Consider the following 55,107-nt stretch of genomic DNA (forward strand, 5'->3'; position numbering starts at 1 on the left):
GATATCGCCTACCGGAGAGGCGTCCCCGGCTTTATGTGGTTCGCGGAGAAACCCCTCGCACGCTATGAAGAGTTTATTACTGAGGTGTATAAGTATGGCCTGATCGAACCGGTAAAAAGACTCTCCCGATTTGCATGGAAGGTGGATACCTGGGTTTTTGATGGCCTGGTCAATGCCTCAGGCTGGGCCACGCTCCTGGAAAGCAAGGTTTCCGAAATATTTGATATTCATGTTGTCGATGGGGCAGTGAACAGTATCTCGACGGTTCTGGGCGGGAGCGCCCGGCGACTCCGCAAGTTGCAGACGGGGGCCATCCAAAATTATATGTTGGCCATGATCGTCGGAATCGTTGTCCTTTCGGTTGTTTTTGTCTGGATATTGTAGTGACTGCGTAACGGGTTTCTTATGGAGGTTTCATGATAAGTACATATTCTTTCCCCATCCTCTCCCTCACCGCCTATATTCCCTTGATTGGCTGCATCATTCTTGCCTTCATGAAAAAGGAGGACCACAAGGCGATCATGCAAACGGCCTTGGGGATTTCCCTGGTGACCATGCTGGTCTCATTCCTTCTGATTCCCGGTTTTGAGAAGTCCAAGGCGGACATGCAATTTGTGGAGCAGGCTACATGGATTCCGAGTCTGGGTGTTGAATATATCTTTGGCATTGACGGGATCAGTCTCTTATTGATCGTCATGACGACGATCCTGACCGCCATCTCAATTGTCAGCTCTTTTACGGCTATTACAGAACGTGTGAAGGAATATTATATTGCCATCCTCTTCCTCGAAACCGGGATGCTCGGGGTCTTCATGTCCCTCGATTTCTTCCTCTTCTATATCTTCTGGGAAATCATGCTGGTTCCGATGTACTTTATGATCGGTATCTGGGGTGGGGGCCGGCGTCTCTACTCCTGTATCAAGTTTTTTCTTTACACGCTCTTTGGCAGTTTGTTCATGCTCCTGGGCATCCTGGCCATCTACTTTCTCAACGGGAATCCGGAGTATGGGACAGGGCAGCTGACCTTTAGTATTCTTGAACTTCAAAAACTGAACCTCCCCCTCCATCCTTATCAATACTGGATTTTCCTCGCCTTCTTCCTGGGTTTTGCCATCAAGGTTCCAATGTTCCCCTTCCATACTTGGCTTCCGGACGCGCATACGGATGCACCGACCGCCGGAAGCGTCTTGTTGGCGGGGGTTCTGCTGAAAATGGGCACTTATGGTTTTGTCCGTTTTTGTCTTCCAATGTTCCCCGAGGCCAGCCGCTATTTTGTTCCAATGATCTCCGGCTTGGCCCTGGTCGGCATCGTTTACGGGGCATTGGTCGCCTTGGCACAAAAAGATGTGAAACGCCTGGTGGCCTATTCTTCGGTCAGTCATCTCGGTTTTGTCATGCTGGGTTTGTTTGCCCTGAACCGACACGGGCTGACGGGGGGCATCCTTCAGATGATCAACCATGGGGTTTCCACCGGAGCGCTCTTCCTGATTGTCGGGATGATTTACGAACGTCGGCATACGCGTTTGATTGCAGATTTTGGAGGCTTGTCTTATCGGATGCCCATTTTTGCCGGTTTTTTTGCCGTGACAATGTTTTCTTCCATGGGACTTCCCGGTCTAAACGGTTTCGTGGGAGAATTTTTAATCCTGGTTGGGGCCTTTGAAGCAAACAAGGTATATGCGGGGATTGCCGTGGTCGGAATCATCCTGGGGGCCGCGTACATGCTCTGGCTCTTCCAGCGAATGATGTTCGGGCCGCTGGATAAACCCGAAAACCAAAAACTTTCCGACATGAACCGTCGCGAGATCGCCTACATGGCTCCCTTGGTCGTTTTCATGTTCTGGATCGGTCTCTATCCAAAACCCTTTATCCAATTCCTGGAACCGCCTGTGGAGAAGATCCTCATGAGGCTCAACGCGTCCAGTGCCCAAAACACCGGGTCGGATCATAAAGTGAAGAAGGTGAGGATAGAGGAGATTCTGCCGAACCGACCTGTCGATCTTGCCTTGCGTGGTGATTCGGAACTCCGGATACATGATCGCGAATTGAGCGCTTCCATTGGGGAAGAGGAATAGATGGAGACGCCATTGCCCGATATTCAAATTATCGCGATTCTTCCCGAAATAATCCTATCTCTTGTGGCCTTAGCCCTTTTTGTCGCGGTTCCCTTTGTCCCTGCGGAGAAAAAAGAAGTTCTGGGCTACTTTTCCATCGGGGGTCTGCTTCTTTCCGGTTTCTCGCTTGTTTTCCTCTGGGGCAAGGAGATCTCAACGTTCAATGGAATGATTGCAATCGATTCTTTTGCCATTTTCTTCAAGGTGATATTTATTTCTGTTTCTATACTTGTCATCATGATGTCCTTTCGTTATGTTGAGATCCAAAGGATCAATCTGGGGGAGTACTACGGTTTGATCCTTTTTGCAACGATTGGGATGATGTTGCTCCCTTCAGCCACAGACCTGCTCTCTTTTTACCTTTCACTCGAACTGATGTCGATGTCTCTCTATGTTCTGACGGCATTCATGAGAAAAGATCCGAAATCAATTGAGGCGGGGATTAAATATTTTCTGACCGGGGTATTTGCCTCCGGTGTTATTTTATACGGAATTGCGTTTCTTTACGGTTTGACGGGCACCACAAACCTGGCGGGGATTCATGAACAGCTTGCGGCGCAGGATCTGTCTTCCTCCCCGATATTGATCATGGCCATCATCCTGATGGTGACCGGTTTTGGGTTCAAGATCGCGGCCGTTCCCTTTCATATGTGGGCGCCTGATGTGTATGAAGGTTCACCCACACCGATTACGGCTTTCCTTTCTGCCGGTTCGAAGGCCGCTGCATTTTCTGTGATGCTGCGCGTTTTTATCATGGGCCTGGAAGGGAGTCATTCCAGTTGGTGGCAGATTCTCTGGTTGGTTTCCGTTCTGACGATGACCCTTGGGAATGTTGTCGCGATGGTCCAGACCAACATTAAAAGGCTGCTGGCCTATTCCTCAATCTCACACGCGGGTTATATTCTGATCGGTTTGGTTGCAGGCAATCAAGTGGGATTGACCGCCATCCTGATCTATCTCGTCGGCTATGTTTTCATGACCTTGGGTGCTTTCACCATGCTGATCCTCATCTGCCGGAAGGGAGTGCGGGGAGATCAGATCAGCGATTTTAGAGGGTTGGCTCGAACACACCCGGTCGTGGCGGCGACATTTATTCTCTTTGCCCTCTCCCTGATCGGGATTCCGCCGACCGCTGGTTTTGTGGGGAAACTCTACTTGTTCAACGCTGCGATCCAGGGGGGCTTCTATTGGTTGACTATTATTGCCGTTCTCAATAGCGCCATATCTCTTTATTACTATTTCAACGTGGTCAAGGTGATGTATATGGAGGAGCCACTGGATGAGATGCCCCTTTCATTTTCGCCCGCCCTGAAGGTGGCGCTCTCGATCATGGCCTTTATCACCCTCTTCCTCGGCCTCTACCCCGAGCCGATCATTCGCGGAGCGATCTCTTCGGTAAAGATTTTTCTGTGAGCCCTTCCATCGTAGGACCTTTATTTAAGACCTTATTCTCTTGCGTTCCCTTAAAATAATTCCAGAGCTGAGACCTTGAGAAAGCTGTCGTTTTACTTGACTGGACAAGGCACTTCTGTATAGTGTCATCCGTTTACACTTGGAGGGATCATGGAACGCTATCGTTCCTGGCTGGCGTTGAAACAGGTTCCCGGGGTCGGAAATGTTCTCTATCGGCGTCTGATTGAGCATTTTAAAAATCCCGAGTCGGTATTCTCTGAAGGGAGAGAAGCGCTCCTGAAGGTTGAGGGAATGACGGGATCGGTTGCGGCAGGCATCACTTCGTTCCGTAATTATACCGACGTCGATCAGGAGTTGGAAAAAGTAGAAAAAGAAGGCGCGTCTCTTTTGTGCCTGAATGATGCCTGCTATCCCGCACTGCTCCTGGAGATCTATGATCCTCCCCCGATCCTTTATATGAAGGGGATATGGAGAGAGCAGGCATTCTATCCCCTTGCAATCGTTGGCGCGCGGAAGACGACTCATTACGGAAGAACGGTGACCGAAAAACTCTGTCGCGACCTGGTCCGGCATGGGGTCACGGTTGTCAGCGGATTTGCCCGGGGAATCGATGGTCTGGCACACCGAACCACACTCTCTGAAGGGGGGAGAACCATCGCGGTTTTGGGTTCTGGTATTGACACGATTTACCCGTCTGAACATGAGAAGTTATTCGACCAGATGGTTGAGGAAGGGACGATTTTTTCCGAGTTTCCGATGGGTGCGCTTCCCGAGCCGCACCATTTTCCGCAACGCAACCGGGTGATCAGCGGACTTTCAATGGGATGTGTTGTGGTTGAAGCAACGCTCAAGAGCGGTTCTCTGATTACGGCCCGTCTCGCCCTGGAACAGGGGCGTGAGGTCTTTGCCGTGCCGGGACCGATCCTGTCTGAGACCAGTGCCGGGCCAAATCAACTGATCGCATCCGGGGCAAAACTGGTTCAGGGGGTTGATGATATCCTGGATGAACTTCGGCCAACATTGGAGAAACGCTTGCCGGGCTTGCCAGAAGAAAGGCCTCAGCTTGAATCTGATGAGGAAATTCTGTACGGGATACTTTCGTCCGAGCCGAAGCATGTGGATCAGGTTATAATGGAAAGTGCCAAGACCTCATCTTCTGTTTCCGAGCTCCTTTTGACCCTTGAGTTGAAAGGAATGGTGAAACAGCTTGCGGGACAGTACTATGTTAAAATGTGAGTAACAAATGTGAAGCTGGTATAATTCCGGCCATTGGAGTAGTTGCAACAGGATAATTTTATGTGGAGGTTGTATTGCCGAAGGCTGTAAAGAAGAGTCGTAAAACCGCAACGACAAAGAAAAAGGGCTTGGTGATCGTCGAGTCGCCCTCCAAGGCAAAGACAATCAGTAAGTACCTCGGAAGACAATACAAGGTGATGGCCTCTGTTGGTCATGTCAGGGATCTTCCAAAATCAAAACTCGGGATCGACATTGAGGGTGGGTTTAAGCCAGAGTATGTCGTTATTAAGGGGAAGAGCAAGATTGTTTCAGAGATCAAGAAGGCCGCCAAATCGGCGGAAAAGGTCTATCTGGCACCCGATCCGGATCGAGAAGGGGAGGCGATCGCGTGGCATATTTCAGAGGTACTGAAATCACAGAATGGGGAGGTCTACCGGGTTCTCTTTAATGAGATTACCAAAAAGGCGGTTCAGCAGGCCATGACGACTCCCGGCAGTATTGATGTTAAAAAGGTCAATGCACAACAGGCGCGGCGCGTTCTGGACCGGATTGTCGGTTATAAACTCAGCCCCCTTCTCTGGGAGAAGGTCCGCCGAGGTCTTTCTGCGGGCCGTGTCCAGTCTGTGGCCGTTCGGATCATCTGTGAGCGCGAAAAAGAAGTTCTGGCCTTTGACTCTGTTGAGTACTGGAGCATTACCGCCAAACTTCAGGGAAAAGATCCTCCCTCGTTTTTGGCAAAGTTGATTCAGGAAAAGGGAGCGACGATTCGCATCGACAACGAATCGGAGGCCCAGGCACTGAAGGATGCTTTACAGGAGCATCCATACATTGTCTCCAAGGTTGAAAAGAAGGAGCGGAAGCGCAACCCGACCCCGCCTTTTATTACCAGCCGTTTGCAGCAGGAGGCCGCCCGGAAACTGGGATTCACGCCGAAGAAAACAATGATGCTGGCGCAGCAGTTATACGAAGGAATAGAAACCCGTTCTGAAGGGGCGGTCGGATTGATTACCTATATGCGGACCGACTCCGTACGCATCTCACCAGATTTTCAGGGAGAATCGCTTGCCTGGATCAGGGCGCGGTACGGAGACGCCTATGTCCCGCAGTCTCCGAATCAATACAAGAGCAAGAAGGGGGCGCAAGAGGGTCATGAGGCCATACGTCCTACTGCCATTGAGCGCGATCCAGTGCAGGTTGAGGCAGATCTGTCGCGCGATCAATATGTGCTCTATAAACTTATCTGGAATCGTTACGTCGCCAGCCAAATGACCCCGGCCATCCTGGACATGACGCGCATGGATATTGCCGCCGGGCCCTTTCTCTTCAGGGTGACAGGTTCTGTTGTGAAGTTTCCTGGTTTTACGACGGTATATACCGAAGGAAAAGACGAGGGGGCCAAGTCCGCGAAGGGCGAAGAGGAAGGGACAGTTGTCCCTGGTGTGGAGGGGATTCTGCCCGAATTGAGTGTTGGAGAGACCCTGAATTTTCAGGAACTTGACCTGAAACAACATTTTACGCAACCTCCGCCGAGATATAACGAAGCCTTGTTGATCCATGACCTTGAGGAAAAAGGGATTGGCCGGCCGAGCACCTATGCTGCGATTATCTCAACGGTTCAGGACCGAAAGTATGTTGAGAAACGCGAAGGACGTTTTTATCCGACAGAGCTTGGAAATATTGTCAACGATCTTCTTGTGGATCATTTTCCGGATATCGTGAACGTGGAGTTTACCGCCCGGATGGAAAATGAACTCGATGAGGTGGAAGAGGGGGGAAAGGATTGGGTTGAAACCGTCCGGGGATTTTACGAGCCCTTCAGTAAAACCCTGGAGAAAGCCCGGGTCGAGATGCGTGATGTGAAACGAGAAGAAACGCCGACCGATATTCAATGTGAAAAATGCGGAAGCCAGTTGGTGATCAAATGGGGCCGTTTTGGCCGCTTTCTGGCCTGCTCCGGCTATCCAGAGTGCAAGAATACCAAAGAGTTTGTCGAGACAAAAGATGGGATTGAGGTGGTTAAGGCGGAGGTTGAGACCGATGAGGTCTGCGATAAATGCGGCAAACCGATGATCATCAAGTCCGGCCGTTTTGGCCGCTTCCTGGCCTGCTCCGCTTATCCCGATTGTAAGAATACCAAGCCAATATCCATCGGTATTTCTTGTTCTGAACCGGATTGCGGGGGAGACCTCACCGAGAAACGAACAAAGCGGGGAAAGGTCTTTTTTGGTTGCACACGCTATCCGGACTGCAAATTTGCCCTTTGGGATCGCCCGGTAAAGCGTCCTTGTCCAAAGTGTCAAGCGCCCTTCCTGATCGAGAAACGAGACCGAAAGACCGGGGTGAAAATCCTCTGTCGGAATGAAGAGTGTAGTTTTGAAGAGGCTGGTTGATTTGTATGCCTGACAAAAAGCTGATCATCATTGGAGGGGGGCTTGCCGGATCGGAGGCCGCCTGGCAGGCGGCACAGCGGGGGATATCAGTTCTCCTTTATGAGATGCGCCCTGTCCGAATGACCCCTGCACACAAGACCGGAAACCTGGCCGAGTTGGTTTGCAGCAACTCTATGGGTTCGCTCAAGGAGGTGAGTGCGCCGGGTCTGCTCAAAACGGAGATGCGGAAGCTCGGTTCATTGGTACTTGCGAAGGCGGAAGGAGCGCGTGTTCCAGCAGGAATGGCCCTGGCGGTCGACCGCGACCGCTTCTCTGAAGGCATCACCCAGGCCATCCAGGGGCACCCCAATATCACGGTGCTCCATGAGGAGGTCAAGGAGATTCCGGCCGATGGCGTTGCCGTGATTGCAAGCGGTCCCCTGACCTCTGATTCCCTGGCGGAGTCTCTTCAGAAAATAACCCGCACAGACCGGCTTTTTTTTTATGACGCCATTTCTCCGATCATTGACGCGGAGAGTATAAACTCGGATCGTGTCTTTCGCGCCTCCCGTTATGACCCTGGGGAAGGGGACTACCTGAACTGTCCGATGGACGAAGCCACTTATCAGGCCTTTTACGAGGCCATGTTGAGCGCGGAAAGAGTTGAGGGAAAATCATTTGAGAAAACGCCTTATTTTGAAGGTTGCCTTCCGATTGAGGTCATGGCAGAGCGAGGGCGTCTGACCCCCGTTTTCGGTCCAATGAAGCCGGTCGGCCTGATCGACCCGAAGACCGGGAAACAGCCTTTTGCTGTGGTCCAGTTGCGGGCGGAGAACCAATTCGGATCCTGTTATAACATGGTGGGTTTCCAGACCCGCATGAAGTGGCCTGAACAGCGGCGTATCTTTCGGATGATTCCGGGCCTGGAGGATGCGGAGTTCCTGCGTCTCGGAAGCCTGCATCGAAATACCTTTATCAATACGCCGCGTCTTTTATCAGAGAGCCTCCAGTTGCGGTCCCAGCCGGGCCTCTTCATGGCGGGGCAAATTGTCGGGGTGGAAGGATATGTTGAATCAGCCGCAATGGGATGTCTGGCGGGCATCAACGCGACGCGGATGCTTCTAGGGGGAAGCGTCTCTGTTCCGCCAAAAACGACGGCCCATGGTGCGTTGATTCAGTATATTACACAGAGTCATCCGTCCTTCTTCCAGCCGATGAATACAAATTTTGGGTTGTTTCCGCCGATTGAAAAGAGCGAGATTCCTTCTCATCTTCCTGGAGAAGAGGGCCTCCCCAGAAAACGCCGTAGTCGAAAATTAAATAAAGCCCTTCGTCATCAGGCGATTGTCGATCGGGCGCTTGGAGATCTTTCAGAATGGATAGGGCAATCGAAGATTTTAGCCGATATCTCCGCGTAGAGCGGAATGCCTCCCCCCATACCACGCGGAATTATCTTTCAGATCTTTCCGCATTTCGCGCCTATCTCATCGGTGCCGAAAGGGTGAAGAAGGGAAAAGTGTCCGGGCCTTTGACAAAGAAGAGGGTACCGCAACCCGCTCAGGTGAGTGCATTGATGCTCAGGGGCTACCTGGCCGCTCTGCATAAAAAAGGTATTGGCAAGACGACGATTGCAAGGAAGTTGGCGGTTCTTCGGTCCTTTTTTCAATATCTTCTTCGGGAGGAAAAGATCTCGGTCAATCCGGCAAAACAGCTTGCGACGCCGCGACAGGAGAAACCGCTTCCTCTTTTTCTGACGGCCGAGCAGGCGGCCCGCCTGCTTCTTCTCCCTCAGGGAGAAGGATGGAGGGTTCAACGAGATCGGGCGATCCTGGAGACATTTTATTCCTGCGGCATCCGCAATGCGGAGTTGCTTGCCCTGCAAAAGGGAGACATCGATTTTGAGGCAGGAATGGCCAGGGTTTTCGGAAAGGGACGGAAAGAACGTCTTGTCCCCATCGGTCGAAAGGCAATTGACGCGATCCGCCGATATTTAAATGCCCGTCCCCATCCGGGGGAAGCTCTGTTTATGAACCACCGGGGAGAGCGTCTCACCGGTCGGAGTATCAGCAGAATCGTGAAAAAATATATGCTCCAGATCGACAAACCTTCTTTGAGTCCGCATAGTCTGCGACACAGCTTTGCGACGCATCTGCTTGAAGGGGGTGCCGACCTCCGTTCGGTTCAGGAGATGCTGGGGCACGCGCGTCTTTCCACGACACAACGATACACCCATCTGCAGATGGACCACCTGATGAAGGTCTATGATAAAGCCCATCCGAGGGGCTAGTTGTTTTTTTCAGTATAAAATGTGGAGTGAGTAGATGATACGATCAACAACCATTATTTCGGTACGCCATAATGGCCTGGTTGCAATGGGAGGGGATGGCCAGGTGACGATCGGAAATACCGTGATGAAGCACAACGCGAAAAAGGTGCGGAAGGTATTTAATGATTCTATCCTGACTGGGTTTGCCGGGGCGACCGCAGATGCCTTCACTTTGTTTGAGAAGTTCGAGGCCAAGCTTGAAAAGTATAATGGTAATTTGACCCGGTCCGCGGTTGAATTGGCAAAGGATTGGCGGACCGATCGCATTCTCCGTCGTCTGGAGGCGCTTCTTGCCGTTGTGGACCGAGAACATTCCCTGCTGATCACGGGGAACGGAGACGTTATTGAACCGGAAAGCGGGATTTTGGCGATCGGCTCGGGCGGCCCGTATGCCCAGGCCGCCGCCCAGGCCCTGGTCGCACATTCCTCTTTGGATGCGCGTGGTATTGTGGAGCAATCCATGAAGATTGCCGCAGACATCTGTATTTACACGAATCATGAGATTGTCCTAGAGATTCTTGATTAGGAGTTTGTCTTTCATAAAAAGTATCCCTGCCATTCTGATGGAGTCATAAGCTGATGTTATCGAAAGATTATGGGGATTTAATTCCCCGGAAGATTGTAGAAGAACTGGATAAATATATCGTCGGTCAAAAAGATGCGAAACGGATGGTCGCGATCGCCCTGAGAAATCGATGGCGGCGTCAGCGTCTTCCTCCTGATTTAAAAGATGAAGTGCTTCCGAAAAACATTATCATGATCGGGCCGACCGGCGTTGGAAAGACAGAAATCTCCCGCCGTCTGGCGAAGCTATCCGGTGCACCTTTTCTGAAGGTCGAGGCCTCAAAATTTACCGAGGTCGGCTACGTGGGACGGGATGTGGAATCGATCATCCGGGACCTCGTGGAGTTATCGGTGAGTATGGTCAAGGCCCAGCATAGCGAAACGGTTCGGGAAAAGGCGGCGAAGCTTGCGGAGGATCGCTTGCTCGACCTTCTTCTCCCGCCGCCGCCTTTACGTCCTCCGTCCGGTGTTTACAGTGAACCTCGGGAAGTGCCGGAGAATAAAATGGATTCCTACGAACAGAGCCGCGAGAAACTCCGCCAGCAATTAAGAGAAGGCAAACTGGATGAACGATCTGTTGAACTCGAGGTCAAAGACAAATCGCTTCCGCCGATTGGGGTGATTTCGAATGTCGGCATGGAAGATCTCGAGATGAACCTCCGGGAAATGCTGGGGAACATGATGCCCGGTAAAAGCAAGAAGCGAAGACTAAAGGTGGCAGAGGCCCTCTCGATCCTGAACCAGGAAGAGGCGCAGAAACTGATCGACATGGACGAAGTCATTCATGATGCCGTCAACCGGGTGGAAAATGCGGGGATTGTCTTTCTCGACGAGATAGACAAGATTGCCAGCCGGGACGGGGGTCAGGGGCCGGATGTTTCCAGGGAAGGCGTTCAGAGAGACCTTCTCCCGATTGTCGAGGGCTCTACAATCAATACGAAGTATGGGATGGTGAAAACGGACCACATCCTCTTTATTGCCGCGGGGGCATTTCATATGTCCAAACCCTCAGACCTGATTCCGGAATTACAGGGGAGATTTCCGATCCGGGTGGAGTTGTCCTCTCTCGGTAAAGAGGACTTTGTCCGAATCCTGACGGAGCCGAAGAATTCATTGGAAAAGCAGTATGTCGGGCTTTTGGAGACGGAAGAGGTTCATCTCGAATTCACAAAAGACGGCATCGAAGAGATTGCGGAAACGGCCGTGACGGTCAATGGACGGACGGAAGACATCGGGGCCAGGCGCCTCTTTACCATCATGGAACGTCTCCTGGAGAAGCTCTCGTTTGCGGCCCCGGAGCTAGAGGAAAAGAAGGTGGTGATTGACGGCGAATATGTCCGGGAACGGATGCGGGATGTCATTACGGATGAGGACCTAACGCGATATATTCTATAGAGAAGTAATGCGAATGAATCAACTTAATCAAAAAGCAGAAATACTTGTAGAAGCACTTCCTTATATTCGTGCCTTTTCCGGTAAGACCATTGTGATCAAGTACGGTGGGGCGGCGATGCTGGAGGAGGACTTGAAACGCCAGTTTGCCGAGGATGTGGTCCTGATGAAATATGTCGGGATGAATCCGATTGTCGTTCATGGTGGTGGCCCGCAGATTTCTGTAATGATGAAGAAGATGGGGAAAGAACCGAAATTCATCCGCGGCGTCCGTGTGACCGACCGGGAGACCATGGACATCGTTGAGATGGTCTTGGCCGGTGCCGTGAACAAGGAGATCGTCACCCTGATAAACCAGATGGGCGGAAAGGGGGTGGGTCTGACCGGCAAGGACGGAGGACTGATTCTCGCAAAAAAACTACGCGGCAGCCGGGATAAGATGGGACATGTCGGAGAGGTCAAGGCCGTGGACGCACAGATCCTGAGGGCTCTGGAAGGAGATCGTTTTATTCCGGTGATCTCTCCGGTCGGGGCCGATGAGGCCGGTAAGAGTTACAACATCAATGCCGATCTGGTTGCCGGAAGCCTGGCTGCGGCTCTTTCCGCAGAGAAGTTTTTGATCCTGACGGATGTGCCGGGCATTCTCAATGACAAAAAGAAGCTTTTCCCGACGCTGTCAAGAAAAGAAGCCCAGCGCCTGATCAAGAAGGGCGTGATCGGAAGCGGAATGCTTCCCAAGGTTTCGGCGGCCCTCTCCGCAATCGAAAAGGGAGTTCACAAGGCCCACATCATAGACGGCCGCGTCCCCCATGCCCTCCTGCTGGAGATATTCACAGACAAGGGCGTCGGCACCGAAATCCTCGCATAAGGCTCCAGCTCACCCACCTTTTCCCTCAAGGCCGCGTTGCTGCGGTGCTCAAATCCTCACGTATGGACATACGCTCCGGTTCTGCGCGCCGCGCGCCTTGCCCTGAAGAAAAATTTGGGCAATCTGAAACCTTATGAAACCTTGCACTATTTTGTTTTTAAAAACGAGCTCGTCATTCCGGCGAAGGCCGGAATCCAGAGGGTTCAATCTTTATGATGCCGGACGCTTAAACTTTTTTTTGCGTAGATCATTACTAGCGAACGAATGAGAGCGTTGAGGGGGAGGTTCCATTCGGCTTTGCCGGTGGAGGGGGCGACGCAAGCCCCCTATGGAGTCTTTGCGCATCGGAAGCCCAGGTCAGCGTAAGCATCCTCCGGCGGGATGGAGGATCGGTAGGCCCCCCGGTAGAAGAGAGGGAGGGCGTAGTGGCCGATGCCTCCCCATCCGCCTCCCCGAAAGACCTTTTGTTTTTCACCGAAGAGCTTGCTTTCATAGCTTGATTCCGGATAGGGCTGATACCAGTCAGCGGTCCACTCCCACACATTCCCGGCCATGTCCAGAGCACCGTAGGGGCTTGCCCCTTCTTCAAAAGACCCGACCGGGGCGATATCCCCGATGCCGGAGTCTCCGGCATTCAACTTCTTCTTATCATAGTCATTCCCCCAGGGGAACTCCCGGCCATTCACGCCGCGCGCGGCCTTCTCCCATTCCGCTTCAGTCGGCAGACGCTTTCCCTTCCATCGACAGAATCGCTCTGCCGAATACCAGTTGATATCGGTAACCGGATAGTGCTCCCGCCCGGGAGGAATACTGCGTCCGAGAAAAGAAACGGGGGGTCGTGCTCGGGTAAAATCGATGAAGGCCTTGTACTCTGTGTTTGTGATCTCATAGCGGTCGATGTAAAAGAGGGGAAGTTTTACTGTTCTCTCCGGGTGTTCATCGAGATACCATGGTTTTCGGGTTCCCAACTCGCTGGATTGCTGCTCGGCATCCACCTTGTTACTCCCCTGGATAAACTCTCCGCCTGGAACAGTAACCATGCCGGTGGGAGGAGCGGGAGGAGGGATCTTCAGAAAGCAGCCTGAGAGGGAAAGTGCTAAGATGATAGGGGCGAAGGCGCGTTTGTTGGAAATAAATTGTTTCATGATGGGGCATTATAAGAGGTTCATGAGGGGGGGGTCAAGACCCATTAACGGGCCTTATATGGGATAAAAGAAAAAATTTGTGTCTGGAGGAGAATATGTTATCTCAGCAACACTTCAAAATCATTCTGATCGTCTTTATTTATTTTCTTGGAAATTTAGTCGGCTTGCGGCTCGTGGAAGCCGCCGACTGGTCAATCTCTCCTGACATTCGATCTGCATCAATTTCTGCCATCGCAAATCATAGCTTTGGGGGAGGCCCTGGAAATAGAAGGGAGTCCGTCCTGGATGTGCCGGCCCTGTTTCCGGAAAAACTGGAAACAGGCGTGAGAGACCGGGCGGGAAATGAACGGGAGGCCTCCGGAATAATCGGTCTGGAAATAAACGAGGGAGCGATCCATATTACCGGTCGGATGTCGACAAAAGACTCAGATCCAAACGACTTCATCGCGCCGATTGCAACCATTAGAGGAAGGGTGAAGTTTGACTTGATGGTGATTCTTTCAGGAGAGAGAAAGAACTTGCGAGGGAAGCTTCTCCTCTCCGGAAAAGGGGCGCCTTCTCTGGTGGGCGAAGTAGGGAAGATCCCACCAACAAATATCGTCATCCAGGTCTGGCTGAACGAGCAAGCTCTTCTAAAAACATCGGACTTCCTTCTTGGAGAGGACAAAGTCATCCCGAAGCCCCTTCACCATGGGGACATCATCACGATTCTTTTTCAGGGAGATTTCAGCCTCTTTTCAAAAGGCGAGGCCGATATTGTCTCAACACTCCATTATTCCTTCGGACCCTAATCAATTCATAATTATTGTCTTATCGTTGATTGTCCCCCCTCAGTTTCTCTAGACATCGTGAAAACCGTCAAGTCGTCTGGAAGACAAGGCCAGAGGCCAAAGGGAGATCGAGACGTACTCACCGTACGTTGAGGAGCGCTTTGGCCGATAACGCAGTATTACAGGCGGATGGGTCTCGCGCCAGCCTTCGGCGGTTTTGATTTAAACAATCGTTTTGTGCTAGATTCAGATCAGAATGGTATGATGCTGATCTAAGGAGTGGTGATGGGTAAAGAATTTATTAAAGCATGGCTCTGGTTTGTCTTCGGGCTTTCCTTTGTCGGGTTCCTTGGTCTGATGTCAAGTTTTAGAGGGGACAAAGACGCGATCCCGCTTGCCAAGATAGGTGCGTCGGAGTCTCCGATGGAGAATCCGATGATCGTAATCCCGGCAGGAGATTTTATTATGGGGAGTGATGAGGGAAGCTGGGATGAAAAGCCGAGACGAACCGTCTACCTGGACGCTTTTGAGATCAATCAGTATGAGGTTTCCCAATTTCATTATGCCAGGTTTGTAAAGATGACGAATCACCGCACCCCCCTCTCGCGCTACGTGACGGATATTGAACTGCTGAATCATCCAAACCAGCCTGCCGTCTATATTGGTTGGGAAGATGCCTATGAATATTGCAAGTGGGTGGGACAGCGTCTGCCGACTGAGGCGGAGTGGGAGAAGGCGGCGCGAGGGGTCGAGGGCGCTGTCTGGCCCTGGCAGGGGGAGTATGAACCCACGGCTGCAAATTTTGTCGGTGACGAAGACGCAGGTATCCTGACAGCGATTATCGGCTCACACGAGAAAGACAAAAGCCCTTATGGCCTCTACGATATGGCGGGAAATGCGCGGGAATGGGTTCAGGATTGGTACATGGAGGACTATTTTCGCCATGCCCCGTCGAGAAACCCGAAAGGGCCGGATCGTGATGAAATGAAGGTCATGAGAGGGGGGTCGTGGAACGACGGCCATCTTTCAGGGAGAACGACGTCGCGGATGAAGATGTTTCCTTTTTATCGGGATACAACAATGGGATTCCGATGCGCGCGTCAAATCAGTCAGGTTGCTGGAAATCAGACGAGATCCAGCCAGTAAAGCGCTACGAAGACGGCCATGAAGGCGTTAAACACCATCCCGACGATGACGAGCATGTCAAACAGCGGAGCAGTTTTATGGGAGTAGTAAGGTGCATCTTTCTGTGGCTTCGGGAGTTCCATGTGGCGGCCTCCTATTGAACATTCACTTAACACGTTATCGCATAAATACTAGCACATCAATAAAAAAAAAGTCAAGGCCTCAACGAGGCTGTTTTGGACCTTTTTTCTTGGGTACTTTTTCCTTGACAAGCTTTATTTTTTGAGATATATTCCCGACATTTACTACAAGTATATAAATATAAACCGTAAAAGGGGGTTTGGTAATGGCGCAGGGTGCAGAAGAGACAGAAGTAGTCGACAATAAGATTGGGAAGAGGGTCTTTTATGTTTGTCTGGCTTTCTTCTGGTGGATTTGCTATTTCTTGATGATCGGAAGTGTTCCGCCGGGCCTCCACGGCTGATAATCTGCCGGTCTGGTGGATATTGACGTACGAGATGAATAGTTAACGTATCTATAATTAAGTGAGCGAAAGGGACGCAAAATGTCAGAAAAAGACCAGAGTCAAGAGATTGGAATGGGCGCAAAGATCGGATTTTTTATTATGGCCTTTGCGGGGATTGGTTTCTATTATCTCGTCGCGTTGAACTGGACCTTGATGGTGCCAATTCAGAACCTGCCCTACCCGTATAAGTAAATGTGTATCGTGATGGGCTTGATCTCGCCACGATAGTTTAAGTTTTAATGAGTAAGCAATATGCTGTATGTAAAACGTATTTTGTTATTTAAGAATAGAAAATATATAAAGTAAAATAACCCTTTTTGGGAGGTAACGAAGATGTTAAGCGTTAATAATAAGAAAAAGAAAGTAGGGGCTTTGATCCTGCTGAGTATGATTGGGATGCTTCTCCTTCTCCCATTTGCTCAGATGGATGTTGCCGCGCAAGGCAAGGAAGAGGCGGTTGCGGAGGGTGAGGAAGGTCCCAAAGAAGGGGAGATTGGGGCGAAGGCCAAAGACAAGCAGTACAAGGGGGTGAACGAGTTTGGTATCATCGCGGGGCCTCCCGCGCCGGAGTTGGTCTATCCGGATAGTTATGGGACCTACGGCGATTACCAGAGCAGAACGATCCTCTGGATATCGAACCAGCAGCATCTCTATTTCGGTAGCTTTGTCCTGGCCGTCCCGATGTTTGTTTTTGTGATGGAGTTAATCGGAGCGCTTTCAAAGGATCGTAAGGTCGGGAAGAAGTTTGATGATCTGGGTCACGAAATGATGAAGATCAGTCTGACCGCCTATTCGGTTACGGCGATTCTCGGCGGGATACTCATCTTCACCTTCCTGGCACTCTATCCCGGATTCTTCGGTTACCTGGCCAGTATCTTCAGACCGGTGATGCATATCTACGCACTGCTCTTCATCCTGGAGAGTGGCGTCCTTTACGTTTACTACTACGGCTGGGATGCAATGAACGATGGAAACGGAAACTGGAAGTGGACACATTTGGGTCTCAGTCTTATTCTGAACTCAATTGGAATCATCCTGATGGTGATGGCCAATACCTGGATTGGGTTCATGATGTCCCCTGCGGGTGTCGATGAGTCCGGGCGCTTTCTGGGCGATATCTGGAAGGTCATCCATACTCCGCTGATGGTCCCTATCGTGATTCATCGTATTCTCGGAAACGCGGCCTTCGGGGGCGGGGTGGTTGGTGCCTATGCGGCCTTCCGTTTCCTTTCCGCCAAGACGGCAGAAGAGAAAGCCCATTATGACTGGATGAGTTATATCGCCATGTTCATGGGTATTCTCAATCTGATTCCGCTGCCCTTTGCCGGATACTGGCTGATGAGAGAGATCTATGCCTATCGACAGCAGATGGGGATTACCCTGATGGGCGGTCTTCTCGCCTGGGTCTTCATCATGCAGGCAACAATGATCGCGACCCTCTTCATAACGGTCAACTACTATCTCTTCCAGGCCATGGGGCGGATGCCGGGCGCAGAGCGCTACTATCCGGCATTTAAGTTTCTCCTTGCGATCCTGGTCATTTCAACCATCTCCTGGCTCACACCGCATACCTTGGTGATGACCCCGGCGGAGTTGAAGGCAATGGGAGGGCAACAGCATCCGGTTGTAGGAAACTACGGGGTAATGTCGGCGAAAAACACGGCGATTAACATGATGATTACGACGACCGTGTTGACCTTCTGTCTTTACCAGCGTGCGAACCGGAATATCAAAGTGGCATGGGCATGGAAGGGCAATTGCTTCCTCATCCTCCTCTTCGCCCTGGCAGCAGTCAACATCGTCTTCCTCGGGATCTATGGCTACTTCATCCCGGCGAATGTCCGAATCGGTCTCTCTGTACCCCAGGTCCTTTCAACTCTGACCTGTCTCTTTGTCGGGGTGACGGTGAATACCAAGATGCTTGCAGGGTCAACAGAGGTCGCTCCAATACGTTGGGGCAAGATGTCGGTCCGGGGGGCCTACGCCCTCTTCCTTCTGGCGGTCGCCTTTACCTGGACGATGGCCGTGATGGGCTACCTTCGTTCGTCTGTTCGCCTCCATTGGCATGTCAATGAGATTATGCGGGACAATTCTCCTTGGGCGTTCACGAATCCGGTCGGCTATGCTGGCAATATTAATTCGCTGAATGTACTGCTCTTCTGGACGATGCTGCTCTTTGTCTTCTGGCTCAGCTCTCTTGCCGGTCAGAAAGCACCGGTAAAGGCAACGGCTGGTGCAGGAGAGGCTGTTCCGGTGCCAAGTCATTAATTTATTACAGTGTGCGGGGGCCGATTTAATCGGCCCCCTTTTTTAAAGAGGGGGTAGGAGAAGAGTATGGCTAAGAAAAAAGGTGCTGGAACGATCGTCATAAAAGTTGCGCTTTGGTACATGTTTATTCTCGGTGCCTTTGCCGGATACACAAACTGGTTGCCGCAGATTCGGGGGGATGCGCCCGAGGCCGCAGAAATCATTGATGTTTCGAGCATCACGCCGGACCAGTTGATGGTCATGGGAGAGAAGATTATCTTTGGATCAAACGATCCTCTCGGCGTACTGGCAAAGGGAGAAGGTCCGATCGGCAAGGGGCAATGCCCGCTCTGTCATCGCTTCTTTATGGAGCAGAAAGCGGATCGTTGTCCGAATCTGTTGGCTCTTAAAAAACCGGATACGCCTGATCCGCTTCTGAAGATGAGTGAAGAGGCGCGATCTCATGAAAGGCCTCTGGAGCCGCGGTATGCTGAATTCAAGGAACTGCATAAGAACGGTGAGAAGAACTCAGGCATCATCCCGCATGCGAAGCCGGGGGGAGAGTATCTCATCGAATCGGAGTACTGCCCCAACTGCTTTGTAGTCATGGGGTATGGACTGAAAGGGACGAACGACACGGTCAGCCCAATGCCGATCATCAACAAGCCGCCAATTGAATTGGCCGATACCGAGATCGTTGCCGTGGTTTCCTTCTTGCAATTGCGGGATGGGGATGAAAGTAAATGGACGGCTGTGGAATCCTGGGAAGGCTATTGGGGGAAAGAGCTGAAGGCTGAGGAAACGGATGGGGAAGAAGAGGAAGAAGACAAGCCAAAAGGACCTCCTGTTGCCTTGGGTAGCATGACGGCAGAAGAGATCGTGAAAGAGATGACCTGCTACGCCTGTCATAAAATTCCCGGAATCTCCATCGCAAAGACCGGCATGATCGGGCCTTTGTTGATCGAAAAAACCAATGCCCCGAACCGGATCAAGTCTGCGGAATATAAGAAGGCGGTGAAAGCAGGGAAAGCCCATGCAACGACGCCGAGGGAGTACGTGATTGAATCAATCATGGACCCAGGTGCCTTTATTGTCCCTGGCTTCGCAGATGATATGCTCAAAGATTTCAGACACAAGTTTACAGTGTCGGGTCTTGACGTGATGGTGGATCATCTCCTGAATCAGGATATTGCCAAGGCAATTGCAGATGAGTTGGATCGTCTGCCGAATGAAAAAGAGGGGTCAATTCTTCCTCCTCCGGAAGCTTCGCTTGGTGATGGAAAAAGCGGGGACTTGTCCTAAAAGTAGACAGATACGTTTAAGGAGGGAGGAACCGGGAATGGCTCCTCCCTCCTTAAAGTAGATTTCGCAAGAGTGGTACCGAAGTTATAGTCTTATAGTCGAATGAATGAACGATAACGGGAGGCAGGGCAGAATATGTTTAATAATAAGAAAAAAACAGTGCTGACACAGGTTCTAATGATGCTCCTGGTCTTGCCTGTCGTTGCTTGGGCGGGAGGAGGCGCGACCGGATTCATCGACGCCGGAACCTTCGCCCTGGTGATCGAGGCAGGCTTGGTCCTTGGGGCAATCTTTTTAGGCTGGATTGCAAAAGATAAGATGGGGATAAAAATCCCTAAGCTCATTCAGGGACCCATTCTCTGGATCATGGCCTATGTTAATTTCAGGGTCATTCTTCAGCCACCGATCCCATTTTCACTCTTGGCGATGTACATGGGTGTCTGTACTCTGGTGATTTTGCTATATTGTTCGCTCACCGTGGAATCCTGGGAAGATTTCTCCCGGCCGATTGCATCGATGCTTCGGGATGATCATACCAAGGCTAAAATGAGTCGTTATGCAACCTTCCTTATTTTACCGGGTTTGATCGCGGCACAAACCTACAATACGATGCTGCCTTCATTTGGTGAGCCGATTGAGTTGCGGACGGTTCACCCTGCCCCACCGGCCAGCATCAATGTCCACAAAAAACTGGTCACCCTTCAAACCGCAGAAAACCCCTTTCGTATTGGGGATGACGGGGAGTATTTGAAGGTGGGAGATGAGAGCAAATATTTTGGAGGAAATTCCTGGACAGGTGATGTTCCGAGGTTTCTTCAAGAAGTGAGAGATGGGGGGGTTGTCTTTTTTGGAACAGCGGGCTGCTTCTTCTGTCACGGAGATAATCTGGATGGTCGTGGACCCTTCGCTTTTGCCTTTAACCCGATTCCAGCAAACTTTGCCGATCCGGGAACGATCGCCCAGCTTCAGGAGACCTTCGTATTCTGGCGGGTCGCCAAAGGTGGCCCTGATCTTTCCCGTGAGGCCTTCCCTTGGGCGTCGGCCATGCCTCCGTGGGAAAAGCATTTGACCACAAATGAGATCTGGAAGGTCATTGTCTTTGAATACTGGCATACCGGATTCTTCCCGAGAACCTGGGGTTAAGTGCATACCCGGTGCTTGAAATTTATAATTTTTAAGAGGGGGATTTATTAAAATGATAAGAAAGATCGAAAAGAGCAGAGGAAAGAAATGGGCCGCTCTTGTCGCAGTATCGGTATTTTCACTCCTGGGACTTGGCGGGATTGCGGATGCTCAGATTATGCGAATCGGACCTGCCCCCATCGAACCAGCGCCCGGAACCTACAAGCCGGCAAAGGAAGATGGTGGTACCATTGACAAGGGCAAGACGGTGTATTTCAAGAAGTGTGTCTGGTGTCACGGGCCGGATGGGGCAGGAGATGGACCTTCTGCAATTCGTCTCGTCACAAAACCCAGAAACTTCAATGCGGGCACCTTTAAAATTCGTCATACCGGCAGCGGAGAGTTGCCGACTGACGAGGATTTGCTGAATACCGTTCGACACGGTCTCCAGGGATCCGTGATGCCTCCCTGGGCGGGAATCCTGACAGACGAAGAGATGAAGGCGGCCATTGCCTTCATTAAGAAGGAATTAGTCAAGGATCGCGAATTCGATGATCCGGATGAAGAGATTACCGTGATCAGTTACGGAACACAGATCCCTTCCTCACCGGAAAGTATCGAGTTGGGCCGCGATATCTACATGAACAAGGCAAAGTGTGTCGAATGTCACGGTCAAGAAGGCCGAGGGAATGGCAATCTGACGCAGAGGGGCGATTGGGGCTTTCCGATCTTTCCGGCAAACCTTCAAAAACCTTGGAATCTCCGCGGAAATCGTAGAGATCCATACAATCCGCGCAATATCTTCCGTGAGGTCTCGACCGGTCTGAACGGCACGCCGATGCCTTCCTTTGCAGATGAGTTGTCGGAAGAAGAGCGCTGGCATGTGGCCAATTTTGTGATTTCTCTCACAAAGATTAAATATCCGCTTGATCCGAACTCCGGAAAACCCTCCATCGGGTTTGTCATTAAGTCCAAATTCATAGAGGAAGGCGGTACGCCCTCCGATCCGAACGATGAGAAGTGGAACGTCCTGCCGCCCCAGTATGTCGGCTTGGCGAGTCAGATCATTCAGCCTCCGCGTCACTTCATTCGCACCATTGATGACATTCGAGTAACCTCCCTTTATGACGATAAAGAGGTTGCCATTCTTTTCGAGTGGGATGATCGCACCGAAAGTCATCTGGACCCAGACGGAGAAGCGGTTTATGATATGAATCGCTTGCAGTCTGAGGCCTTCCCTGCAATCGCAACGACACAGTTTACCCACGAAATCGACGGCGCACGCGGACCCTTAAAAAATGTCAATGAGCTTCCAAATGGCGTCTATAACGATGGAATTGCGATTCAGTTCGGACAGGCATGGCAGGATATTCCGCCGCCTGCAAAGTGGTATTTCATCCATGGGGATGAAAAACGCGGCGTCGATCTCTGGAAGTGGGAGTCGGATGGCACCGCAAAGGAATATGAAGGGCATGGCATTGACAAAGTTGTACTGCGAGAAGGCAGCGACAACGTCAAGGTCGTCTATGCCAAGTGGACAGACGGCCGTTGGCAGGTGATTATGAAACGGGCCCTTTTGACGGATGACAAGGAGAAGTCTGCGCAATTGGTGAACGGGGTGAATATCCCGATTACCTTCTTTGCCTGGGATGGCGATGCAGGTGAAACCGGTGGAAGAATGGCGCTTTCGACCTTTTACTACCTCATGATGGAGCCGCCCGTTCCGACAAACGTTTACATTGTGCCGCCGATTGTGTTCGGCATAATCTTCGGTTGCCTGGTTTGGGCAAGAAAAGCAGCAATTAACTACAAAGAACCTGACGCATTGCCAGAGAAGTAATTGGCATTGAAGTAATGAGTGTTAAAGGGGTGGGTGCAGAGTCTTTGCATTCACCCCTTTTCATTATATGATTTCAATAGATTTTTTAAAAATTTGAACTTTAGGTATGATTTATAATTCAAGGAGAAGTCGATGAGCCGTCTGAATTTTTTATTTACATCTGAATCAGTCACGGAAGGGCATCCCGACAAGATAGCGGACCAGATCTCGGATGCAATCCTGGATGCGATCCTGGCCCAGGATCCGAAAGGACGGGTTGCTTGTGAAGCAATGGTCACAACCGGTCTCGCATTTGTTGCCGGAGAGATCTCGACATCCTGTTATGTTGAAATTTCGGATATTGTTCGTGAAACCATTAAAGAAGTCGGTTACACCCGTGCCAAATATGGCTATGATTATGAAACTTGTGCGGTCATTACCTCTATACACAGTCAATCTCCGGACATCGCCATGGGAGTGGATACGGGTGGCGCAGGAGACCAGGGTTTAATGTTTGGTTATGCGACAAATGAAACACCGGAATTGATGCCCATGCCGATCATGCTGGCACATAAGATGACCAAACGGTTGGCAGAAATGAGAAAGACGGATATCCTTCCATATCTTCGGCCTGATGGGAAAACCCAGGTGACCGTGGTGTATCGGGATGGGAAGCCGGTCCGAGTTTCGACTGTCGTCGTGTCAACACAACACAGTCCTGAAATCTCACTGAAAGATCTCAGAGAAGATATCATCGAAAATGTGATTCGTCCGGTTATTCCCGAGGAACTCATCGATAATGACAGTATGATCTATCATATTAACCCAACGGGTCGTTTTGTCGTTGGCGGACCCCAGGGGGATACCGGATTGACAGGTCGTAAGATTATTGTGGATACCTATGGCGGGGTTGGAAGCCATGGAGGGGGCGCTTTTTCGGGGAAAGACCCCAGTAAAGTAGATCGTTCCGCTTCTTATATGGCGAGGTATATTGCCAAAAATCTGGTTGCGGCGGGGGTGTCTGATCGTTGTGAAGTTCAGTTGGCTTACGCTATCGGCGTAGTGGATCCGGTATCTGTCTTGATTGATACCAAAGAAACGGGAAAAGTAGATCATGAAAAGCTGGTCAAGGTGGTTAGAGACCTTTTTCCAATGACACCCAAAGGCATTATTGAGCATTTGGATCTACGCAGACCCATATACAAAAAAACGGCCGCCTATGGGCATTTCGGTCGAAACCTCCCAGAGTTTACCTGGGAAAAGACAGACATGGTGGATAAAATTAAACAAGCCACCGGGTTGTAGACATATTGTTGTAGGGTCGTGGCCTTATCTAAAGCCGAGATATTCGGTGGTTTTTTGTGAGCTTTTCGGAGGCAGTGCATGCCTTGGTTTATGAAAGAAAAAAACCTTGACAGCGAAACCAAGAAGATCAAGATTCCGGAAGGACTCTGGATCAAGTGTAATAATTGCCGCGGGGTGATCTACCGGAAAGAACTGGGTCGCAATGGGAAGGTTTGCCCGAAGTGCGACTATCACTTTCCGATTTCCGTCCATGAGAGGATCGACATGATTGTCGATGAAGGGCTGCTCACGGAGTGGGATAAATCTCTCTCCTCATGTGATCCACTCGACTTCAAAGATTCCGTTCGATACAAAGACCGGATCAAAAAAAATCAGGAGAAAACGGGACATTCGGACGCACTGGTTATCGGTGCGGCCAGAATCAACCGCCGGCCTGTGGTCGTGGGGGTGTTTAATTTTAGTTTTATGGCCGGGAGTATGGGGTCGGTTGTCGGCGAGAAGTTGACCCGGGGCATTGAACGGGCAACGGAGGCCCGTCACCCGATCATTCTCTTTTCAGCCTCAGGCGGGGCGCGAATGCAGGAGGGTGTTCTTTCCCTCATGCAGATGGCAAAAACGAGTGCGGCCATTGCCAGGCTTCAGGAGGCAAAGGTGCCCTACATCTCTGTGTTGACCGATCCAACCTTTGGAGGGGTCACGGCGAGCTTTGCAATGCTGGGTGATATCATCATCGCCGAACCAAAGTCTCTTATCGGGTTTGCCGGTCCACGTGTCATCGAACAGACCATCAAAGAACAGCTCCCGGAGGGTTTCCAGCGAGCAGAGTTTCTCCTCGAACACGGCTCAATCGACATGGTGGTCGAACGGAAAAAGCTCCGCGATACCCTCATCCAACTCCTCTCCTATTTATAGTCTTTCGTAACCCGTTCAGCACGCCTAGATAAGCCTTCAGGGTAAAGCGCGAGGAACGGAAACCCGGAGCGTATGCGTCTATACGCGAGGGTTTGAGTACCACAGCAACGCAGCCATGGAGACTTAGATGGGTGTGCCGCCTTAGTATCGGTACGTTTCAGGCTTAAACGGGCCCTGGATGGGCGTACTGATATATTCGGATTGTTGTTGGGTCATTTTTGTAATCACCCCCCCAAAACCTTTTACCATTTCAGCTGCAACTTCTTCGTCCAATTTTTTGGGAAGCACCTTTACATAAACAGGTTCACGTTCTGACTTCGACTTGTCTGCCCACTTTTCCTTGTAGAGTAACATCTGCGCGAGGACCTGATTCGTGAAGGAACCATCCATAATGCGGGATGGGTGACCGGTTGCGTTGCCCAGGTTGACAAGTCGTCCTTCAGAGAGAAGAAGTATATAATCTTCAGTATCATCGGACCGGTAGATTTTGTGGACCTGTGGTTTTATCTCTTCCCATCTCCAGTTGTCACGCATAAATTTGGTATCGATCTCAAGATCAAAGTGGCCGATGTTGCAAACGATCGCCCCTCGCTTAACGCCGGCGAGCATATGACGGTCACATACATTTACGTTGCCGGTTGTTGTGACGATCAGATCGATCTTTCCCAGCATCTGCCTATCGAGGCCTTCAGCCGAGCCTGTGTTGTTTCCATCTTTATAAGGAGAAACAACTTCGAAGCCGTCCATGCAGGCCTGCATGCCGCAGATCGGATCAATCTCAGAGATCTTTACAATCATCCCTTCCTGATTCAAGCTCTGGGCAGAACCCTTGCCGACATCACCGTAACCCACAACGAGGGCTTTCTTACCAGAAAGAAGCGCGTCTGTTCCACGTTTAATGGCATCATTTAAACTGTGGCGACAGCCGTATTTATTGTCATTTTTAGATTTGGTGACAGAATCGTTAACGTTGATTGCAGGAACCTTCAGCTCACCTTTTGCCATCATGTCGAACAGCCGGTGGACCCCGGTTGTGGTTTCTTCCGTTATTCCATGGACTTTTCCAAGTATTTCCGGATATTTCTCGTGCGCCATCGCGGTGAGGTCACCCCCGTCATCTAACAATATATTGGCGTTCCACGGTTTTCCGTCCTTGAGAATCGTCTGTTCAATACACCATGCGCTTTCTTCTTCTGTTTGCCCCTTCCAGGCATAAACGGCAATACCGGCAGCGGCGATGGCAGCCGCGGCGTGATCTTGAGTGGAGAATATGTTGCAGGAGGACCAACGTACCTCTGCACCCAGGGCGCGAAGTGTTTCGATCAATACGGCGGTCTGAATCGTCATATGGATACAGCCGATAATATGAGCGCCCTGAAGAGGCTGCTCTTTTTCATAATTTTTTCTGAGGTTCATCAATCCGGGCATTTCCCCTTCAGCGAGAGTGATCTCCCGTCGTCCCCAGTCCGCCAGACCCAGGTCGGCCACCTTACAATCCTGATTAAGTGCAGTCGTCATATTCATGCTCCTCTATTTATGGTTACAAATCCTGTTTGGTATTATAAAAACTAAACAACATATAGTAAAATCCTGCAAGTTTTCAACTGTTTTTTATGTTTCTATTGAAAAAGGTTCGTGGAATGATTCAGCATGCCACTATTTTTATTCAGGGCAAGGCGCGAGGAGCGCAGAACCGCAGCGTAGTGGTGCTACGTGAGGATTCGAGCACCACAGCAACGCAGCCATGGAGAAAAAGAGGGGCGTGATGGATCGTTACACACGTTCTACCTTCGGTATGTTGCATACGACTTCGGCGTCTCCCACAGGCGGACTTCAGAGACCGGAAGCTTTTGTGAGGCGGCATAGTCGTAGATTAATTTAGAGATCACCTCCGCGGTTGGATTCTGATCAATAATGAAGTGGCTCTCCTTCAGGTCTTTCAGTACAGGGATCAAGGGGTCGTCTTTACACAGGATCATCTTGTGGTCCAGGTTTTCATCAATCCACACCTGCACGACTTTTTTGATCACTTCAAAATCCCGAACCATGCCGAGTGCGTCGAGGTCTTCGGCGTAGAGTTCGATCTCCACTCTCGCATTGTGACCGTGGAGATGACGGCATTTGCCCTTGTAGTTTAAGAGGCGATGACCATAACAGAATTCAATGGTGCGCGTAACCTTGTACATAGACGATTCTATCCTTCCCTTTTAGGAGCGATCCAGCGCACCCCCCTTTTACTCCATGCCTGCGTTGTTGTGGTGCTCGGATCCTCGCGAAGCCAAAATAAGTGGCACGCTGAATCGTTCCTTTTAAGAAATGAGCCTTCCTCCGTCGATGATAATCGTCGACCCTGTCATGAAATTTGTCCCCTCCAGGAGGAAGAGGACGGCATTGACGATATCCTCCGGGGCGCCGAACCTTCCGAGCGGGGTGTGCCGGATGATTGTTTCCTTATCGTTATCATCAAAGTCATCTGCCGCGAGTACAGGGCCGGGGGCGATGGCATTGACTTCAATTTTCGGCGCCAGCGTGCGGGCCAATCCCTTCGTCATGGCAATCACGCCGGCCTTTGAGATGCAGTAGGGGATGTAGTTTTTATAGGGGCGGAGTCCGGACCAATCGGCGATATTGATAATTTTTCCACCCCCTTTTTGCATCTCCCTCGCGGCCGCCTGAGCGCAGAAGAAGCCGCCCTTTAAATTGGCGTCAAATGTTGTATCCCAGTCCTGTTCATTGACTTGAAAAAGCGGGGTTTTGAAGAAGACCGAGGCGTTATTGATCAGGACATCTATTCCGCCAAACCTTTCACAGCATTCCCTGACGATCCGTTCACAATCCGCCACCTCTCGAATGTCGCCCTGAACGGCGAAGGCCTCTCCCCCTTTTTCTGCAATCTTTTCGACAAGCTGTCTGGCCTCATCCCTGGATTGATTGTAGTGAATGGCGACTTTGGCGCCCTTTCCGGCCACAGACAAGGCAATGGCTTTTCCAATACGCCGCGCGGCTCCTGTGATGAGGACGGCCTTTCCTTCTAACTTCATTGTTGAATGTGCTCCTCGGTAACTATTCAGCATGCCACAATTTTGCTTCAGGGCAAGGCCCGAGGAGCACAGAACCGCAACGTAGTAGTATACGTGAGGATTCGAGCACCACAGCAACGCCGCCATGGAGTAAAAAGAGGGGTGTGCTGGAGGGTTACCTCCTTAGAGATAGTGTCCCTGATACTGCGGCTTATCTTTTTCGGGTGTGCTCGGGGCCTTGATCTCACCAAACTTATCCTCGAAACGCCGGATATTGTCCTGCAGAGCCATGAGGAGGCGCTTGGTGTGGGCGGGGCTGGAGAGAATCCGCGCCCGGACCTTTGCCTTGGGCGTCTGGGGTTGAATGTAGACAAAATCAATCACAAACTCGGTTTCTGTATGCGCGAGAAGCGCCATGTTGGCATAGATTCCCTGAGAGGTCGCGTCATCAATTTCAATCTGTATCTGGACCTGCTGTTCTGGTGTTGACATTCAAAGGCCTCCTTAATTGACGGATGGCGGTCTCTTAAAAAGTTTGAAAAGCACTTCCCGTCATTCCGGCGAAAGCCGGAATTCCAGCCTTATAGCTTGTTACCTTGGCTCCGGTTTCCGGGTCGCACCGGAGTGACGACTTTTTACGAGTCCATCATTATTGGTTAGCTGTGATTCCTCAAGCAGGACCGATTTGATCCTTTTTTCTTCAGGCGGGGCAACCTCAGGTTCGGGGCGGTCCTCGTCGACGCTCAGGAGGCGGCCGCCCAGGCGATCTAGCTTTTTGGAGGCCTCCTCGTATTTTCCCTTTGTATTAGAGAGGTGCCGCCCGATGACCTCGAAGTCTTCCTTAAACCGATGAAAATCACCGCTTAAATGTAGAAGCCGCTGGTGAATTTCCTGTGCCGACTTTTCGATACGAAGCCCTTTGAAGCCAAGAACAATCACCTGGAGATAAGCGTAGAAAGAGTTGGGAGAGACCGGCACAACCCGCTTCGCAAGGGCATAGCTGCAGAGGGCATTTTCATCGCCGAAGGTCTCATCTCTGATGATTGTCTCATAATAGACATTTTCCGCAGGGATGTACATTAACGCGAAGTCATAAGTTCCTTCATCGGGAAGGATGTATTTTGAGGCGATCTGGTCGATCTGTTTTTTGACATCGGCCCGGAATTTTCTGCGGTGGGTCTTTTTCTCATCGTCACTGACTGTTTCAATCATTTTTTTAAAGTTTTCAAGTGGAAACTTGGCGTCAACGGGCACCAGACCCGGGCCCAGGCGGATCGCGGCATCGACCACCTCATTGCTCTTGAATCGGTATTGTAATGTGTATTGCGTCGGCGGCAGGACCTGGGATAGTAACTCGCCCAGGAAAAGTTCTCCAAGGTTTCCTCTCAGCTTCGGTGCCCGTAAGATCTCCTGAAGGCTGGCGATGTCCTTCCCGACGTCATAGACCTGTTGCGTCGCCTTCGCCATTTCTCCCAGGTTTTGTTTGACTTCTCCGACGACGCGGGCGGCATGATCCAGACGGTTTCCGATCTGTCCGGTCGCGGTCGACAATTGCTGGTTGACCGAGTTCAGTTGGCTGTTGACCTGTGTGGTCATCTGCGTGATCTGTTCCTGCATCGATTTTGTGTTTTCTGTAAGGGAGACTGCGAGTTGTTGACGGAGCTGATCAAGCTGCTGCTGCATCAGACCCAGTGCCGCATCATTCTCCGGCTTCCCTTTTTTTAACGCCCTGAACAGGAGCACGCTCAGGAGGAGCGTGAAACCTCCCAACAGAGCGAAAACGACCCTATCCATTTTCTACTCTCCTGACGGTCGGCCAATTACACCTTAAAAGAACATTTAAAGTCAAACGCTATTTCTCCAACCTGCTCCCATGGGCTGTGATGGGAAACTGCGGCACCGGTTTCTTATTGACAGAGGTCCGTTAGATAGCTATTCTCTGGAACTAAGGAACCTCTGAATAAGTCATGACTCGCTTTTTCAGGGCTAAAATTCCCCGCTTCTGCGTTGCAAATCTTTAAAATAGCGGGCTATTCTCTGCGATTCGCGTCTTGAATCGGAATATTTTATCTCCTGAAAAACTCAACCCAGACTTATTCAGAGGTTCCCTAATTCACGCAAAATACGAAAAAAATGAAAAGGAGCAGACGTGTCAGTTGGAAAGGTTTCAAAAGAAAAGCAATTTTCTCTGGTTCGGGTGCTCATTGCCCTGGCCTGGGCCGATGGAGAGATCAGCAATGAGGAATTGAATTTTCTGAAGGATTTTATCTTTAAATTCGATTTAACGGGGGAAGAGTGGGCCAAGGTCGAGATGTATATGGAAGACCCGATTCCGCCTGATGAAGCGGAGGCCCTGGTGAAGGATTTTGTTCTTCATCTGGGTGGATCCCAGGAGCGCAAAGAAGTCATCGCGGCCCTTGAAGGGATCATGGCGGCAGATGGAGAGACACGCCCGGAGGAGCAGGCCTTTCTTAAACAGTGTACCGCTATTTTCAAGGAAAGCGGGCCGGCATCCTCGCTCATGAGCCGGATTGGAGGGCTTTTCCGGGAAACGGTCTTCAAGCCGGGTGAGACGTCTCAGCGGAAGGAAGAACTGCACGATTTTCTCAATAACCGGATTCTCTTCAAGGTGCGCCGGAAACTTGAACGGGAAAAACTGAGCCTGGAAGCCGATCCGGAGAAGCTGGCCTATGCCTCTCTTTTTGCCGGACTTCTTTCTCACATCGCATCGATAGATAATGGCACCTCGGAAGTGGAATTGACCGTACTGAAACGGCAACTGAAAGAGGTCGCCGGTTTCGATCAGGAGGCGGTTGAACTGATCCTGTCGGTTGTGCGGGAGACCGCCTCCAAAGGCCTGGACCGCTTTCGCCTCACTAGGGAATTTTACGAGAAGAGCAATGTCGAACAGCGCCGACAACTCCTGGACTGCCTTTTCGACATGGCCGGTGCGGACGATGACCTGGCTCATACCGAAGTCGAAGAGGTCCGGGCGATTGCTTTCGGCCTGAAATTTTCCCATAAGGATTTTATTGACGCCAAGGTAAAACACCTCGATAAAACCAGAGGCAAGTAGACCCCCCCCTTAAGGGAGCTCTGAATAAGTCATGAATTTTTTTCAGGGCTAAAAGGTCCCGCTTCTGCGTTACAAATTTTGAAAATAGCAGGTTGTTCTCTGCATTTTGCGCCTTGAAGCGAAACATTTTATCTCCTGAAAAACGCAACCCAGACTTAATCAGGGCCCCCTCAATGTTCCCGATCCCGAGACCCGCTTCGGGTCTGTTCTGCTTTGGTGAGACGGGGCGACGACCCACGAAGAGCGTCTTATCCCAGGTCTTTTCCCGGTTCTTTGGGCATCCAGGCTATTGTTTTTTAGGCCTTACGGTGCTACGATATCAACGTTTCCTCGGGATAGATTTTTTTCATATTAAAAGATAGAGGTGAAAGAAGCATCATGTTAAACCTGCGCTCTTTTTTTCTAGGGATTGTCCTTATTGTTCTCCTGCCTGGGATGCTCCTGGCCTCTCCTGCCCACGATAGGGCGGACGCGCTCTTTGAAGAAGGGCTTTTTTTAAGTAAACAAAGGCAGTTTGACGATGCGATTATCAGCTTTGTCCGAGCGGTTAAATTAGGCCCACGCCAACATCGATACCACCGGGGTCTCTACATGACCTACCAGGCGACGCGACGGGTCCCCCAGGGGATTGCGTTTTACAAAAATCTTATCCTGGATCATCCCGGTAATTCGACCCTCCACTATTGGTTGGGCCGGTACTACCTTTCCAGTTTGCGCCTGGATGATTCCGCAAGAGCCTTTAAGGAATCAGCCCGTCTTGCCCCGAAAGACGAGCATCCTTTTATCTCCCTCGGACATGTGTACAGTCGTATGGAAAAGACTCAGGAAGCTCTGGAGGCCTATCTTCAGGCGGATAGGCTGGCCCCTGGGGTCCCTGTCATCAAGGTCGGTTTGGGGACCAGCTATTTCAAGCTGAAAGAGTTTGAGAAGGCGAGGAAGGTCTACGAAGAGGCCCTGGCGGATGATGCGTCTTTCACCGAGGCACAATATAACCTTGGCCTGATCTATGAGAGAAGCAAGGATTATGACAAGGCCTTTGAGCAATGGCAGATATTGCTGGAGGCAGACCCGAATGAGTCCGGGGCGCGCGAACACCTTGCACGCCTCTACTACAGAGGGGAATTTTACCTGGAGGCCGTTCGTGAATATACGACCCTTTCGCTGGTGATGATGGACTCACCGCGAATATTTCTGGCCCTGGGTGAAGCCCAGGTCATGCTTGCGTCGCAGTTGAACGATGAAAGGGACCGCGACCTGCTTAAGCTTAGAGCCATTGAGAGTTTTGAGCGAACCATTGAGATTGATCCCGGGAACACAAGCGCGCGTCAGTATCTGGAGCGCCTGGCCTTGCTGGAATCGAAAAAGTCCTCCGCGAAGCGGAAATGAGGTGTGTGCTGATTTGTTGCGGGCATACTCAGAATGATCTATCATGAGTGGTTACGATAAATCAGGCAAAGTTGTTACATCACAATAGGGAGGTTGTTTACGCGAATGAAAGGCTTGAGACAAAATTACGGTCGTGATCGGGTCTGCCTGGTCTTGATTATTCTCTTTTCTATTGTACTTTTTTCTGTCGAAGCGCACTCCTTCACAACAGTAGAGCCCTATGATTGTAATACCCCGGAGAACAGAGACAAGGCGACAACCCTTGAGTTGGTCGTGGCCAAGAAAAAATGGCGGAAAAAGAAGAAGGAGCTTAAGGCATCTGTGATCTCTGAGAACAGCGCGCTCAAGGTTCGTGTCAAACTTTTTCCCTTTTTAAATCCTCCCATGAATATCGGAATCGGAAGCTGCGTCTCGGCGGAGGAGGGGCGGCTGGGAATTCGAAAAGCAATCGAACTCAACGGGGGCTTAGACCACGTGATTATGCAGGAATTGTTACCGCACCATTGGGTGAAGGTCGGTTCAACCGACCTGGCCGAGTTGTCTTGGATTCGAGTGAGCCCGAAAGATCTGCTGCGTTTGAGTGATCCGGCACTTTCAACCAAACAATTTCAGAATACCTACCGGGAACTCGCCACCCTAAAGGAAAGAAAACTGCCTTTTGGCTTGGGGACAAAGAAGATAGATGTGGAGCCTGAGAAGTGAGGTTTTGTTTGAGAGAGACCCCGTGCCGCTTGCGTCGGCTGCTGCGCCTTTATTTCCTGGTCATAGTCGGGGCGGGGGTCATGGTCTTCCCTCTGGCGACCGATGCGGTGGACCGTGACGCCTCCAAGGTTGAGGTTTTAAATCATGAATGGCGTTCGGACGAAGTGTGGTTGAATGGCGGCAAGACGAAGTTTCTTTGGAATGCAACCATCCGTAATAATTCGGAGGTCCGAAAGCGGGTGTATGTCTACTACTCTCTCCTGGACGACAACAATGTGCCTCTCGCCCGTAATGTGGCGAATAAATACGTCGGCCCCGGCAAAACGACTAAAATCCTTGCCAATTCCTATATCATGACGGTCGATCTGCCCAGAGTGACCCACAGCAGTGTTACAATAAAGGTAGGCATCACCCACTAGTGTCGTGTCAACCGTGAAGAGGCGGTTTCAGGACGATGAGAAGTGGCCATATGCTAGACGCGCGAGTGTAGGACTATCCGTAGATAATTCAAGCGAACGCAACAACGCGGATGGCCGCTTATCGGCTTCATGTAGGTGTCGCTTTGCGGTTGACACGACACTAGGTATTTACCATCCCTCTCTTTTCGTCCTCCCGCGCATTCGGGCGCAAAACACATCCGGGAGATAGAGTGACCACACTAAAAAAAAGAAGATTATCTGGAGTCTCTGTCCTTTTCGGAGCCTTGTTCTGGGTCTTTCTTGCTGTCACTGCTGTTGAGGGCGGGTCCCTTCTCCAGGAAAAGGCGTCCCTGAAAGGGCACAGCGACATCATCAGGGCAGTGGCCTTTTCCCCGGATAGCAAGCGCCTGATTACCGGAAGCTATGATAAGACCGTACGGATCTGGGATCTGGCGACGGGGCGGGTGATCTTCCTGATGAAGCACCCGAACCTGGTGCGCGCGGTGGCCGTCTCTCCGGATGGAAAGACCGTGGCCTCGGGGAACTATAACAGGACGGCGGACCTATGGGATCTGGAGACGGGGAAGCGGAAGGCGGTCCTGGGGCATCCAAAGCGGGTTCGCGCGGTGGCTTTTTCTCCGGACGGTTTGCTCTTGGCCTCAGGGAGTTCGGATAAAAAAGTCCGGCTATGGTTTGTCCGGACCGGGAGAGAGCAGAAGGTTTTGCTTGGGCACGAAAAAGCCGTCAACGCGGTGGCCTTTTCCCCGGATGGCAGGATCCTGGCCTCCGGAAGTACGGATCAGACCATCCGCTTATGGAATGTGGCGACCGGAAAGGTGATGGCTGTTTTGACCGGGCACAAAAATCTGGTGCTGTCTCTCGCCTTTTCCCCGGATGGAAAAACCCTGGTGTCGGGTGGCGCGGATGAGACCGTCCGTCTTTGGGACCTTGAAACCGGTAAAGAAAAGAGCCGCCTTGAAAAAGGGCACGCCCTGTATGTTGCCGCTGTGGCGTTCTCCCCGGACGGAAAAATGCTGGCCTCCGGCGGAGGGGACAGAACCGTTCGGCTTTATGCCCTCTCTTCCCCCCTCCCGAAATTACTTGATTGATTGCGGATTAATTCCTCTGGACATCAATAAAATTGATGTAGATCAACAATTTAATCTAAAAGAATAGTAAAACAATTCTAAAAGGATTGTAAAACAATATAGACATGTAAAAAGTCCTTGACACATGTTTTCCCTCATGCTAGATTCGGAAATCTTGCGAAAATGAAGCAGGACTATGTTGAAAAAATGGCTGGGCATCCTGTTCTCGGGGGACATCAAAGTAGGAAGAAAGACAAGTAAATGGGCATCATCCTTAAATCTAAAGATAATCTCAACGATAAAACTACTGTAGAGCGATAACGCAACCATACGATCTGACAACGTTGATAAAGAAGGAGAATGAAATGAATGTCATGAGAAGAAATTCATTAAGAGTACTCTTCACGTTCGTGCTGATTTTTTCGGCTCAGGGATGGGCCATCGCCGGTGAGGCGGGACATAAGCATTCAGAGGGCCCTGAAAATCAGATGATGGCTTCCGCCGACGCGCAAGACTGGAAGGCGAAGCTGAAAGCACAGATTATGAGGGAAGACAAGGCAGAGGGCCGTGAGGGTCAGGAGGGCCGGGTCAAAGCGGCCATGCAGACCCTCATGGACGATATTATGCAGGGGACCAAGAAGCTCTCAGAGCGCGGTGGAGATTCGGGGGGATTTAATAACCTCGGCGCCATGCAGCAGATGGACCGGAGCTTCTTCCTCGGCCCGAGCGGTGCATCAGAGACGGTTGGAGGGGGAGGGCATTGCCCCAAGACCGCACCGATAAAGAAGTTTGACATCTCCGCCATCAATATCGAGGTGACACTCAACCAGTGGCAGGATTTTTATCCCGGCTACATGTATATTTTGACAGAGAGTATCGAGGCGGCTCGCAAAGAAGAAGCGATGAATACTGCCGCCCGTGAGAAAGAAGGTTTTGATCCGGGTTCCATCTCTAATGGCCTCCAGGGTGACGTTATCCAGCCGATTGTGATTCGTGCGAACCAGGGAGATTGCGTCCTGATTAAAATCACGAATAAGCTGGAAGAAGAAGAGGTGAGTCTTCATATCCACGGATCAAGTACAATCATCAGCTCGACCGGTAAGGCAGCAACCATCTCAAACCCCGATGCGACGATTACCGAAGAAGGTGGGAGCCAGGTATTTGAATGGTATATTCTGCCGGATGAGCAGGAAGGGGCACATGCCTTTCATAGCCATGTCGGGCGTGAGCAGGCCAGTCTGGGCATGATTGGTACATTCATCGTGGAGCCCATGGGCTCTACCTACATTGATCCGCTTACAGGAAAAGACGGGAAGAGCGGCTGGCAGATGATGATTGTAAGCGACAAGACATTGCATCCCACTTCACGGGATTTCAGGGAGTTTGTCCTGGTTTATCACGAGATCGGAGATGAGTCCTTCCGTCCCTTGAACCGTTTTGGCGAGATGATCCCCCAGCGTGATCCGAATACGGATGCCTATCGTCCTTCGGCGCGAGCCTTGAATTTCCGAAGCGAGCCATTTGGGGTGAACAACCTTGCTGTGCAGGAGAAGTATTTCCACTTTGAAGATGAGTCTCAGGGTTACAGTGCCTATACCTTCGGCGACCCTCCTACGACGATCCCAAGATCCTACATGGGAGATCCGGCAAAATATCGCTTGGTCCACGGGGGCGGCGAGGTCTTTCATTCCCATCATCCACATGGTGGAACGATCCGTTGGCTGCGTCAGCCGAAGGCCGATGGAAAGGGCGAAATGCTCTTGACTGCGGCGGAGAACGGCCCGGTGAAGTTTCCAGTCATTCGGACAACATCGGATCGGGTTGATGTGCAGGTGATTGGCCCGTCGGAGGTTCTTGACCTTCAGACAGAGTGTGGGTCAGGTCTTTGCCAGCAGTTGGCCGGGGATTTCCTCTTCCATTGTCATGTGGCCCATCACTATGTTGCAGGAATGTGGGGCTACTGGAGAGTTTACAATACCCTCCAGGGTGGAGATTATCCCTTCATGAGTACGGATGTGATGCCGCCTCTGGCGGAACTTCCGGACAGAAAAGGACGCATCAAGCCGGGTGTGACTTCCGACAAGCTGGTCGGAAACACCATGGATTGGTTTGACAAGAAATGGAATATTACGAAGAAGACCAGCGACTGGTCGAAGCCGATTCCGGATGTCTCCATCAAGGACTGGGTCAAGATGATGTTGCCGCCTGCGGGCGAGCCGGGACATACCTCGGATGAGAAGGGTCAGATTATGGCGTATGACGCGACGGTATGGGACTGGATCTGGAAGGGGAGCAGGGCTTTTGGCGAAAAAGAGGCGACCAGTAAGTTTGACTCGCCGAAGTATAGATCTCCGATGCCGGGTAAGCGTCCGCCAATTCTTTTTGATGCAAAGACCGGAAAGCTGTCCTGGCCGCACTTTAAACCGCACTTTGGGAAGAGGCCGCCGTTTGCGCGCCATCATGGTGGGGCGCCGTGGCTTGAGCCCATCCACATGGATAAAAATCATGGATCACTCTCCACCGACCCGGGCAGCATTGGTGCGCCAGGTGAGGAAACAACCTCTCCGGCGGCTCCGGGAGAGCAGGGTCGATGGAGTCTCTGTCCGGAAAATGCGGGGCGAAAACAGTATACCATTCACTTTATCGAGACGCCGATTCAGCTCACAAAGAAGCTGGGCGATATCAAACCGGTCATCGATAAGGAAGGGTTGATCTACGTCCTCCATGAAGAAGAGGCTGAGATTCGGGCCGATGCGGGGAGTGATAAGACGATCCCCCTGGTTTACCGTTCCAGTGTCTATGATTGCGTCGATGTCATTTTAAAGAGTGAGTGGCTGGACAACGACGTCACGAACTTCCAGATGTCGAAAATCAATATCCATATTCACTTTATCCAATTCGATAATCAGGCCTCGGATGGGGTCATTAGCGGTTTTTCGTATGACCAGTCCGTTCGGCCGTTCACGCAATTTACAAAAGAAAAACCGAAGGGTCTTCCGGTGCCGATGAATTCCCATTTAATGGCGGACGTCAAGGCAGGTGCGGATCGCATTAAATTTAAGATGCCGAAAGAGGCAAGCCGATTTCACGTCGGAACCGACATTATGATCGGAATGGACCAGGTCGAGACCGGAGAGATCCGATGGATCAAGGACATCCAGGGAGATACCATGATCTTCTCGGAACCCTTGAAACATGACCATACCAAAGGCGAGATTGCCTCGGTAGAATGGGTCCGCTATCGTTATTGGGTGGATGCGGACACCGGTGCTGTTTTCTGGCATGATCATGCCTTTGGCGCGACCACCTGGGCGCACGGCGGTGTCGGTGCAATGATTGTTGAGCCGGCCGGTTCAACCTATCATGATCCCATGACTGGAAAAGAGATCCGAAGCGGTACGGTGGCCGATATTCGTTCAACTGAGCCGATCGGCTATGGCATCAACGGAAGCTTCCGGGAGTTGGTGGTCATGCCACATGATACTGTGCCGACGAACGCACAGGTCGTGACGGAAGGAAACCCGCCCGGTCAGTCCGTACAGGTCGCAATTGATGCGGGTCAGACCCTATCTTTCCAGATGCCTTATGATCTGGATCATGTGGCCGTGAAGATGTTGAACGGCGGAACCCATACTACGGGAGGCGGATTTAACTTCCGCTCGGAATCCGTGGCCCGTCGCTTAAGAGCCAACCCGGACCCGACACTCGTCTTTTCGTCGAAGGCGCATCAAGATCCGAGTACGATCTTGGTCCAGGCTTACCTGGGTGATACCATTACGGTTCGTCTTCTGCACAGCCTGATGAATGAAAGCCATGTCTGGAGCGTTTCCGGGCATGCCTTCCGGACAGAACGTTATGCGGAGCATTCTGATTTCAGAAATGCCCATCATGTCGGTATCGCGGAACGTTATGACCTGGTCTTTAAGGCAGGCGGTCCGCAGATGATGGCAGGAGATTACCTCCATTACAATGCACGCGCCTCCCATTTCTCAGAAGGATCTTGGGGAATCGTTCGTGTGCTTGATAAAGAAATCAGGGGTCTCCAGAAGCTTCCAGGAACAGGAAATGGTACAGGGATTATTCCCAGATCGGCAAAGTCACTCTGTCCTTCGGACGCGCCGATGAAGAAATTCACCGTCATCGCGGCGGATCATGCCTTGAAGTTTAACTCCAAGGCGCCGGATGTGATTGAAGTTGATTTCGACCGTAAGCTCATCGTCTCGAACCCGAAAGGCAAGATCTTCATGCTTGAGGGGGAAATGGCGAGGGCTGCCACGGGAAATCATCCGCATCCGCTGACGCTTCATGTCAACTCTGGCGACTGTGTCAAGGTGACGCTGAAGAACAAAATGAAATCAGGACACGCTTCGTTCAGTGCGGCGATGATGTCTTTTGATCCGAAGGATTCTCACGGTGTGAATGTGGGGAACAATCCAACCAATCAGACTGTTGCTCCGGGTAAGAAGAGAACCTATACCTTCTATGCCCATCCGCATCATGGTGAGTTCGCGGCCCTGGTTTGGGATTTTGGGGACTTCCTGAACAATGTTCGTGACGGGCTCTTTGGTGCCATCATTGTCGGTCCAAAGGGATCGAAGTACCGTGATCCGGTGACCGGTGAAGATGTCTCCTTGAAGAATGCCTGGGCGGTTGATGTCATTCTTGATCGGAGCCTTCCGGAAAATGCAGAACGATCCGATTTCCGTGATGTGTCTCTCTTCTTCCAGGATGAGGACAATATCATCGGGACATCGTTCATGCCCTACATCCAGCAAATTGCAGGTTTGACCGGCGTGAATTACCGGAGTGAGCCATGGATGTACCGTGAGGAGAACGGCTGTGAGCTGGCAACCATGTACACCGCCTGTGTTGCCGGTGAGAAGGATCTGGCAACCCCGACCATTCTTGCCCATCAGGGTGATCCGGTTCGGATTCATGTCTTCGGAGCATTCAATGAGCAGAATCAGGTGTTCAGCATCGAAGGTCATGAGTGGCCCTTCAAGCCGAATATGGTTGGCGCGGATATGTTGAGCAGCCTCCAGTTCGGTGCCGGTGAAACACTGGATGTTTACATCAAGCAGGGAGCGGGAGGTCCTTTCGGTCTGGTCGGAAACTATGTCTGGCAGAATCATCGTCTGCCCTACACCGCGGCCGGACAGTGGGGCTATCTCCGGGTTCTCCCTTCAGGGAATCGGGCGATCCTTCCGCTGAATCGATCGGGTGGTGGTGTCGGAGGCCGTACGGCTGAGGCTCCGATCGAAGCGGCACCAGAAGTGATCTCCGGTCGTGATTCGGATGCACCGGGACCGCTCTCCATGCTGGAGAAGTAATATTATTCTGATATTGTAGCTGTACTACTGAAAACGGGGCAAGAGTAGGTGTATACTTGCTCATGTCCCGTTTTTTTATTTTCACGTTTCTCTTAAGGAGAATAAATATGAAAAAGCTTAGGTTGTTAGGCTTACTACTAGTTTTTATGGGACTCGTGGGTTTGATCTCGAGTCCTTTGTCTTTTGCTTATGAGACCGTAGATGTGAGCAATGGAGGTTCTTTTTCGGGCCGCATTACCTTGGAGGGGAGAAAGCCCTCGGTCCGTATCTTTTCCCTTGTCCTGTATCCCTTTGGTCCTTTTTGTAAAAAGATCTCGGATGGGAAAGGGAATGTTAAGCTGAAGGAATTCATCGTCGATAAAAATAAGGGGCTATGGGAAGCCGTGGTCTCCATAAAGAAGGTCACAAAGGGGAAGGCCTATCGGCCGACGCAAGCTGAATTTGTCGCGGTGGATTGCATGTTTCACCCTGCCGATGTTGCCAACAATGAGATGTTTGTCTTTGATGAAGAGGCCGGGTTCATGCGGCATGAGCATCCGAACGTGGCCATCATCCACAACCACGAAAGAATGAATATGATCAACCTGGACCCGGTTATCCATAATATTCAGGTTTTTCAGAATGAAAAAGGAAATATTATCCTGAACACGCCGCTGCCGCCCGCGAAGATAGCAAAGCCGGGCGAGCCGGTGATACCTTACAAGGTGCGCGGGGGCGTTCTTCATTACAAAAAGGGAAAGCATATCTCACAGATGATTTGCGGCATGCATGAGTTTATGCAGAGTTGGGGCTATGTGGTGGACAATCCTTATTACGCGAAAACAGCCAAAGATGGAACTTACAAAATCGATGGTCTTTTGCCAGGAACCTACACGGTGAATATCTGGCATCCGCAATTCAAGGTTTATCATCGGGAGATCACCATCGAAGCGAATAAGACCAGCACCTTTGATTTCGCCTTCAATGGCAATCTGATCAGAAGGCCGGAATACGAAAAACAGAAGCAATTTCGGATCAGTGTCGCAACACCTGAAGATCATCGTTTGCATGAGGGTGAGGAGCGTATTATCATAGACTAGATTGACGTTTAAGTGGGTGGATGGGTTTCTATTAATGTTTTATAAAAAGGGAGGCGAGAGGGGACTTGACTCTTCTCCCTTTTTGCTTATATCCTTAAGTCATCTGTAGTTATTGACGTAAAGTCAGTGGGTGGCGACCAGTGAAGAAGTCTTCTTTGTACAGCGTGTTCATCATCCTCAGTCTTTCCCTTGCTGTTGCTGAGCCTTCATATGCTTATGAAGAGGTGGATGTCCGTGACGCGGGATCGATTATCGGCCGGATTACTTTAAAAGGGGCGATCCCTGAACCGCGCATCTTTTCTCTCGTTCTTTATCCTTTTGGTTCCTTTTGTAAGAAGATCTCTGATGGTCGTGGCAATATCGTCCTTCAGGAGTTCATTGTTGGTGAAAGAGGAGGGCTGTGGGAGGCCGTGATCGCCGTTCAGAAGGTTGATAAGGGCAAGCCCTTTCCGGCGATTCAAAGTGAATTTGTTGCAGTAGACTGTATGTTCCATCCCGTTGATGTTGCGGCAAGTGAACAGTTTTTCATGGATGAACATGGGCAGATGCACCATGACCACCCCAATGTTGCCATCCTGGAAAACCATCAGCCGATATCGATGGTCAACAAAGATCCCATTATCCATAATATCCAGGTCTATCAGAATGAGAGAGGGAACGTTATTCTGAATCGCCCGCTCCCGGTCTCAAACGAACCCAGAGGTGGGGGACTTCATTTTTTAAAAGGGATGCGCATCTCGCAGATGATTTGCGGCATGCATGAGTTTATGCAGAGTTGGGGTTTTATTGTCGACAATCCCTATTATGCTAAAAGTGCAAAAGACGGCAGATATATAATAGACGGATTGCTCCCGGGAACCTACACCGTCAGCATTTGGCATCCGCATTATAAGGTTGTTGACCAGGTGATCAGCGTCCGGCCCCGCCAGCAAACGACGCTTAATTTTGAATTTGATGCGGCAAAGGTAAGGCGGCCGCTTTATGAGACCCAGAAACATTTTCGGATGGAGACGGCGACACCGGAAGATCATCGATTACACGAGGGAGATGAGCGCTTTATTATAGACTGATGCAAGCCATGACTTATGCGCCGCTCGCTTGATCACGGGACGATTGTTATTTTTATCATACGGATGCAGGGAGGTTTTTCTTGGCAAGAAGGGTTCTATTTGTTGTTTTAATTGCATTATCAGTTTTCGCGGGACAATCAATGGGTGAGGCCTATGAGGTGGCTGATGTCACACTAGGCGGAACCTTGAGGGGACGTGTTTTTTTGAAGGGGACGCCGCCTCCGGCAAAGATCTACCACCTGATTTTCTCTCCGAATATTGAATTTTGCAGTAGCATCTCTGACGGGAAGGGGAATCGTCTTTTGAGAGAGTTTCGTGCCTCCGCGGACGGCGGGTTTCAGGATGTTGTTGTGGCCGTGGTCGGGGTCCAGGCGGGAAAACCCTTTGGCTTCACACCGAAAATTGAGATAGAGAATTGCCGGATTTCTCCCTTTGTGACCCCGGTACGGAATCATCACCCGATATCCATCACGAGCAATGACCCGGTGACACATGACATTCAGGCTTATACCATGCGGGGAGAATATACCTATGCGATGTTCAACAAACCTGCACCTGAAGGAACAGATGTGCTAAAGGAGGTGCGTCTTCGAAAGGGACATTATATTTTCAGGACGCAGTGCGGCGTCCACGATTACATGCAGTCCTGGGGCATTGCTGTCGGAAATCCATACTTTTCCAAGACGGACAATGAGGGATATTTTGAAATAACAGACATCCCGCCAGGGACCTATTTTGTCATCGCATGGCATCCTCGAATGGATATTGAGGCACGTAGAATTACCATTCGTCCCGGCGGACAAGTTGTAACCACCTTTGAATTTGACGCCAAAGAAGTGAAGATCCCGATCCATGATCTTCAAACCACTTACAGGTTAGATACGGCCCTTCAGCCCCATCACCTTGTTCCGCCTTCCGTAGAACTTCAAATCCACTAATCAACGTAACCGATATCTCCGTCGGCTTCCCCGGTTAAAGTACGAAAGAGTTCATGAAATTGCTCTGTGGAGAGAGACTCATCTCTCAGGCGATTCAGATCTTCGGCTGTAATCGGTATCTGTGCATCAATGGCGAAAGCAGAGTTTCCGAATGCCACATAGTGGGGGAAAAATCGGAATTCCGGCAGGAGGTGGGTGATGCCGTTGTTGTAATGAATTGCCAACTCAATCATCATCCGTGCAACATCTGCAGAGACGCCACTTCCGATCACGATGTTCTTTGGCGGGTTACCGGCACGAAAGAATTGAATCATAACGCGTTTAATGGATTGATCTGCCAGAAGTTCCTTAATAAACTTGGCATCTTTCTTTCGTTCTTTTTTCAGAAACAATTCGACCTTGATCTTCGCATTGGGGATGGGAGCTGGAGGCACTTTAGATTCTTTAAAGTGCCGTTCCCCCTTTTCCTGGGGTGTTTCCGGCAGGACCGCGCATGCGGGAAGTACAAGGAAAGAGATCAAGGAAAATACAGTAACAATTTTCTTCAGGATTATTCTTTTGTCCACAAAGTACTCCTTACTTTAGGAATAGAAATCGTTTCAATAAAATAGTCGTGTATCAGAGGCTCACGCGAGCCAATCCGGTATGGGCAAGCCTTGTTCCCGCAGGAAGACCGGATTGTAGAGCTTGCTCTGGTAGCGGGTTCCGTAATCGGCCAGAATGGTCACAATCGTATGGCCGGGACCCATCTGCCGGGCCAGGCGCACCGCGCCGGCGATATTAATCGCCGAAGAGCTGCCGCAACACATGCCTTCATCCCTTAGCAAGTCGAAGATGTAGGGGAGCGCCTCCGCATCTGGTATTTGAAAGGCGTCGTCAATCTTTGCATCCACCAGGTTGGCCGTCACCCGTCCCTGGCCGATTCCCTCGGCAATGGAATCCCCCTCAGCCTTTAACTCGCCAAATTTGTAGTAGTGATAAAGCGCGGCCCCACAGGGGTCCGCAAGCGCGATAATGACCTCCGGTTTTCGATCTTTCAGCGCCTTTCCAACACCGGCGAGTGTTCCTCCGGTGCCGACCGCGCAGATAAAGGCATCCACCTTTCCTTCTGTTTGTTCCCAGATTTCGACTCCCGTGGTCAGGGCGTGGAAATCCCGATTGGCTATATTGTCAAACTGTTTTGCCCAGATGGCCGATCCGGAGTTTTCCTGATTCAGTTTCTCTGCAATGCGCTCCGCGATATGGATGTAGTTCTGAGGGTCCGTATAAGGGGCCTCGGGGACAAGCTTCAATTCTGCCCCGCAGAGCCGTAACATGTCTATTTTTTCCGGGCTTTGTGTTTCCGGGATGACAATCAATGTTCGATATCCCAGGATTTTAGCAATCAAGGACAAGCCGATGCCGGTATTGCCGGCGGTTCCCTCGACGATGGTGCCCCCTTTCTTTAAAGCGCCCCGTTTTTCAGCATCGCGAATAATGCCCAATGCCGTGCGGTCTTTGATCGACCCCCCCGGATTCAGAAATTCGGCCTTTCCAAGAATTTCACATCCTGTTTTTTCAGAGGGGCCTTTTAAGCGGACCAGGGGGGTGTTTCCGATCAGATCGAGCATGCTTCCTGATATTTTCATGTTTTTACCAACTTCCTTAACTCATCATGCGAATATATTTTCCATCTTCGAACCGGGTAAAGAAGCGATTAATCATTGGGTGGATGATTAGGTCGTTTGACGGGTCCGGTTCTAAATTACGTTCTGAGACATAGGTCATATGCTCGCCGCCATGAACCAGGACATGATACCAAGGCATATTTTTTGGAGGACGGGAGCGTGCAACATGATCATACCACTCTTCCGTCCCCTGAAACTCCGGGTCAACATCGACCACCACCCCGCGATAACCAAACAAGCGATGATGTATGAGCTGGCCGACATAAAACTGACATTGTACCTGATTCATCTCATTTTCCACTGTGTTCCTTTAAAAAGGAAAGGTTGATCTCCTTGATCTCTCCCATCCAGAGGGCATGTTCCGAATGGTCTTTCACGTCGTTTCCGGTATCCGGGTGGATAAAGACGACCAGGCCGTTTCGGTTGAGTGCAAGCCAGAGGATCACTTCTCCGAAGTCTTCGCGACTGAGCGTCAGTTGACAACTCCAGCAGGGATGCGGGCCCACCGGTTTCCGGTGCATATGGCCGACTGAGACTCCAAATTTCTCATGGGTGGCCTCGCAGAGCAGACGGGCCTGCTCAAAGGTTTTCTCATCGTAGTAGATAGGGGCATGAAACTCCCGAATCTGATTCATCCATCTGCCCACTAAAAAAGGTGATTTTATCGTAATCGGCGGGTCCGACGCAAGAAAAACTACACGACCCAAGATCCGGGATTGGATCCTGGGTTAAACGACATCCCGGCCCATCACCGTTTTGCGCTCAGAGACCCTGGCATGCTCAATCGCCTTGAGACATTCATCAATGACTTTCTTTGTGAGGGCATCAATGGCGCATTGGCTGGTTTTGAAGTCCGACTGCTCCCGGATGAGGTTTTTAATCTTGGAGACAACGACCAGGGTATCGGTTTCAATGTCGGACGCATGGCGGGGCACCGTACGGGTGTTAGGAATGGGACACAGTATTCTTCTGGAGGTTTTCTCCAAAGCAGGTGTATCTTTCTCCTGCCCTTCACGCTTATTTCGGTCTTCCTGGTCTTTTACGTAGGATTGATACGAAGGGGCCGTGGCTTCTTCGGCGTAGGAGCTTCGGTGGTTGGCAAATCCAAGATGGGCATCCCAGCAGGAGATGCGACAGAAGATCAGCCCCGTCGTCTTCCTGCGGCAGGTACTGACCGAGCACAGGTGGTAAACGCTCCCGAAGGGAATCTCCTTTTTACATGTGCTGCAACACTTCCAGCAGGATTTTTTTGGGAGCGTGTTTTGTGGATAATTCACATGGGGTTTCCTTCTAAGAAAGTCAAAAACATGAGGCCATCGGTCGACTAGCGCGGACGATTCATCATAACATGATTAACGCGTTGGGATGAAAAATTGTGTGGGGGGAGGGAGTCGCTGAGGTATGAGCAGACCGGTGTGTCTGCTCTGGTTATAGGGGAGATTCTTGAACCGCGTCGGCTTCCAACGTTCCCGTGAATGAACCCGCTGGTTGGGTAAAGACATTCAGCACGTTGAAGAGCTCATCGGCCAGTTTGACGGCATTTGGCGTACCAATCTTTTCTGGATTACGGGTTCGGCCGTCCAGAAAAATACCCTCGAATGGCATTAACCCAATCTCATCGATGAAGTCCTGAACCGGCGTCGTTGTCGTTGTCGTTGGCAGAGCATCAATGAAGGCCTGCTCGACATCCAAAAAGAGAATAACATCTAATTGGCTTGGGTTAATGCGGCCTACAAAATCTATTGGAGGAGCCTGTTCTTGGTCTTTATCTGTAAAAAAGATGAAGGGTCTGCAGAGAGATTCTGGTGTGTCTGCTAGCATGGATCCTTCGATCCAGATACTTGGGCGTCTCTCAGCGGGAGCAGAAATTGGACGGAAAAGCTTATCCATAAATGTAGATGTGGTTTGGTTGTCTCCCAGGTTTATCGGGGGAGAATCGATATCAAGACGTCCGATTTTAAATGAGGCGAATGAATAATCATGAGGAGGTATAGTAGTCAGTGAGACCTTTTCTGGAACGAGCGGGTCAGTGTTTGTTATATCCAGGGCAAACGGCCCTCTCTGAAGGTGTTGGACCTTCGGTAAACCGAACTCGACCGGTAAACCGAACTCGACTTCGTCAAGGATGGCGTATGCTTTTGTAATGTAGATCTTTCCATCGTTCATCGGAATCGTTATCGCGCTGGCGGCCGGAGAGCAAGTCGTTTGGGCCGTTTGGGCGATGACAGGGGTTCCAAACAAGAACCCCAATCCCTTATTCATGAGATTCAGTGCAAAGTTTGGTTCCCCTGTCTGCGTTCCCGGCTTCCGAACAGACGTAATCCCCAGGGTCGGGCTGCCGTCACCTGGGGAGCCGCCTGCCCCAGTCGTTCCCACCTCTCCGCAGCTGAAGGATAAAAGGCTGATAAGAAAGATTGCCCCGAGTGTTTTCATCTTAATGGTCTGTTTGCTCAAAGAACCCTCACGCATCGTGTATCCAAATAAACCTACTAGAATGCAATTAGAATGCCATTTTTCTTGATTTATTATGGGAAATACAACGGCATTGTACCACACATTGTTGTGATTCATCACTATTTTGCTTCTTCATAGAGGGTGGACAGTAGGAGAACTGCCTCTTCCGAAGAAATAAAAAAAGAGACTCTTATCCATCAAAACATACTGTTTTTACTATATTTTTTAGTTCTTATCTCAGGTAAATTGCCTCTAAATTATCAGCTGCGTATGTTCTTTCACGCCGTCAGATGGATGGGGTCTAAATAATCAGAATGTTATGTCGGTCCGTCACCCTCCTGATCTGTCATTCACACATTTTCTCTCGAAGTCACTCCACGATTTCCCCACATGTTGCCAAATTTTGGTCTGTCCAAGTGATTAGAATTCCGCAACACCTGCCGATAAACTGTCATAATTTTCAACTAAAATAGTATGTTCTAATATAATTATGTATGAAGACTGCTCGATCTGTTTGTTCCTATCACTTGCTTCGGTTATATTGTCTGAGTGGTCATTTTAATATTATTCATATAAAAATTAATGTGTTATGAACCTTTCATGATTCTTTCTTCTTTTTATGGTAAGTTCTGGCATGTGAATTGCTTTTATATGGTTCGGGTGTTCTCGGTTTTTGTTTGTACGAGGTTGTTTATACAGGGACTTCATCCGTAAGGGCGTCGAGGAGAGTGAAGAGAGCCGAGTATTGACGATAGATTACAGTAAATATAAGTGCTAATCCTCCTGGAAAAAATTGTATTTTAGAGATAACTGGGGTCAACAGATCAGGCTTAGGGAGAAGTACAGGAAGATGCGAAAGAAACGAGCGGTTTTTATAATCCACCCGCGCGATCATCATGATCTCATTGAAAGATATCCGTGGGCAAGGTTTCCCCCCAAATGGATAACGGATGAGGTACTTACAAGCCTTTCTGGTCGCTTTGGGCTAACCGTTTGTGAAAAGGTCGATGTCTACGATAAAGTTGATCTTTATCTGGTTGCTGTTCTTTTGAAAGGTTATCAGTTTTCCTCGGAGACCCCAAGTGCGCTGAAAAGAGTTCGATCTCGTATTCTTGATGCAGTTTATTATGCTCAGGATCATATCAATGCGGATGTTATCGGCTTGGGTGCTTTGTGCGCCTCTGCAACAGAGGGCGGAAAATGGTTGGTGAGGCAGGATAATATTACTTCTTGCATTACTCATGGAGATTCCTATTCTATTGCGATTTCGATTGAAGGTATTCAAAAGATTGTCTCTTGTTCCGGTTTGAAGAATCCTGTGATCGCTATTGTCGGTGCCTATGGATTGGTTGGTCGTGCCATCTCCAGCATTTTGGCGGAAAAATACGATATCATCATGATGGGTAGGAATGAGGTGAAGTTGCGTCGTTTCCAGATTAATAAAGGCATTAAAGGCATGATAACGACGAATATGAAAGACTTGAGACGGGCCGACATTGTTATCACAGCAACAAGCCATCCGAGGGCCTTACTGCATCAAAGTCATTTGAAGGACGGTGCAATCATATATGATGTATCTCAACCGGAAAATGTAAGCAAGTCACTCGTTAAGGAAAGACCGGATTTGATTAAAATTGACGGTCCCCTTACAAAAATTCCCGGTATAAATATCAGGTTTGACATGAAAACCGGAGAAGATAGAACCTTCGCCTGTCTGACGGAAACGGTAATGATGACGCTGGAGGGGATCGAAGGGGATTTTGTTGGCGAAATAGATATGTCCCACATCGAATATCTGAAGTCCATCGGTAAAAAATATGGTTTTACGCATGCTTCTTTTACGCAGTTTGGCCTTCCAATTAAAGAAGAAGATCTTTCCCGGGTTTAAAAGCCCATAACACATATTTAGGGAGTGCAAATCATGCCCTTCTGAGCAGGGTGAGATCACCTCGGTTGTTCTTAGGGCCTCTGTCCTTATTTTTTAATGAACTGCACGCGGTATCTAATATCTCTTAACCGATATTGGACTGAATGCTTCGCTTTCAAAAAATGTTATTTTCTAGTATACAGATGTATCATCCTCTCGGGGGGGGCATCACCCCCAAGGAATTTGTATAGTATTTTCAAGGAAAAAGGAAAGGCCTCTTTTTCCGGAGTTAAATGTCGAAGTGGTTGAAGGAATAAAAAATATATTTTCGGAGACATAGTTTATTTTGCTGGAACCAAGGAAAAATGAAGAAATTCTTGCCGCCTACAAAGAGTATCTAGTCAATATTAGTGTTACGCGCATTCGTTTGGCATGTATTCTGGGGCTTGTCCTTGTTCCACTCTTCAGTATCATCGATTATTTCATCATCCCCGAGTTGTTTTTTCAATTCCTGAGATATCGATTGATTTGTGCTTTTTTGATGATCATCTTTCTCGGGCTCACAACGACCTCACTCGGGAAAAAGAAGATCAATTTTATTGGGGTGGGTGTTCCCCTTGTGGTCTCCGGGATGCTTTCCTTGATGATCCGCTTTACCGGGGGTTATGAATCTCCGTATTATGCAGGACTTAATTTGGTGATCCTGGCAATGACTTTTCTGTATGTTTGGGATTTTCGGATGTCGGTCGGTGTCTGTATTACGATCTACGGGCTGTATCTCATCCCGACTATTCTTCAAGGTGATATCGTGCAACCGGGGATATTGGTTAACAATAGTGCGTACCTTCTGAGTACGGTTACGATTGGTCTAACCAGTGCTAACTTTGTTTCCAATTTACGATTCCAGGAATTTAAATCACTTCACCGATTGGACGAATCTCAGAAGGATCTCCAGGAATCAAATGACAAATTAAGAGAACTGAGTGCGTTAAAGAACGATTTTTTTGCAGATATCAGTCATGAACTGCGTACCCCTCTGGCCATTATCCGCGGTGAAGCAGAGGTTTCCCTCAGGGGAAAAGACAAACACGTAGAAGTGTATAAAGAGGTCCTTAAGTACATTGTTGAGATGTCTGAGCAGATGAATAAATTGGTGGGCGATCTCTTGTTCCTGGCACGTTCCGAATCTGGAACGGTGGCTACAGAAAAGAAGCCGGTTTCTCTGGGTCAGGTCCTGAGTAAGGTCTCCCGTGAAGGCATGGCTCTGGCGGATGAGAAAGGCGTGCCCCTGAATTGTTCGGAAATAAAGGATGAAGACTTTGTTGTTCAGGGGGATCATGCGAGGTTGGTCCAACTGTTCTTAATTATCCTGGATAACGCCGTTAAATATTCAAACAAGGGTGGGGAGATACGGATTTTGGCTCGGAGACAGGGAGACCATGTCAAGGTCGAAATTCTGGATAAAGGTGTTGGAATTCCGGGGCAGGATCTCCCCCATGTTTTTGATCGTTTTTATAGAGCGAACAGGACGAAGGCGATGAGCCGAACAGGGACCGGACTGGGACTGTCCATTGCAAAATGGATAGTGGAGGCCCACAACGGAGGGATTGTTGTCGATAGCACCGTGAACAAGGGAACGTCGGTGATGGTGTGTCTGCAGCTGTTAAAGACAGGAAAGGTTTCAGATGCAACTCCTCCTTGTTGAAGATGATGAGAGAATTACCCATTTTATAAAGCGGGGTCTTGAAGCGGAGCATTATCGGGTTGAGGTTGCCCATAGCGGGGAAGAGGCCATTGATATGGCATGCGGACTGGCCTATCAGGTGATTATTCTTGACCTGATTCTTCCCGACATCGGTGGGGTGGAGGTTTGTAAGCGCTTGCGAAAAGAAAAGGTGAATACCCCCATCCTGATGTTGACGGCGAAGGATACGCTCCAGGATAAAGTGCATGGGCTTGAGGTCGGAGCGGATGACTACATGACAAAACCCTTTGCATTTGAAGAGCTCCTGGCCCGTATCAAGTCTCTTTTAAGGCGCAGCCCTTACCAGGAGGCCAGCGAAGAAATCAAAGTGGATGATCTCGTCATGAATCCGGACAGGCACGAAGTCAAGCGCGGAGATCAGATGATCAGTTTGACGAACCGGGAGTTCTCGCTTCTGCAATGCCTGATGCGGCATCCCGGAAAAGTCTTAAGCAGGACATTTATCCTTGAGCAGGTCTGGGGGTATCATTACGACACACTCACGAATGTGGTTGATGTTTATATACGTTATTTACGAAAGAAGATCGATCAGGGGTCTTCAAAAAAACTGATTCAAACCGTTCGCGATGTCGGATACAAGATAACGGAATAATCTCTCAGCATACATAACGTCCCGTCCCCCCTCTTTTTTTTTGACGCTTTTGAACCCCTAGAAGTGAAAACCAAAACCAAAAAATAACGGTTGAAGACCGAAAAGGCCAAGCAGGCCGGTGGCAACACCCGCCATAATGAACAAAAAAGGAAGGAAGACCAGGCCCTGCGACACCGGATGCTCCCAGGAAATTCGGTGCATCAGCGGCTGAAGGGTAAATGCGATCGCCAGCCCCAATAATGAGAGATTTGCCAATAAAATCGCCATCGAACCGAAAGCCACACCGCAAAAAAGCTCAAACGCCTGAACCGCACCATGGTTCGGATGACTCTCCATAAATAATTTTTTGATATTTTTCCAGAATTTCTTAATGAAATGAATGTCTTTTTCTCCTTTATCCTGAAGGGCGTAGCTGGTCTGGTCGCCGGTGACGAAGAAGGTTGCCTTTTTTGTTATAAAATAAGAAAAGACCCCAAGAGCAGCTATTGGGCCCAGCGCGGCATAAATGGAGGTACTGCGGCAAAGAAATTTGAAAAGATGAAACGGCCTCTTCCAGAATTCAATAACGAAACAGAGGACCGGCGCGAGCATGGTGAGGACTGTAATCAGGAAAAAGTCTGCGCTAAAAACCACTTCAAACCCGGGACCCAAGCCGCGCATCGGCAAAATGAATTCGGTTCCACCGAAGCTGAGGGTTAGGGGTCTTGGCGTTCCGAAGAGTATCGGGAGGACCACATTAGCATCAATAATGAAAAGAAAGTAAAACATGGAGAGAGGGAGGTTCAGTGTCGGGAATAGGATATCTGCTTTTTCTGCCACGGAGATCTTCCTGGAACGAAGAATTCTCCCGGCCTCATGAGTCAAGAGTTCACAGGTCCCACGGGTCCACTTCATGAAACGAATACGAAATGACCGTACCGAATCTGGAAAATCCTCAAGACACATCACATCTTCTGCGAACGTGCCTTTCCAGCCCTTCTCCCGGAGGCGGACCGCATAAGCGAGATCTTCGCTGACCAGGTGAGGAAATCCCCCGACCTCTTCCCAGCACTGTCTCCGCAAGACGGCGCCATGACCGAGTAACATCACAAACCCATACCTGTTGCGAAGCGGTTGATACCAACGCCAATGGATGTCAATTCCATCCCCCATTTCCCTTGCCAGAAGGGAGGCGCCCTGTCGATTACACCGGTGATTGGCTTGGACAAAACCACACGATGGATTACTTAATAACAGGGGGACCATTTTTTTCAGAAAATCTGCAGGTAGGATTTCATCGGCATCAGCCAACGCAAAGACTGTCTCTTGGGAGGCAACACCCGCGAGGGCATGGTTGAGGTTCCCCGCCTTGAAACCCTGTCGGTTCGACCGCCTGACCACACGGACACGATCAGGATATAAAGCGGCAAAGTCATCCACCTGTTTCCGGTAGACTTGATCCGTGCTGTCATCCAGGAGGTAAACGGTGTAGTCCGGGTAGTCTTGTTGAACACAGGAGAGTGCGCTATTCGCTATAAAATCGTTGTAGGTTGCATAGAGAATTGCTACAGGCGGTTGCTGGGAAGGGAGGACTTGTTCGACGCTCCGTTCGCGACGGCTGCGGCACTTATAAATGGCCGCAAAAATGATCACGCCGATATTATAAAAACCATAGAGCCAGGCAAGTTCAACAAAAAAGATGAAAAAAACGATGGCACCCCATTGAAAAGGACCCTCCGTCATATTAAATAATTGTATCAGACGAGGATGATACCATGCCAGAGCCGTCAGCCAACTGAGGAAGGTAAATAAAAAAAGATTAGCACTGGGGATACTGTCGGAATGTCTTCTTTCACTTTTTGTAGAAGAACTACGGAGCTGGAACATTCTTTTTGGCGACGTCAGTATCTCTGTGAAGGATGGCATTTCTTATCTCCAATCAAACTTATGGGTTAGGCCTGCAGAAACGGTGGTGAACTGACCCAGGGCAGGGCCTGACTCTTGTCGAACGAGTAGATGTCCCTCGGTGGCTACTCTCACCGGGAAAGAGATAATCGTGGTGGCCGACCACAGACTTCCAGAAGCACCTCTGATACTGCTGTCAGTCCTCCCAGAGGCTAAGTGGATTTCAAAGCCATATCCCTTTAAGGAGCGGTATTCCACAGGGAGTAAGAATCGCCACTCGGTTTCATCCACACCTCCTGTTTTTGTGTAAAAAATTGTCGGATCAATGCGGAAGTGTGATACGAGAGGAAACCCAATCCCTGTATACACATTCCAGTCGTCCGACCGACCGTCATTGCGTCGTCCAAGAAAGCCCCCTACTTTGAAAGAGCTGGCCCCAGGGAGAGAGACTACCTGTTCTGCCTGGAAGAGATTCTGTTCAACATTATTAAGCAGGTCGCGCTGGCCGACCTCAAGACGGGTTGTATAGATCCCCCCCCAATTGGCCAATCCTCCAACAATAAGAGATGGGATTTTTTTTCCTTCTCGCACCAATGCTGGATTGTCCAGACTCAGGGCATTGTCGTAACGGACCCAGAGGCGCAAGTCTCGCGTCGGCCACGCAGCGATCTCAAGCGTCCGAAGTCCCGACCCACCGCCGTTTGACGTACTCCCTCCCCATACACTGAACTCCCAACTGAGGGCCTGCATAGGTTCTTCTTGTGCTTTGATAGCATTGAGCGCCTCTAGAGCATCCTTTCGACCCGGCTCAAGCTCCAGTGCATTTTGAAATGCCTCTTTTGCCTGTGCAGGTTCTCCGACCGCACCTAGTGCGTTACCCAGGCCAACGAAAGCCTCCGGATCATCGGGGGCCTGACGAGAGGCCATTTGAAAACGGCGAACGGCTTCATCGGCATTCCCCCTCCAAAGTGCGGTAAAAGCAAAACCCTTCAGGGCATCAATCCTGGAGGGGTCAATTTGGAGGGCCTCTTGGAATCGCGATTCAGCTCTGTCATGCTTTTTCGACCAGGCCAGGCTATAGCCCAGGCCGACGAGGGCATCTAGATTCTTGGGCTCTGTTTTGAGTATGGTCAGGAAATCGTCTTGAGCCAAGGCCTGATTCCCCTGCCAGGAGCGAACATAAGCACGCTTGAGACGCGCTTCAAGAGAATTGGGATCAGCATGAAGCAATTTATCATAGATGTCTTCTGCGGTCGCATGGTCCCCGGACAGGGAGAACTGAGCTGCCTCTTCCAGAGACGCTCCAGCCGCCTTGGGAGGAAATAATATAACGAATAGAAGAGAGATTATGAACAACACCGTCGAAAGAGATATCCTTTCTACCCGAACTTTCTCTGGAGAACAAAGCAGCGCGTCAAAGGGAAATACGAATATTTTTTTCAGGTATTGGGGCTCATTATTTTTCTCTTTGTCCATAACGGTTCTCCCAATAAGGCCTTGATGGGGTTTGTGGAATCTTTTAATCTTAAACAAGCTGAAAGCAATAGTTATGCCGTGAGAATCTATGCAGGAAAAAACGATGACAGGGATTTGATATCATGACTTAATATCTGGTGAATGTTAAAAGAAATGACCCAGTCGAAGTATCTTAACTATCTGATTTTATGTATATTTGTAGATCTCTTCACCTATTATCCAGGCAGTGGTGATTCGATCTATATTATGGATAGGGATAGGGCTATTGAGGAATATATATGGATTCAGAGAGGCGTTGCTGCCGAATTCTAAGCAATTTAGTAATTTTATGTGCCTGATATCTAGCGTTCACGTATATAAAGTGTCCATGAACGAAGAATTTGTTTGAACGGGCACGGTTGAACCCCTCGCCTTCAGGCGAGAGAATGTAATGTGGTTGCTGCGACTCGTCCTTTCGAGTAATCCTGAGAAGTCTTTTCTTCAGTCCAAACCCCATCAGAGGTTTCCTGAATCGTTACACTGACGGACAAGACCTCTCTTCAGAAATTTTAAGATTATTTTAATCTAATTCTCATCTCATTTTAATTTGAACCTGTTATTCTGTGGGAGTATAAGGTATTGACCTCCGATATCCTGTAAGAGATGGTAATCCTCCCTAAATATAAAGGTGCTCAGAAGTAGAATTTTCCAATATAGTAATTTAGGAGGAGAATCTACGATGAAGAGATCAAGATTTACA

Annotated in this window: 43 protein-coding genes; 29 read left to right on the forward strand and 14 right to left on the reverse strand. The window is 50.1% G+C overall.

Features of this window, described 5'->3' with window-relative positions:
* Positions 1-416: 416 nt before the first annotated feature.
* The 9 genes from EYQ01_10160 to argB all read left to right on the forward strand — a co-directional run bounded on the left by EYQ01_10160 (position 417) and on the right by argB (position 12,282).
* On the forward strand, positions 417-2,075 hold the full coding sequence (locus EYQ01_10160) for an NADH-quinone oxidoreductase subunit M (GenBank protein ID HIE66147.1): 1,659 nt from the start codon (positions 417-419) through the stop codon (positions 2,073-2,075).
* Complete coding sequence (locus tag EYQ01_10165; GenBank protein ID HIE66148.1) at positions 2,076-3,527, forward strand: NADH-quinone oxidoreductase subunit N; 1,452 nt, start codon at positions 2,076-2,078, stop codon at positions 3,525-3,527.
* A 150-nt stretch (positions 3,528-3,677) separates the two neighbouring features.
* Positions 3,678-4,763, forward strand: coding sequence for a DNA-protecting protein DprA (gene dprA / locus EYQ01_10170; protein HIE66149.1), 1,086 nt, complete (start codon positions 3,678-3,680; stop codon positions 4,761-4,763).
* A 128-nt stretch (positions 4,764-4,891) separates the two neighbouring features.
* Positions 4,892-7,153: a type I DNA topoisomerase gene (topA, locus tag EYQ01_10175; GenBank protein HIE66150.1), complete on the forward strand. Its 2,262-nt coding sequence runs from the start codon at positions 4,892-4,894 to the stop codon at positions 7,151-7,153.
* Positions 7,154-7,158: 5 nt separating this feature from the next.
* Positions 7,159-8,550, forward strand: coding sequence for a methylenetetrahydrofolate--tRNA-(uracil(54)-C(5))-methyltransferase (FADH(2)-oxidizing) TrmFO (locus EYQ01_10180; protein ID HIE66151.1), 1,392 nt, complete (start codon positions 7,159-7,161; stop codon positions 8,548-8,550).
* Complete coding sequence (locus tag EYQ01_10185; protein ID HIE66152.1) at positions 8,508-9,419, forward strand: tyrosine recombinase XerC; 912 nt, start codon at positions 8,508-8,510, stop codon at positions 9,417-9,419. The genes EYQ01_10180 and EYQ01_10185 overlap by 43 nt, the downstream gene beginning before the upstream one ends.
* 34 nt (positions 9,420-9,453) lie before the next feature.
* Positions 9,454-9,984 (forward strand): ATP-dependent protease subunit HslV, encoded by a 531-nt coding sequence (gene hslV / locus EYQ01_10190; GenBank protein HIE66153.1) that lies wholly within the window; start codon positions 9,454-9,456, stop codon positions 9,982-9,984.
* A gap of 53 nt (positions 9,985-10,037) precedes the next feature.
* The gene (hslU, locus tag EYQ01_10195; protein ID HIE66154.1) at positions 10,038-11,417 is read left to right on the forward strand and encodes an ATP-dependent protease ATPase subunit HslU; all 1,380 of its coding nucleotides are present in this window, start codon (positions 10,038-10,040) and stop codon (positions 11,415-11,417) included.
* A 13-nt stretch (positions 11,418-11,430) separates the two neighbouring features.
* Positions 11,431-12,282, forward strand: a complete 852-nt coding sequence (gene argB / locus EYQ01_10200; GenBank protein HIE66155.1) for an acetylglutamate kinase — start codon at positions 11,431-11,433, stop codon at positions 12,280-12,282.
* Positions 12,283-12,608: 326 nt separating this feature from the next.
* Here argB and EYQ01_10205 read toward each other — a convergent pair whose 3' ends face one another.
* Positions 12,609-13,427, reverse strand: a complete 819-nt coding sequence (locus EYQ01_10205; protein HIE66156.1) for a formylglycine-generating enzyme family protein — start codon at positions 13,425-13,427, stop codon at positions 12,609-12,611.
* A gap of 95 nt (positions 13,428-13,522) precedes the next feature.
* Here EYQ01_10205 and EYQ01_10210 point away from each other — a divergent pair, with 95 nt between their 5' ends.
* The 8 genes from EYQ01_10210 (at position 13,523) to EYQ01_10245 (ending at position 24,555) form a co-directional block, all read left to right on the forward strand.
* Complete coding sequence (locus tag EYQ01_10210; GenBank protein ID HIE66157.1) at positions 13,523-14,218, forward strand: hypothetical protein; 696 nt, start codon at positions 13,523-13,525, stop codon at positions 14,216-14,218.
* Between the two features lie 264 nt (positions 14,219-14,482).
* A complete protein-coding gene (locus EYQ01_10215; GenBank protein HIE66158.1) occupies positions 14,483-15,343 on the forward strand; it encodes a hypothetical protein in 861 nt (286 codons plus the stop codon).
* 838 nt (positions 15,344-16,181) lie between these two features.
* Positions 16,182-18,116 (forward strand): hypothetical protein, encoded by a 1,935-nt coding sequence (locus EYQ01_10220; GenBank protein HIE66159.1) that lies wholly within the window; start codon positions 16,182-16,184, stop codon positions 18,114-18,116.
* A 66-nt stretch (positions 18,117-18,182) separates the two neighbouring features.
* Positions 18,183-19,397: a nitric oxide reductase gene (locus EYQ01_10225; GenBank protein ID HIE66160.1), complete on the forward strand. Its 1,215-nt coding sequence runs from the start codon at positions 18,183-18,185 to the stop codon at positions 19,395-19,397.
* A 135-nt stretch (positions 19,398-19,532) separates the two neighbouring features.
* Positions 19,533-20,540: a cytochrome c gene (locus EYQ01_10230; protein HIE66161.1), complete on the forward strand. Its 1,008-nt coding sequence runs from the start codon at positions 19,533-19,535 to the stop codon at positions 20,538-20,540.
* 52 nt (positions 20,541-20,592) lie between these two features.
* Positions 20,593-22,359, forward strand: a complete 1,767-nt coding sequence (locus tag EYQ01_10235) for a c-type cytochrome (protein ID HIE66162.1) — start codon at positions 20,593-20,595, stop codon at positions 22,357-22,359.
* A 132-nt stretch (positions 22,360-22,491) separates the two neighbouring features.
* Entirely contained in the window at positions 22,492-23,643 is a 1,152-nt protein-coding gene (locus tag EYQ01_10240) for a methionine adenosyltransferase (protein HIE66163.1), read from the forward strand.
* Positions 23,644-23,721: 78 nt separating this feature from the next.
* Positions 23,722-24,555 carry an acetyl-CoA carboxylase carboxyltransferase subunit beta gene (locus EYQ01_10245; GenBank protein ID HIE66164.1) on the forward strand — a complete coding sequence of 278 codons (834 nt, stop codon included), beginning with the start codon at positions 23,722-23,724 and terminating at the stop codon, positions 24,553-24,555.
* 141 nt (positions 24,556-24,696) lie between these two features.
* On the opposite strand, the gene EYQ01_10250 is transcribed toward EYQ01_10245, so the two are convergent.
* The 5 genes from EYQ01_10250 to EYQ01_10270 all read right to left on the reverse strand — a co-directional run bounded on the left by EYQ01_10250 (position 24,697) and on the right by EYQ01_10270 (position 29,369).
* Positions 24,697-26,073, reverse strand: a complete 1,377-nt coding sequence (locus EYQ01_10250) for an adenosylhomocysteinase (protein HIE66165.1) — start codon at positions 26,071-26,073, stop codon at positions 24,697-24,699.
* Between the two features lie 266 nt (positions 26,074-26,339).
* Positions 26,340-26,741, reverse strand: coding sequence for a 6-carboxytetrahydropterin synthase (locus tag EYQ01_10255; GenBank protein ID HIE66166.1), 402 nt, complete (start codon positions 26,739-26,741; stop codon positions 26,340-26,342).
* Between the two features lie 123 nt (positions 26,742-26,864).
* On the reverse strand, positions 26,865-27,722 hold the full coding sequence (locus EYQ01_10260; protein HIE66167.1) for an SDR family oxidoreductase: 858 nt from the start codon (positions 27,720-27,722) through the stop codon (positions 26,865-26,867).
* Between the two features lie 36 nt (positions 27,723-27,758).
* Entirely contained in the window at positions 27,759-28,067 is a 309-nt protein-coding gene (locus EYQ01_10265) for a DUF3467 domain-containing protein (GenBank protein ID HIE66168.1), read from the reverse strand.
* A gap of 99 nt (positions 28,068-28,166) precedes the next feature.
* A complete protein-coding gene (locus EYQ01_10270) occupies positions 28,167-29,369 on the reverse strand; it encodes a DNA recombination protein RmuC (protein HIE66169.1) in 1,203 nt (400 codons plus the stop codon).
* Positions 29,370-29,724: 355 nt separating this feature from the next.
* On the opposite strand from EYQ01_10270, the gene EYQ01_10275 reads away from it, so the two are divergent.
* The 9 genes from EYQ01_10275 (at position 29,725) to EYQ01_10315 (ending at position 42,663) form a co-directional block, all read left to right on the forward strand.
* Entirely contained in the window at positions 29,725-30,651 is a 927-nt protein-coding gene (locus EYQ01_10275; protein HIE66170.1) for a hypothetical protein, read from the forward strand.
* Between the two features lie 378 nt (positions 30,652-31,029).
* Positions 31,030-32,037, forward strand: a complete 1,008-nt coding sequence (locus tag EYQ01_10280) for a tetratricopeptide repeat protein (GenBank protein ID HIE66171.1) — start codon at positions 31,030-31,032, stop codon at positions 32,035-32,037.
* Positions 32,038-32,142: 105 nt separating this feature from the next.
* The gene (locus EYQ01_10285) at positions 32,143-32,739 is read left to right on the forward strand and encodes a hypothetical protein (GenBank protein ID HIE66172.1); all 597 of its coding nucleotides are present in this window, start codon (positions 32,143-32,145) and stop codon (positions 32,737-32,739) included.
* A gap of 8 nt (positions 32,740-32,747) precedes the next feature.
* Positions 32,748-33,158: a hypothetical protein gene (locus tag EYQ01_10290; GenBank protein ID HIE66173.1), complete on the forward strand. Its 411-nt coding sequence runs from the start codon at positions 32,748-32,750 to the stop codon at positions 33,156-33,158.
* A 230-nt stretch (positions 33,159-33,388) separates the two neighbouring features.
* A complete protein-coding gene (locus tag EYQ01_10295) occupies positions 33,389-34,267 on the forward strand; it encodes a WD40 repeat domain-containing protein (protein HIE66174.1) in 879 nt (292 codons plus the stop codon).
* A gap of 344 nt (positions 34,268-34,611) precedes the next feature.
* On the forward strand, positions 34,612-39,576 hold the full coding sequence (locus tag EYQ01_10300; GenBank protein HIE66175.1) for a hypothetical protein: 4,965 nt from the start codon (positions 34,612-34,614) through the stop codon (positions 39,574-39,576).
* Positions 39,577-39,638: 62 nt separating this feature from the next.
* The gene (locus EYQ01_10305; GenBank protein ID HIE66176.1) at positions 39,639-40,655 is read left to right on the forward strand and encodes a carboxypeptidase regulatory-like domain-containing protein; all 1,017 of its coding nucleotides are present in this window, start codon (positions 39,639-39,641) and stop codon (positions 40,653-40,655) included.
* Between the two features lie 140 nt (positions 40,656-40,795).
* Positions 40,796-41,725 carry a carboxypeptidase regulatory-like domain-containing protein gene (locus tag EYQ01_10310; protein ID HIE66177.1) on the forward strand — a complete coding sequence of 310 codons (930 nt, stop codon included), beginning with the start codon at positions 40,796-40,798 and terminating at the stop codon, positions 41,723-41,725.
* Positions 41,726-41,805: 80 nt separating this feature from the next.
* Positions 41,806-42,663 (forward strand): carboxypeptidase regulatory-like domain-containing protein, encoded by an 858-nt coding sequence (locus tag EYQ01_10315; GenBank protein ID HIE66178.1) that lies wholly within the window; start codon positions 41,806-41,808, stop codon positions 42,661-42,663.
* Here the strand turns inward: EYQ01_10315 and EYQ01_10320 are convergent.
* The 6 genes from EYQ01_10320 to EYQ01_10345 all read right to left on the reverse strand — a co-directional run bounded on the left by EYQ01_10320 (position 42,660) and on the right by EYQ01_10345 (position 46,799).
* The gene (locus EYQ01_10320; GenBank protein HIE66179.1) at positions 42,660-43,229 is read right to left on the reverse strand and encodes a hypothetical protein; all 570 of its coding nucleotides are present in this window, start codon (positions 43,227-43,229) and stop codon (positions 42,660-42,662) included. The two genes, EYQ01_10315 and EYQ01_10320, sit on opposite strands and share 4 nt — an antisense overlap.
* Before the next feature lie 60 nt (positions 43,230-43,289).
* A complete protein-coding gene (locus EYQ01_10325) occupies positions 43,290-44,291 on the reverse strand; it encodes a cysteine synthase A (GenBank protein HIE66180.1) in 1,002 nt (333 codons plus the stop codon).
* Between the two features lie 16 nt (positions 44,292-44,307).
* Positions 44,308-44,619, reverse strand: coding sequence for a heat shock protein HspQ (hspQ, locus tag EYQ01_10330; protein HIE66181.1), 312 nt, complete (start codon positions 44,617-44,619; stop codon positions 44,308-44,310).
* Between the two features lies 1 nt (position 44,620).
* Positions 44,621-44,965 carry a 4,5-dioxygenase gene (locus EYQ01_10335; protein HIE66182.1) on the reverse strand — a complete coding sequence of 115 codons (345 nt, stop codon included), beginning with the start codon at positions 44,963-44,965 and terminating at the stop codon, positions 44,621-44,623.
* A gap of 93 nt (positions 44,966-45,058) precedes the next feature.
* On the reverse strand, positions 45,059-45,607 hold the full coding sequence (locus EYQ01_10340; GenBank protein HIE66183.1) for a hypothetical protein: 549 nt from the start codon (positions 45,605-45,607) through the stop codon (positions 45,059-45,061).
* Between the two features lie 151 nt (positions 45,608-45,758).
* On the reverse strand, positions 45,759-46,799 hold the full coding sequence (locus EYQ01_10345; protein HIE66184.1) for a hypothetical protein: 1,041 nt from the start codon (positions 46,797-46,799) through the stop codon (positions 45,759-45,761).
* A gap of 835 nt (positions 46,800-47,634) precedes the next feature.
* On the opposite strand from EYQ01_10345, the gene EYQ01_10350 reads away from it, so the two are divergent.
* The 3 genes from EYQ01_10350 to EYQ01_10360 all read left to right on the forward strand — a co-directional run bounded on the left by EYQ01_10350 (position 47,635) and on the right by EYQ01_10360 (position 51,008).
* Positions 47,635-48,672: a hypothetical protein gene (locus EYQ01_10350; protein ID HIE66185.1), complete on the forward strand. Its 1,038-nt coding sequence runs from the start codon at positions 47,635-47,637 to the stop codon at positions 48,670-48,672.
* Positions 48,673-48,997: 325 nt separating this feature from the next.
* Positions 48,998-50,356 carry a hypothetical protein gene (locus tag EYQ01_10355; protein HIE66186.1) on the forward strand — a complete coding sequence of 453 codons (1,359 nt, stop codon included), beginning with the start codon at positions 48,998-49,000 and terminating at the stop codon, positions 50,354-50,356.
* Positions 50,337-51,008 (forward strand): response regulator transcription factor, encoded by a 672-nt coding sequence (locus tag EYQ01_10360; protein HIE66187.1) that lies wholly within the window; start codon positions 50,337-50,339, stop codon positions 51,006-51,008. Before EYQ01_10355 ends, EYQ01_10360 begins: the two co-directional genes overlap by 20 nt.
* Before the next feature lie 57 nt (positions 51,009-51,065).
* Here EYQ01_10360 and EYQ01_10365 read toward each other — a convergent pair whose 3' ends face one another.
* Both EYQ01_10365 and EYQ01_10370 read right to left on the reverse strand, forming a co-directional pair.
* Complete coding sequence (locus EYQ01_10365) at positions 51,066-52,913, reverse strand: glycosyltransferase (GenBank protein ID HIE66188.1); 1,848 nt, start codon at positions 52,911-52,913, stop codon at positions 51,066-51,068.
* Positions 52,914-52,916: 3 nt separating this feature from the next.
* Complete coding sequence (locus EYQ01_10370) at positions 52,917-54,368, reverse strand: tetratricopeptide repeat protein (GenBank protein ID HIE66189.1); 1,452 nt, start codon at positions 54,366-54,368, stop codon at positions 52,917-52,919.
* Between the last annotated feature and the right edge of the window lie 739 nt (positions 54,369-55,107).

The organism is Candidatus Manganitrophaceae bacterium, from assembly GCA_012960925.1.
GTDB lineage: Bacteria > Nitrospirota > Nitrospiria > SBBL01 > JAADHI01 > DUAG01.

Coding starts and splice junctions, on each gene's coding strand:
- EYQ01_10305 (HIE66176.1), top strand. CDS start 39,639: ATGTCCCGTTTTTTTATTTTCACGTTTCTCTTAAGGAGAATAAATATG.
- EYQ01_10205 (HIE66156.1), bottom strand. CDS start 13,427: ATGAAACAATTTATTTCCAACAAACGCGCCTTCGCCCCTATCATCTTA.
- EYQ01_10270 (HIE66169.1), bottom strand. CDS start 29,369: ATGGATAGGGTCGTTTTCGCTCTGTTGGGAGGTTTCACGCTCCTCCTG.
- hspQ (HIE66181.1), bottom strand. CDS start 44,619: ATGAATCAGGTACAATGTCAGTTTTATGTCGGCCAGCTCATACATCAT.
- EYQ01_10260 (HIE66167.1), bottom strand. CDS start 27,722: ATGGCGGCGTTGCTGTGGTGCTCGAATCCTCACGTATACTACTACGTT.
- EYQ01_10250 (HIE66165.1), bottom strand. CDS start 26,073: ATGACGACTGCACTTAATCAGGATTGTAAGGTGGCCGACCTGGGTCTG.
- EYQ01_10240 (HIE66163.1), top strand. CDS start 22,492: ATGAGCCGTCTGAATTTTTTATTTACATCTGAATCAGTCACGGAAGGG.
- EYQ01_10235 (HIE66162.1), top strand. CDS start 20,593: ATGATAAGAAAGATCGAAAAGAGCAGAGGAAAGAAATGGGCCGCTCTT.
- EYQ01_10280 (HIE66171.1), top strand. CDS start 31,030: ATGTTAAACCTGCGCTCTTTTTTTCTAGGGATTGTCCTTATTGTTCTC.
- EYQ01_10285 (HIE66172.1), top strand. CDS start 32,143: ATGAAAGGCTTGAGACAAAATTACGGTCGTGATCGGGTCTGCCTGGTC.
- EYQ01_10160 (HIE66147.1), top strand. CDS start 417: ATGATAAGTACATATTCTTTCCCCATCCTCTCCCTCACCGCCTATATT.
- EYQ01_10335 (HIE66182.1), bottom strand. CDS start 44,965: ATGAATCAGATTCGGGAGTTTCATGCCCCTATCTACTACGATGAGAAA.
- dprA (HIE66149.1), top strand. CDS start 3,678: ATGGAACGCTATCGTTCCTGGCTGGCGTTGAAACAGGTTCCCGGGGTC.
- EYQ01_10325 (HIE66180.1), bottom strand. CDS start 44,291: ATGAAAATATCAGGAAGCATGCTCGATCTGATCGGAAACACCCCCCTG.
- EYQ01_10265 (HIE66168.1), bottom strand. CDS start 28,067: ATGTCAACACCAGAACAGCAGGTCCAGATACAGATTGAAATTGATGAC.
- EYQ01_10350 (HIE66185.1), top strand. CDS start 47,635: ATGCGAAAGAAACGAGCGGTTTTTATAATCCACCCGCGCGATCATCAT.
- EYQ01_10230 (HIE66161.1), top strand. CDS start 19,533: ATGTTTAATAATAAGAAAAAAACAGTGCTGACACAGGTTCTAATGATG.
- EYQ01_10365 (HIE66188.1), bottom strand. CDS start 52,913: ATGCCATCCTTCACAGAGATACTGACGTCGCCAAAAAGAATGTTCCAG.
- hslU (HIE66154.1), top strand. CDS start 10,038: ATGTTATCGAAAGATTATGGGGATTTAATTCCCCGGAAGATTGTAGAA.
- EYQ01_10370 (HIE66189.1), bottom strand. CDS start 54,368: ATGGACAAAGAGAAAAATAATGAGCCCCAATACCTGAAAAAAATATTC.
- EYQ01_10180 (HIE66151.1), top strand. CDS start 7,159: ATGCCTGACAAAAAGCTGATCATCATTGGAGGGGGGCTTGCCGGATCG.
- EYQ01_10300 (HIE66175.1), top strand. CDS start 34,612: ATGAATGTCATGAGAAGAAATTCATTAAGAGTACTCTTCACGTTCGTG.
- EYQ01_10360 (HIE66187.1), top strand. CDS start 50,337: ATGCAACTCCTCCTTGTTGAAGATGATGAGAGAATTACCCATTTTATA.
- argB (HIE66155.1), top strand. CDS start 11,431: ATGAATCAACTTAATCAAAAAGCAGAAATACTTGTAGAAGCACTTCCT.
- EYQ01_10225 (HIE66160.1), top strand. CDS start 18,183: ATGGCTAAGAAAAAAGGTGCTGGAACGATCGTCATAAAAGTTGCGCTT.
- EYQ01_10345 (HIE66184.1), bottom strand. CDS start 46,799: ATGCGTGAGGGTTCTTTGAGCAAACAGACCATTAAGATGAAAACACTC.
- EYQ01_10220 (HIE66159.1), top strand. CDS start 16,182: ATGTTAAGCGTTAATAATAAGAAAAAGAAAGTAGGGGCTTTGATCCTG.
- EYQ01_10215 (HIE66158.1), top strand. CDS start 14,483: ATGGGTAAAGAATTTATTAAAGCATGGCTCTGGTTTGTCTTCGGGCTT.
- EYQ01_10165 (HIE66148.1), top strand. CDS start 2,076: ATGGAGACGCCATTGCCCGATATTCAAATTATCGCGATTCTTCCCGAA.
- EYQ01_10245 (HIE66164.1), top strand. CDS start 23,722: ATGCCTTGGTTTATGAAAGAAAAAAACCTTGACAGCGAAACCAAGAAG.
- EYQ01_10210 (HIE66157.1), top strand. CDS start 13,523: ATGTTATCTCAGCAACACTTCAAAATCATTCTGATCGTCTTTATTTAT.
- EYQ01_10255 (HIE66166.1), bottom strand. CDS start 26,741: ATGTACAAGGTTACGCGCACCATTGAATTCTGTTATGGTCATCGCCTC.
- hslV (HIE66153.1), top strand. CDS start 9,454: ATGATACGATCAACAACCATTATTTCGGTACGCCATAATGGCCTGGTT.
- EYQ01_10185 (HIE66152.1), top strand. CDS start 8,508: ATGGATAGGGCAATCGAAGATTTTAGCCGATATCTCCGCGTAGAGCGG.